Source organism: Xenophilus sp. Marseille-Q4582, from assembly GCF_916700565.1.
In the GTDB taxonomy this organism is placed as follows: Bacteria; Pseudomonadota; Gammaproteobacteria; order Burkholderiales; family Burkholderiaceae_C; genus Xenophilus.
This window is the reverse complement of record NZ_CAKAKO010000006.1, coordinates 494,149-548,058: the sequence shown is the minus strand read 5'-3', so window position 1 is coordinate 548,058 and position 53,910 is coordinate 494,149. Positions and strand designations below refer to the sequence as shown.

Genomic DNA, 53,910 nt, shown 5'->3' with positions numbered 1-53,910 from the left:
CCATCGCGCAGCTGGAGCAGACGCTGGGCGTGCGCCTGTTCGACCGCACCCGCCGCCGCGTCGCGCTCACCCCCGCCGGCGAGGCGCTGCTGCCCGAGGTGCGCGAGCTGTTGGCACGCGCCCAGGCGCTGCCGGCGCGTGCGCGCGCGGCCGCCGCCGGCGAAGTGGGCCGGGTGCGCCTGGCCTTCGTCTCCACCGTGGGCTTCGAGCGCCTGCCCACCTGGGTGCGGGACTTCCACGCCCAGAGCCCGAGTGTGTCGCTGGAGCTGGTGGAGGCCACGGGCGACGTGCAGCTCGAAGCCTTCGCGCGCGGCGAGATCGACACCGGCCTGATGCTGCATTCGCCGGGCCAGGCGCCCGTGGGCCTGTCGCGGCTGGCCGTGAGCGAGGAGCCGCTGGTGCTGGCCCTGCCCGCCAGGCACCCGCTGGCGCGCACGCCGCGCGTGCCGCTGGCGCAGGTGCTGGAGCAGCCTTTGGTGATGTTCCCGCGCCGCATCCTGCCCTCGCTGCACGATGCGGTGCTGGCGCTGTATCGCGCGCAGGGCGTGGCCCCGCGCATCGTGCAGGAGGCGATCCAGATGCAGACCATCGTCAACCTGGTCTGGGGCGGCCTGGGCCTGGCCTGGGTGCCGGCCAGCGTCATGCAGTTCCGGCGCCAGGGCGTGGTCTACCGCCAGGCCGAGGCCTTCGAGCCGCTGGGCCGCCGCCGCGTCACGCTGCCGGCCTGCGAGACCAGCCTGGTCTGGCCCGAGGGCGAAAACGGCGAAGTGCCGCCGGCCCTGGGGCGCTTCATCGACTTCGTGCGCGCGCAGGTCGGCGGCTGAGCGCGCACGGGCCGCTCGCGCCCCACGACGATCTCGCCACTGAAATGCCTGCGCGCTTCGGCCACCCAGGTGCCATGCGGCACCGGCTCGTCGCCCGGCAGCAGGTGCGACAGCACCAGCGTGCGCCGGCCGGCCTGCGCCGCGATGCGGCCCGCGTCCTCGGCGCTCGTGTGGCCCTGGCGCAGGAAGCGCCGCAACTGCGGCGGCACGTAGCTGCGCTTGGCCAGCATGGCGTCGATGCCGGGCTCGCGGGCCTGCTGCCCGGCAGCCGCATCGCGGAGCAGGCCGGCTATGAGTCGCCGCGCGTCTTTGCGCGTGCCTGCGCGAGCGCCGCAGCGCGCTTGCCGCGTGGGACCGTGCGCAGCAGTCCGGGACGCTGGAGGACTGACGGCCGCGGCTCGTGAGGCAGGGAGGCGGCAGGGCGGGCACCGCGGGCTTCAGCCCGCCTGCGTCTGCAGGTAGTTCTCCAGGCTCACCTTGTCGATCAGGCCGAGCTGCTTTTCCAGCCAGTAGGCGTGGTCTTCCTCGGTGTCGCGCAACTGCGCCAGCAGGATGTCGCGGCTCACGTAATCGCCGTGGCTTTCGCACAGGTGCATGCCGTCCTGCAGGGCGGCGCGCACCTCGTACTCGGTGGCCAGGTCCTTGTGCAGCATCTCGGGCACCGTCAGGCCCGGCGTGAAGGGCTTGGGCGCCATGTCGGGCACGCCGCCCAGCATCAGGATGCGCCGCAGCAGCGCGTCGGCATGCTGGGTCTCTTCCTGCATCTCGTGGTCCAGGCGCGCGTACAGCCGCGTGAAACCCTGGTCCTCATAAATGCGCGAATGCACGAAGTACTGGTCGCGCGCGGCCAGTTCGCCGCGCAGCAGGTCCTTGAGGCAGTCGACGACGCTGGGATGGCCTTGCATGTTCTGAGGAGGGGATCGAAGGAAGAGGCGGCGAGTGTCGCCGCCTGCGGCTGCGCGCGCATGGCCGCGCTGTGCAAGACCCCGCACCGGCGCTCTGCATGCGCATGCCTCTGCAGGCACGGATGCGGCGCGTTCGCATTCACAGGGGCACGGACACGCCCACCGCCGGCGAGGGCGGGCGCTGCGCGAGGTGCGGCGCCAGCAGGTGGTGCAGCCAGTCGGCAAAGAGCTGCACGCGCCGCGCCAGGTGCCGGCGATGCGGATAGACCAGGTGCACCGGCATCGCGGGTGCGCAGGCATGCGGCATCACCTGCACCAGTTCGCCGGCGGCCAGGTGCTCGCGCACGTCGAAGGCCGGAATCTGGATGAGGCCCAGCCCGGCCAGGGCGCAGGCGATGTAGGTCTCGACGTTGTTCGCCGCCGCGCGGCCCGGCAGGGAGATGCTGTGGACCTTGTCGCGCGCCACCCACTCCCAGGGCGCGTGGCGCGTGCTGCCGGGCGGAATGTAGTGGACCTCTTCGTGGCCGCCGCTGCGCAGTTCCTGCGGCGACTGCGGCGTGCCGTGCCGCGCCAGATAGGCCGGGCTCGCGCAGTTGATCAGCTCGAACTGGCCCAGCGGCCGGGCCACCAGGCTGCTGTCGGGCAGCGTGCCCACGCGCAAGGCGCAGTCCACGCCTTCCTGCAGCAGGTCGACCCGGCGGTCGTTGGAGCCCAGTTCCAGCTCGAGCGCGGGATGCGCTGCGAAGAAATGGGGCAGGGCAGGCGCGATGAAGCGGCGTGCCAGCCGGCTGGGCACGTCCACGCGCAGCTTGCCGGCTGTGCTGGCATGGGGCGTGCGGAACTGCTGCTCCAGCTCGTCCATGCCAGCCACCAGCGTGTCGGCGCGCTTGAGCAGGGCCTCGCCGTCGGGCGTGAGCCGTACGCGGCGCGTGGTTCGGTGCAGCAGTTGTACACCCACCCGGGCCTCGAGCTGCTGCAGGGCCAGCGAGACGCTGGTGCGCGGAATCCCCAACTGCACGCTGGCCTGCGTGAAGCTGCCGCAATGGGCGATCCGCAGAAAGATCCGCAGATGGTCGATGCGATCCATGGAGAAACTGATTAGTCGAAAAACATGGACAGTCTAGGCGAACAAATGCGCTTTATCTGGCGCAACTGGATACCTATAGTTTGAGTTCCATCAATGAATCAGAGAGGAAGCTGTCATGTCTCATCCCACTCTTCAAGGCAAAGTCGCGGTCATTGCAGGGGGCGGCAAGAACCTGGGCGCGCTGGTGGCCAGCCAGTTCGTCGAGGCCGGCGCCAAGGGCCTGCTCCTGCACTACAACAGCGACAGTTCGCGCGCGGAGACCGAAAAGACCGCGGCCGTCCTGCGCGAGAAGGGAGCGGATGTGCTGACCTTCCAGGGTGATTTGGCGGTAGTTGATAACAATGTGGCAATGTTTGATAAGGCAAAGTCACATTTCGGCCAGATCAACATTGCCATCAACACGGCCGGCGTCGTGATCAAGAAGCCCATCGCGGACATCACCGAGGCCGACTACGACAAGAGCTTCAATGCCAACGCGAAGGCGGCCTTCTTCTTCCTGCAGCAGGCCGGCCGCACGCTGTCCGAGCGCGGCAGCATCGTCACCATCGTGAGTTCGCTGCTGGCCGCCTACACGCCTTTCTACGCGATCTACCCCGGCAGCAAGGCGGCCGTGGAGCACTACACGCGTGCCGCGTCCAAGGAGTTCGGTGAGCGGGGCATTTCGGTGAACGCCATCGGTCCCGGCCCGATGGACACGCCCTTCTTCTACGGCCAGGAAAGCAAGGAAGCCGTGGCTTATCACAGCACCGCCGCGGCCCTGAGCAAGTACACGCGCACCGGCCTCACGCACATCGAGGACATCGCCCCCATCGTCAAGTTCCTCGTGACCGAGGGCTGGTGGATCACGGGCCAGACCATCTTCGCCAACGGCGGCTACACCACCCGTTAACTTCTTCACGGGACGCGCAGCGCGAGGCCGGGCGCCTGTCCGGCCTTGAACCGCCCCGGTTTTTGAGGAGGCTCCAACTTTTGAGAGGATGGAGCCATGAGGAAGTCGATCAAGTTTTCGCCTGAGGTGCGCGAGCGCGCGGTACGCATGGTTTTCGAGCACCGCGGTGAGTACGAGTCGCAGTGGGCTGCAGTGGTGTCGATCGCCAGCAAGATTGGCAGCACGCCGCAGACGCTGCTGAACTGGGTGCGTCAGCACGAGCGCGATACGGGCCAGCGCGAGGGTGTGACGACGACGCAGGAGCAGCGCATGAAGGAACTCGAACGGGAGAACCGCGAGCTGCGCAAGGCCAACGAGATCTTGAAGCTGGCCAGCGCGTTTTTCGCCCAGGCGGAGCTCGACCGCCGTCTGAAGTCGTGAAGGCATTCATCGACGCGCATCGCGCCGTGCACGGGGTCGAGCCGATCTGCAAGGCACTGCAGGTCGCCCCGTCGGCGTACCGGCGCCATGCGGCGCGCCAGCGCCACCCTGAGCTGCTGTGCGCCCGTGCCAAGCGCGATGCGGTACTGATGCCGCAGATCGAGCGCGTGTGGCAATCGAACCTGCGGGTCTACGGCGCCGACAAGGTCTGGCACCAGTTGCGGCGCGAGGGCGTCACGGTGGCGCGCTGCACCGTGGAGCGGTTGATGCGCCGCATGGGTCTGCGCGGCGTCGTGCGTGGCAAGGCCGTGCGCACCACGATCAGTGACGCCAACGCGCCGTGCCCGCTGGACCGGGTCAAGCGCCAGTTCAACGCGCAGCGACCCAACCAACTGTGGGTGTCGGACTTCACGTACGTATCCACCTGGCAGGGCTGGCTGTACGTGGCCTTCGTCGTCGACGTGTTCTCCCGGCGCATCGTGGGCTGGCGCACGAGCAGCTCCATGCGCACGGACTTCGTGCTGGACGCGCTGGAGCAGGCGCTCTATGACCGTCGGCCCCAACGCGAAGATGGCCTCGTGTGTCATTCCGACCGCGGGTCGCAGTACGTCAGCATTCGCTACACCGAACGGCTCGCTGAGGCCGGCATCGAGCCCTCCGTGGGCAGCAAGGGCGACTCGTACGACAACGCCCTGGCCGAGACCATCAACGGGCTGTACAAGGCCGAGGTGATCCACCGGCGTAGCGCGTGGAAGACCAAGGATTCGGTGGAACTGGCCACGCTGCACTGGGTGGCGTGGTTCAACCACCAGCGCTTGCTCGAACCCATCGGCTACGTGCCACCGGCCGAGTTCGAGGCCAACTACTATCGAGCTCTTGAGCAGCAGGCCATGTCGGCCTGACTCAAGCCAACGGGCCTCCGCGATTTCCGGGGCGGTTCAGCCTCGCGCTGTCGCATGGGCGCTGCGGCACCACCTGCGGTGTGCTGGGCAGTTTGGTCATAGGGGGACATCGCGCGCAACCTGGCCGTCTTTTCCGGCGAGCGCCCTGTTTTTCCAAGGGAGCATTCAAAATGAGCATCGATCTTTCGGCCCTGCGCGAGCCCACGGTCCGCGCGGCCATGGAGGCCTTCCAGCGGGGCGACAGGGAAGGCTGGCGCGCACAGTTCGCGCCGGGCGCACAGCTGTACGACGACGGAACCCCGCGCGACCTGGAGGCGTTCACGCGCGAGGCCCTGGGCCATGAGCGCTTCACGCGGCTGGACGAGGTCAGTCCGGACGGGCTCGAGCTTCGCGGGCGCTTCCATTCCGAGCAGTGGGGCGACTTTCGCACCTACTTCCGCTTCACGCTGTCGTCGGGCCAGGTGCAGCGGCTGGACATCGGGCAGGCATGATGCGCGCGACCCTTCAGGCGGCACCGAGTCCCCGGGCGACGGCCTGGCGTCGGCGCGGGATGCTGCTGTCCAGCGCCGGCCTGCTGGCGGGCGCTGCGCTGTCGGGCTGCGCGCAGGCGCAGGCCGTGCCGCCGCCCGGCCCGGGCATGCGCGCCTCCGTCACCTACCTGCACCTGCTGGCGAAGGTGCCCATGTTCCGCGGCATGAGCGCCGAGCAACTGCAATGGGTCATCGACCATTCGCGCGAGTGGGCCGTGGAGCCCGGCGCCGAGGTGGCCAGCAGCACGCGCGGCGCCGATCGCTTCTGGACGCTGCTCGATGGCGGCTGGCAGGTGGAGCAGGGCCGCCGCGTCGTGCCGGCCGGCCATGCCGATCCGGCCAAGTGGTTCGGCGGCCGGGACTGGCAGGCGCTGTCGCTGGCGCCCACCCGCGTGGTGGCGACGGCACGCAGCTACGTCATGGAGATCGACCAGCAGCAGCTCGACGAAATGCTGCGGCGCGGCCTGCCGCTGCAGTCGCACCTGGAGGCGGGCCTGGCCTTCTACCGCACATTCGCGCGCTGAGGCGCTGGCGCGGGCCGTTGCGCGATCGCACGCCTTGACCTACATCTACACCTTTACCAACCTGGGGTTTCAATCATGCATATGGCCATGGTCATGGGAGCGGGCGTCCTGCTGCTCGTGGTGTTCGTGATGTTCGGCTGGCTCTGGGGCGCCAGCAGTGCCGGCATGGCGCTGGCGGCCAAGGCCTTCGTGCCGGTGTGGCTGCTGATCGCCTGCATCAACATGTGGGTGGGTGTGACGCACGCCGGCTACACGGTGCGACAGGAGCTGCCCATTTTGCTGCTGGTCTTCGCCGTGCCGGCCGTCGTGGCGGGCCTTGCCATCTGGCAGCTGTCGCGCAGCTGAGCGAATGGCCGCAGAAGGCAGCGCAGGCGACCTGATCAAGGTCGTGACCCTGCTGGGGGCCGCCGTGGTGGCGGTGCCCCTGTTCAAGCGCATCGGGCTGGGCTCGGTGCTGGGCTACCTGGCCGCGGGCCTGGCCATCGGCCCCTTCGGCCTGGGCCTGTTCTCCGACCCGCAGACCATCCTGCACACCGCCGAGCTCGGCGTGGTGATGTTCCTGTTCGTCATCGGCCTGGAGATGCGCCCCTCGCACCTGTGGAGCCTGCGGCGCGACATCTTCGGCCTGGGCAGCCTGCAGGTGGCGGTGTGCGGGCTGCTGCTGACCGGCGTGGGCATCGCCTTCGGCTTCTCGCCCGGCGTGTCCTTCGTCAGCGCCATGGGCTTCGTGCTCACCTCCACGGCCATCGTCATGCAGCTGCTGGGCGAGCGCGGCGACATCGCCGCTGCGCGCGGCCAGAAGATCGTGGCCATCCTGCTGTTCGAGGACCTGCTGATCGTGCCGCTGCTGGCCATCGTCGCCTTCATGGCGCCGGCCGGCGCGGGGGCGGCCGCCGAGGCCGGCTCGCGCTGGACCAGCATCGCCATCGCCCTGGGCGCGCTGCTGGCCCTGGTGGCCGCGGGCCGCTGGCTGCTCAACCCGCTGTTTCGCATCCTGGCCAATGCCAAGGCGCGTGAAGTGATGACCGCCGCCGCGCTGCTGGTGGTGCTGGGCGCGGCGCTGCTGATGCAGCTGGGCGGCCTGTCGATGGCCATGGGCGCCTTCCTGGCGGGGGTGCTGCTGTCCGAATCCACCTTCCGCCACCAGCTCGAAGCCGACATCGAGCCCTTCCGCGGGCTGCTGCTGGGCCTGTTCTTCCTGGGCGTGGGCATGTCGCTGGACCTGGCGGTGGTGGCGCGCAACTGGGAGCTGATCGTGGCGGGCGTGCTGGTGATGATGCTGGTGAAGGCGCTGTGCATCTATGGCGTGGCGCGGCTGGCCAAAAGCAGCCATGCGGATGCGCTGGACCGGGCGGTGCTGATGGCGCAGGGCGGCGAGTTCGCCTTCGTGCTCTTTGCCGCCGCGCTGGCCGAGGGCGTGATCGACCCGACGGTCAATGCCAACATGACGGCCATCGTGGTGCTGTCGATGGCGCTCACGCCGCTGGGGGTCATCGCGCACAAGCGCATGAGCAAGGCCGAGGCGGTGTCCATGGAAGGTGCCGAGGCGCCCGTCGATCTGCGCGGCAATGTGCTGGTCGTGGGCTTCGGCCGTTTCGGGCAGATCGCGAGCCAGCACGCCGTGGCGCTGGGGGCGCAGATCGCCATCATCGACCACAACCCGCAGGTGGCGCGCGACGCGCGGGACTTCGGCTACAAGGTCCACTACGGCGATGGCACGCGCACCGACGTGCTGCATGCCGCGGGGGCGCATGTGGCGCGCGCCGTGCTCGTCTGCATCGACGACCAGGAGGCGGCGACGCGCGTGGTCGAACGCGTGAAGGCCGACTTTCCGCACGCCGCGGTGCTGGCCCGGGCGCGCGACCGCGAGCATGCGCTGGCGCTCGTGCAGGCGCAGGCGGATTTCCAGATTCGCGAGACCTTCGAATCCGCCATGCAGCTCGGTCGCGCGAGCGCCCGCGTGCTGGGCGCGAGCGAGCAGGAAGCCGACGAGCTGGACCAGCGGCTGCGCAGGAACGATGCCGAGCGCACGGCGCTCGAGCTGGCCGGCGGCAGCATCTATGCGGCGCGCGATCGCGTGCGCCAGCAGGCCGCAGGCGCGGGGGTGGCGCGATGAGGCAGCACCCGGCGCCCGAGACCGCCGCCACGGTCGTCGACTTCTGGCGCGAGGCCGGCCGGCAGGGCCATTGGTTCGACAAGGACCCGGCCTTCGACCGCCGGTTCCGTGAACGTTTCCACGACCTGCATTTCGCGGCGGCGCGCCGGGAGCTCGACCACTGGGCGGAAGATGCGCAGCCCGCCCGGGCGGCGCGGGGCGTGCTGGCCTTGCTGATCCTGCTGGACCAGTACCCGCGCAATGCCTTCCGCGGCACCGGGCACATGTATGCGACCGATCCGCTGGCGCGCCACTTCACCCGGCGCGCCCTCGATGCCGGGCTGGATGCGCAGGTGCCCGCGGACCTGCGCCTCTTCTTCTACCTGCCGCTGTCGCATTCCGAGCAACTGTCGGACCAGCAGCGTGCCTTGATGCTCAACCGCAAGCTCGGCGAGCCTTTTGCCACGCATGCGCGCGGGCACCTGGACATCGTGGCCCGCTTCGGGCGCTTTCCGCATCGCAATCCGATGCTGGGCCGCGAAACCACGGACGAGGAAGCCGCCTTCCTGCGCAGCGGGGGCTTCGCGGGCTGAGCGCAGATCCGCGCCGGGCCGTGCGCTCAGCCCGGGCTGCCCTGGAGCCGCATCCGTCATTGCGGCCGGGGCACGGGGGCGGCGGCCGTCATCCGGGGAAATGGACGCCCGGGCACAATCCCGGCCATGCTCATGTACCCGCAGCTCGATCCCGTGGCCCTGCAACTGGGGCCGCTGGCCATCCACTGGTATGGCCTGACCTACCTGGCAGCCTTCGGGCTTTTCTTCTTCCTGGGCGCGCGCCGCTTGCGCCACCCGCCGTACGCCAGCATCCAGAGCCCGGCGCCGTGGACGCGGCGTGACGTCGAAGACATCCTTTTCATGGGCGTGGTGGGCGTCATCGTGGGCGGGCGGCTGGGCTACTGCCTGTTCTACAAGCCCGGCCACTACCTTTCGCACCCGCTGGAGATCTTCTTCATCTGGCAGGGCGGCATGAGCTTTCATGGCGGCCTGCTGGGCGTGATCGGCGCCATGCTCTGGTATGCGCGTTCGCGCGGCCGGCCGGTGTGGCAGGTGCTCGATTTCGTCGCACCCTGCGTGCCCACGGGGCTGGCGGCAGGCCGTGTCGGGAACTTCATCAACGGCGAACTGTGGGGCCGCTTCTCCAGCCCCGGCCTGCCCTGGGGCATGGTGTTCCCGCACAGCGGTTCGATGCAGCCGCGCCATCCTTCGCAGATCTACCAGTTCCTGCTCGAAGGCCTGCTGCTGTTCGTGATTCTGTGGCTCTTCGCGCGCAAGGAGCGCCGCGAGCGGCAGGTGTCGGCCGTGTTCCTGATCGGCTATGGCGTGATGCGTTTCATCGCCGAGTACTTCCGCGAGCCCGACGACTTCCTGGGGCTGCTGGCGCTCAACATGAGCATGGGGCAGTGGCTGTGCGTGCCGATGGTCCTGTTCGGCATCGGGCTCTACGTGACCGCGCCGGCGCGGCCGTCCGCAACGGCCGTCGCGCGCTGAACGGAGGAGGGGCCCGGCCGGCTGCCGGGCGCCTGGATCAGCCCGCCAGCCCCTTCCAGAGCATGTAGGCCGCCAGCAGGTACAGCATGCTCGCGAAGAGGCGCTTGAGCTTCTTTACCGGCAGCGCATGCGCCGCCTTCGCGCCCAGCGGCGCCATCAGCACGCTGCAGGCCGCGATCACGCCCAGCGCGGGCAGCCAGATGTAGCCGAAGGCGCCCGCCGGCAGGTTCTGCAGCGAGAAGCCCGCGGCCACGTAGCCGGCCACGTTGGCCACGGCGATCGGAAAGCCCAGCGCCGCACTGGTGGCGACCGCGTTGTGGATCGCCACGTTGCACCACGTCATGAAGGGCACGCTGATGAAGCCCCCGCCCGCACCGACCAGACCCGAGACGAAGCCGATCACGCCGCCCGCGCCCAGCTGGCCCGCCGTGCCGGGCATCTGCCGCGAGGGCGCGGGCTTCTTGTCCAGGAACATCTGCGTGGCCGAGAAGCCGACGAAGAGCGCGAACACCACGGCCAGCACCGTGCCCTTGAGCAGCGCGAACACGCCCAGGCTGCCGATCAGGCTGCCGATCACGATGCCGGGCGAGAGGCGCTGCACGATGTCCCAGCGCACGGCCCCGCGCTTGTGGTGCGCGCGCACGCTGGAAATGGAGGTGAAGATGATCGTCGCCATGGAAGTGGCGATGGCCATCTTCACCGCCAGTTCGGCCGGCACGCCGCGCTGGCCCAGCATCCAGGTCAGGAAGGGCACCAGCACCATGCCGCCGCCGATGCCCAGCAGCCCGGCCAGGAAGCCGGCGCCCAGCCCGAGCAAGGCGAGTTCGAGGATCAGCAGCGCGTCGATGGACATGGCGGCAGGGAAGGGGGCAGGGGAGCGGCCACCGACAAGACAACGGCCCCGGAGCGGATGCTGCGCGGGGCCGTGATCAGGCGGATGAGCCGAATGAGGTGCCTGCAGATGCCACCGAGCCGTCATCCTGAACGCAGGGTTCAGGTGGGCGAGAGCAACCAGGCATTGGGATCATCTGACGCGAGATGTTCAACGCTTGCCTGGCAATGTATCAAGCCCGGGCTCCATAGAGCATTGGTTCAAGGAAATATAAAGCCCGGCATGCTCTGCAGACGCCCTCGATTCTACGCCCCGCCGCGCGGCGTTGCAGGTCAATGTGATGTCGGCGGCGCGGCCTTGCTTGACATCGTGCGCGCTGACAGGCGCACTTTTCTGCGGCCGGGCCGGGCCGGGCCGGGCCCGGTTCAGAGCAGGCGCCCGTCGCTCGCCAGCGCCTGGTCCAGGCGCTCGATCAGCGCTTCGGCGCGGTGGTCGGGGGAGGCGGCGACCTTGCTCGAATAGGCCAGCAGCGGCGCAGGCGCAGGCGCGGGGGCCGGCGCCGGGGCTGGCGCGGCGGCCGCGGCTTCGCGCGCCGCCGCCAGGTCCTGTTCGCGCTGCACCAGGTCGAACGCCAGGTTCAGCGACGCCAGCACTGCGATGCGGTCCCGCGCCTTCACCTTGCCCGCGTCGCGGATGCCGCACATGGCCGCGTCCACGCGCGCCACCGCTTCGCGCAGCTGGCTTTCCCCGTCTGCCGGGCAACCGAGCAGGTAGCTCTGGCCCATGATTTGCACTTCGATCTGGTTCACGGTGTGGGGTGGGATGCGTCCGGGGTATCGATGTCGGCTGTGGGGGAGGCAGGTTCCCCGGCCACGGCGGGCAGGCGCTCCAGCATGGCGTCGATGCGCGTGCGCGCGGCCGCCAGGCGCGACTTGAGCATGTCGCGTTCGCGCGTCAGCGCATCCACCTGCGCCTGCAGCAGCGCGTTGGTGCGCTGGGTTTCGTCGAAGCGCACGAGCAGCCGCTCCACGCGCTCGGCGATCTGGTCGATGGGACTGGCTGCGGACATGGCCGCGGATTGTAGGTCGGGCGTGCGCGGCGCCAAGCCGGGCCGGCACCGTCGCCCAGGGCGCGTGGCGGCGCGTGAACAGGTCCTAGAATCCGCGCCGTTGGTGCTCGCGCCGCGGTTCGCGCGTCGCAGTTCAACGGGAAGCAGGAGCGGGGGCCCTTTTCAGCCGCCCCGGCCAGCCTGCGCTGCCCCCGCAACGGTCAAGCAGCGGTGCCGTGCCCGTCACGCGCACCACCTCTTTCAATCAGCCACTGGGCGCCGCCGACACACGGCGCCTGGGAAGGCGAAAGAGGAGGCTGTCAGCCCGGATACCGGCCAACGAGGCGGCCGTGCCCTCCATCGGAAGGCACGGCCATGGTGCCCATGTGCCGGCGGGGAAGCCGGACCCGGGTATTGCTTTCGCGATCTGTCTTTCCATGAACTCCCGCGTTGTCTTTTCTTCGCGCGCCTGGCCGCGCCTGCCCCTGCACGCCCTGGCGGGCGCCGTCGGTGCGGCGCTGCCGATGCTGGCGGCCGCCCAATCGCCGCAGGTGGCGCCGCTGGCCGTGGTGGCCGTGCCGGCCCTCCATGAAACCGTGGTCACGGCCACACGTGTGGCGCAGCCGCTGTCGGACCTGGTGGCCGACGTGTCCATCGTCGACCGCGACACCATCGAGGCGAGCGGCGCGACCGGCGTGCTGGACGTGCTGGCGCGCCTGCCGGGCATCGAGATCTCGCGCAACGGCAGCATCGGCAGCACCTCCAGCGTGTTCGTGCGCGGCGCCGAGACGCGCTTCACCGCCGTCTACCTGGACGGCGTGCGGCTGGACACGCAGTCCACCGGAGGCGCGCCTTGGGAGGCCATCCCGCTCGCGCAGGTCGAGCGCATCGAAGTGCTGCGCGGCCCGGCCGCGGCCGTGTACGGCTCCGACGCCATCGGCGGCGTGATCCAGATCTTCACCCGGAAAGGCGAGGGCGGTGTGCAGCCCTTCGTCAGCGCAGGCATCGGCAGCCAGCGCACGCGCAAGGTCGAAACCGGCGTGAGCGGCCAGGCCGGCGACTTCGACTATGCCGTCGGCGCCAGCTACCAGGAAAGCGCCGGCTTCGACGTGCGCACGCCCGACATCCGCCACAACCCCGACCTGGACCTCTACCGCACCCATGCCGCGAACGTGCGCCTGGGCTGGCGCATCAACGCGCAGCACCGGCTGGATGCCAACGCGCTGGCCAGCGAGATGCAGTCGGCCTACGACGCCAGCTCGGGCAGCTCGTACACGCGGGCGCGCATCTTCAACGACGACCGCAACCATCACCACCTGCGCACCGCCGGCCTGGGCTGGACGGCGCAGTGGACGCCCGAATACAAGACCCGCCTGTCGGTCACCGATTCGAGCCAGCGCTACGAGACGCGCATCGTCGGCCAGCCCGCCAGCTACATCACGCAGACGCAGCTGCGCGATTACCGCTTCGAGAACGAGTACCGCACGGGCGCGCACCTGGTCACGGCGGCGCTGGAGCGGCGCGAGGACCGGCTGCTCAACCCGGCCCTGGACGCCTACAGCAAGACCATCGACCGCGAGCGCTCGCAGGACGCCGTGGCCCTGGGCTATGGCTACGTGCAGGGCCGCCACTCGCTGCAGCTCAATGTGCGGCACGACAAGGACAGCGAGTTCGGCGGCAAGACCACGGGCAGCGCGGCCTACGGCTACGAATTCGCCAAGGGCTGGCGCGTCACGGCTTCGGCCGGCACGGCCTTCCGCGCGCCCACGCTGTACCAGCGCTTCAGCGAGTACGGCGACCCCAGCCTCCAGCCCGAGGCCAGCCGCAACATGGAAGTGGGCCTGCGTTACGCCAGCGGCGACACGAACGCCAGCGTGGTCGCCTACCGCAACCGCGTGCGCAACCTGATCGTCTTCGACGGCGCGCGCACGAGGTGCGGCGCCGCTTTCGGCTGCTACAACAGCGTGGGCCGCGCCGAGTACACCGGCATCACCTTCGCCGCCGGCCACCGCATCGGCGACCTGACCCTGCGCGCGTCGCTGGACCTTCAGGAGCCGCGCGACCTGGACACCGACAAGCTGCTGGCGCGCCGCGCGCGCGCCCACGGCGTGCTGGGCGCCGACTGGCGCATCGCGGGCTGGACGCTGGGCGCCGAGGTGCAGGCCTCGGGCCGGCGCTGGGACAACGCGGCCAACACCACGCGCCTGGGCGGCTACACGCTGGTCAACCTGTCGGCCAGCACGCAGATCACACCCGAATGGACCGTGAGCGCGCGCGTGGACAACGCGACCGACAAGCGCTACGAGCTGGCGCGCGGCTATGCCACGGCCGGCCGCACCGCCTACGTCAACCTGAAGTGGGCACCGCGCTGAACATGCGCGACGAGGTGCGCTGCGCCGCCGTGCTGGTCGCGGCCCCGGCCTCGGGCCAGGGCAAGACCACCGTGGCGGCGGCCCTGGCGCGCCTGCATGCGCGCCAGGGCCGCCGCGTGCGCGCCTTCAAGAGCGGGCCCGACTTCCTCGACCCGCAATGGCTGGCGCTCGCCACCGGCGAGGCGGTGGACGCGCTGGACCTGTGGATGACGGGCGAGGCCGACTGCCGGGCGCGCCTGCACGCGGCCGCGCGCGAGAGCGAGCTGATCGTGGTCGAAGGCGTGATGGGTCTGTTCGACGGTGCCCCCAGCGCGGCCGACCTGGCGCGGCGCCTGGGCCTGCCGGTGCTGGCCGTCATCGACGCCGGCGCCATGGCCGGCACCTTCGGTGCGCTGGTGCATGGCCTGAAGACCTACGAGCCCGGCCTGCCCTGGGCCGGCGTGCTGGCCAACCGCGTGGCCGGCGAACAGCACGGCGCGATGCTGCAGGCCGCCTTGCGCGAGCCGGCCGACTGGCTGGGCGGCCTGCCCCGAAGCGGCGGTGCGGGCGCCGATTTCGCGCTGCCGCAGCGGCACCTGGGCCTGATCGCCAGCGCCGAGCTGGAAGATGCGCTCGCGCGCATCGACGCCGCCGCCGACGCGCTGGCCGCCACGCCGCTGGGCCGGCGTGCGCTGGCCGATCTGCCGCAGGTGCACTTTGCCGCGCCGCCCGTGGCCGCGCCACGGGCACGGCGCCTGGAAGGCCGGCGCATCGCGATCGCGCGCGATGCGGCCTTCTGCTTCATCTACCCCGCCAACCTGGCCGTGCTGCAGCAACTGGGCGCGCAGTGCCTGTTCTTCTCGCCGCTCGCGGGCGATGCGCTGCCCGACTGCGACGCGCTGTGGCTGCCCGGCGGCTACCCCGAGCTGCACGCGCCGGCGCTGGCCGCCCGCGACGATCTGCGGGTGCAGTTGCGGGCGCACGTGGCGAAAGGGCGTCCGGTCTGGGCCGAATGTGGCGGCATGATGGCGCTTTTCGACGCGCTGGAGGGCGCCGACGGGGCCGTGCACACGATGTGGGGCCTGCTGCCCGGCCGCACCGTGATGCGGCGCCGCCTGGCCGGCCTCGGCCCCCAGCAACTTGCCATCGGAGCCCACCTCTTGCGCGGACACACCTTCCACTACTCCATCTGCCAGACGCCGCTGCCGCCGCAGGCGCGCAGCGCGCGGCCCGGCCAGGCGCCCCGCGCCGACGCGGGCGAGGCGCTGTACGTGCAGGGCCCTGTGCGCGCGAGCTACTTCCACGCGTGGTTCGCGTCCGCGCCCGACGCGGTGGTGCACCTGTTCGGCGGCCCGGCGCCGCAGGCGGACGCTCATGGCTGAAATGAGACCGCCCCCACGCTCCCCCGCTTCGCGTGGTCCGCTGCCCCCCGAGGGGGCGCGTCAGTCGCTTCGGGCGGCCGGGCGCGACTGACATGGTCGTCAGCGAACTGATCCTGGGCGGCCAGCGCAGCGGCAAGTCGCGCCGCGCCGAAACGCTGGCCCAGCAGTGGCTGGCGCAATCGGAGGCGCACCGCGCCGTGATGGTGGCCACCGCCCAGCCCTGGGACGCCGAGATGCGCGCGCGCATCGCCCGGCACCGGCAGGACCGCGCCGAGCGCGTGCCGGCCATGGAGACGCTGGAAGAGCCCTTGCGCTTGCCCGAAGCCGTCCTGGGCCTGAGCACCCCCCAGACGCTGGTGGTGGTGGACTGCCTGACGCTGTGGCTGAGCAACCTGATGATGCCGGCCGACCTGGATCCGGTCCGCGCAGCCGCGCCCGCCACCGACCAGCTTTTGGCGCTGCTGCCCGTCGCCCTCGCGGAAGCCGCCGGCCCCGTGGTGCTGGTGAGCAACGAGGTGGGCCTGGGCGTGATCCCGATGGGCGAGGAGGTGCGCCTGTACGTGGACCTGCTGGGCCGCATGAACCAGGAGGTGGCGGCCGCGTGCGCGCGCGTCACCTTCATGGCAGCCGGGCTGCCGCTGACCTTGAAGGGCCCCGCATGAATCCTTCTTCGACACGGGCCGCGCTGCGTGCGGCGGTGCTGGCGGCAGGCCTGCTCGGGGCCGTGCTGCCTGCGGGCGCGCAGGCCGTGCCGGCGCCGCTGCAGATCACCGACGACCGCGGCCGGGCCGTGCGCCTTGCGCAGCCGCCGCAGCGCATCGTCACCACCTTGCCCTCGCTGACCGAGACCGTGTGCGAGCTGGGCGCCTGCGCGCGCCTGGTGGGCGTGGACCGCTATTCCAACTGGCCCGAGGCCGTGCGCACGCTGCCGCAGGTCGGCGGCGGGCTGGACCCGAACGTGGAAGCGATCGTCGCGCTCAAGCCCGACCTGGTGCTGGTCGCGCAGTCCTCGCGCGTGGCCGACCGGCTGCAGGCGCTGGGCCTCACGGTGGCCGTGCTGGAGCCCAAGACCCATGCCGACGTGCAGCGCGTGGCGGCGCGCGTGGCGCAGCTGCTGGGCCTGCCGGCCGGCGACGTGCAGGCCCTGTGGCGCCGCATCGACGCCGCGGTGGAAGCCGCCGCCCAGTCGGTGCCCCGGGCGGCCTACGGCGCACGCGTGTACGTCGAGGTGAGCGGCGGCCCCTATGCCGCCGGCCCGGGTTCCTTCATCGGCGAGACGCTCACGCGCCTGCATGCGCGCAACATCGTCGCGCCCGAGCTGGGGCCTTTCCCCAAGCTCAACCCCGAATACGTGGTGCGGGCCAACCCGGCGCTCATCATGGTGGGCGCGCGCAGCGCGCAGGGGCTGGAGCAGCGCCCCGGCTGGAGCGGCATCGACGCCGTGAAGCAGGCGCGCGTGTGCCGCTTCACGGCCGACGAGTCCGACCGCGTGGTGCGTCCGGGCCCGCGCATGGCCGAAGGCGCGCGGCTGATGGCCCATTGCCTGTCGATGATGGCCGCCGCGCCGGGCGGGGCGCGCCGATGAACGCCCGCCGCGCACGCTGGCTCGCGGGGGCGCTGCTGCTGGCCGCGGCGGCCCTGCTGGCGCTGGGCGCGGCCATCGGCAGCACGGGCATGCAGCGCATCTGGCAGATGCAGGCCGACCCCATCGCCTGGCAGATCGTGTGGGACATCCGCCTGCCGCGCACGCTGGGCGCCTGGCTGGCCGGCGCGCTGCTGGGCCTGGCCGGCGCGGTGGCGCAGGGGCTGTTCCGCAATCCGCTGGCCGACCCCTACCTGCTGGGCAGCGCCTCGGGCGCGCTGCTGGCCGTGGCGCTGGCGCTGGCCGCCTTCGGCACCTCGCCCGGCGCCACGCACTGGGTGGTGCGGCTGGGGCTGACGGGCGCGGCCTTCATCGGCGCCGTGGTGGCCGTGATGCTCACGCTGACGCTGGCGCGCGGCGTGCAGCAGACCTTGCACCTGCTGCTGGCCGGCGTGATCGTGGGCGTGGTGCTGGGCGCGGTGAAGGACCTGATCACCATCGCCTCGGTCGACATCCTGCAGGCCGTCACCGCCTTCATGCTGGGCAGCACGGGCCTGCTGGGCTGGGGCGCGGGCGGCGTGATGGCCGCCATGCTCGCGGTCTGCCTGCTGGCCGCCTGGGCGCTGGCGCCCGTGCTCGACGGCCTGGCGCTGGGCGAGGCCACCGCCGCCAGCCTGGGCCTGCCGCTGCCCGCCATGCGTGCCGCGCTGGTCGCCGTGCTGGCCCTGGCCACCGGCGCGGCCGTGGCGCAGACCGGGCTGATCGCCTTCGTCGGCCTGGCCGCGCCGCATCTGGTGCGCTCCATCGTCAAGACCACCCATGCGCGGCTGGTGCTGCTGTCGGCGCTGATGGGCGGCCTGCTGCTGATGGCGGCCGACCTGCTGGCGCGCTGGCTCATCGCGCCGCAGGAGCTGCCGGTGGGCGTGCTCACCGCCGTGCTGGGCGGCAGCTACCTGCTGTGGCTCATGCACCGGCGCGGGCGGGGGCGCATGCGATGAACCCGGCCGGGATGCCGCTGGAGGCCCGCGCGCTGGCCGTCCGCCTGGGCGGGGTGCCGGTGCTGCACGGCATCGACATCGCCTTCGCGCCCGGCTGCTGGACCAGCATCGTCGGGCCCAACGGCGCCGGCAAGTCCACCCTGCTGCGCGCGCTGGCGGGCCTGCTGCCGCACGAAGGCAGGGTGCTGCTGGGCGGCCGGCCGCTGGCGCAGTGGCCGGCGCGCGAGCGCGCCCGCGCCCTGGCCTGGCTGGCGCAGGGCGGGGCCACCGACGCCGCGGCCGACGACCTGGCCAGTCTCGACGTCGTGATGCTGGGCCGCCTGCCGCACCAGCGCTGGCTGGCCGCGCCCTCGGCGGCCGACCATGCGGCCGTGCAAGCCGCCATGCGCCGCACGCAGGCCTGGGACTGGCGCGAGCGGCCGCTGGGCCAGCTCTCGGGCGGGGAACGGCAGCGCGTGCTGCTGGCGCGCGCCCTGGCCGTGCAGGCCCCCGTGCTGCTGATGGACGAACCGCTGGCCAACCTGGACCCACCGCACCAGGCCGACTGCCTGGCCACCGCGCGCGAACTGGCGCGCGCCGGCCACACGGTCGTCAGCGTGCTGCACGAGCTCCATGCCGCGCTGTCGGCCGACCGCGTGGTCGTGATGGCCGGCGGCCGGGTGCGGCACCACGGCCCGAGCGGCGATGCCGCCACCCACCGCGCGCTCGAAGCCGTGTTCGACGACCGCGTGCGCGTGCATGCCGTGGGCGATCAATGGATCGCCCTGCCGCGCTGACCGACCCCTCATCTGGAACGCACAAACTCATGCAGATCGAAACGCCCCCTTCCGAGAAACCGTACGAAAAGCCCGAAGGCGAACGCCGGGGCCTGCTGCTCGTCAACACCGGCGACGGCAAGGGCAAGAGCACGGCCGCCTTCGGCCTGGCCCTGCGCGCGCACGGGCGCGGCAAGGCGGTGAAGATCTACCAGTTCATGAAGGTGCCCACCGCGCGCTTCGGCGAGCACCGCATGTTCGAGCAGCTCGGGATTCCCATCGAGGGGCTGGGCGACGGCTTCTCGTGGAAGAGCCAGGACCTGGAACGCTCGGCCCAGCTGGCGCGCGAGGGCTGGCAGAAGGCGCGGGCGGCCATCCTCTCCAGCGAATTCTTCCTCGTGGTGCTCGACGAGATCACCTATCCGCTGATCTACGGCTGGCTGCCGCTCGAGGAGGTGCTGGCCACCTTGCGCGAACGCCCGCGCGAGGTGCATGTCGTGCTCACCGGCCGCCGCTGCCCGCCGGAGCTGATCGAAATCGCCGACACCGTGACCGAGATGACGCTGGTCAAGCATGCCTTCCAGGCGGGCATTCCAGCGCAGCGCGGCATCGAGGACTGACAGGCGCCGCATGCCCATGAGCCTGGCTGCTGCGCTCTGGCTGGCCTTGGCCGTGGACCGCTGGCTGGGCGAGCCGCCCGCGCGCTGGCATCCGGTGGTCTGGATGGGCCGCTGGCTGGCCGCCTGCACGCCGCATGTCGCGCCGCGGGCCGGCAGCGCAGCGGCCGATGCGCGGGCACGGCCCTTCATCGCCGGCATGCTGGCCTGGGGCCTGGGCGCGTGTGCCGCCACGCTGGCGGCGGCCACGCTGCAGGCCGCGCTGGGGCGCTGGCTGCCGGGCTGGGCCGCGGCGCTGGCGCTGGGCCTGCTGCTCAAGCCGCTGCTGGCCTGGCGCCTGCTGCGCGAGGAAGTGCAGGGCGTGGAAGCGGCGCTGGCCGAATCCCTGGAGGCCGGCCGCGCGCGCCTGGCGCGCCTGGTCAGCCGCGACGTGGCGCCGCTGAGCGCGACCGAAGTGCGCGAGAGCGCGATCGAATCGCTGGCCGAGAACCTCAACGATTCGGTGGTGGCGCCGCTGTTCTGGTTCGTGCTCGCGGGCCTGCCCGGCGCCGCGCTCTACCGCTTCGCCAACACGGCCGATGCCATGTGGGGCTACCGTGGGGCGCGCGGCGGCCGCGTGTGGGAATGGGCCGGCAAATGGGCCGCGCACGCGGACGATGCGCTCTCATGGCTGCCCGCGCGCCTCACCGCGCTGCTGCTGGCATGGGCCGCCGGGCGCTGGCCGCGCGGGCTGCTGCCGCAGGCGGCCCGCACGCCCTCGCCCAACAGCGGCTGGCCCATGGCCGCCATGGCGCTGCTGCTGGGCGTGCGGCTGGCCAAGCCCGGCGTGTATGCGCTCAACGGCCAGGGCCGGCCAGCCATGGCCGCGCACACGTCGCGCGCCATCGTGCTGGCGGGGCGCGCCGTGGCGGGCGCCGGCGTGCTCGCGGGCCTGGCCTTGCTGCCGCCGTTTCTTCCGCTTTGGGGGACGGTGGCATGACCGGCTCCCCCTTGCCCGTGCATGGCGGCCCCGATGCCCAGGGCGTGCCGCTGCACGACTTCTCCACCAACGCCAATGCCTGCGGACCGTGCCCGCACGCGGTGGCCGCCCTGCGGGCGGCCGATCCCGCGCGCTACCCCGATCCGGCCTACACCGCGCTGCGCGAGCAGCTGGCGGCCTTCCATGGCGTGGCGCGCGATCGCATCGTGCTGGCCGGCAGCGCCAGCGAGTTCATCGCCCGCATCACGGCGGCGGTGGCCTTCGGCGCGCGCGGCCAGCCGGGTGCGGTGCAGGTGCCCCGGCATGCCTACGGGGACTACGCCCGCGCGGCGCAGGCCTGGGGGCTGGCGGTGCGGGCGGAGGAGGCGGCGGAAGGGGCGGTGGACGGGGCGATGGCCGCCGAACCGCCCTTGCTCGCATGGGCCTGCGACCCTTCTGCGCCCCTGGGCCGGCCGCATGCCGGACTGGCCGCGAAGGTGGATGCGCTGGCGCCCGGCGTGCCGATGGTGCTGGACCGGGCCTACGAGCCGCTGCGCCTGACGGGCGCCCTCGCGCTGGCGCCGGCGCAACTGGACCGCGTCTGGCAGCTGTGGTCGCCCAACAAGGCGCTGGGCCTCACGGGCGTGCGCGGCGCCTATGCCATCGCGCCCGCGGGCGATGCGCAGGCCGGGCTGCTTCGCCGCCTTTCGCATCTCGCCCCTTCCTGGCCCCTGGGGGCCCATGCGGTCGCCATGCTGCAGAGCTGGGCCGGGGCGGCCGCGCAGGCCTGGCTGGCCCACAGCCTGCCCACGCTGCGCGCCTGGAAGGCCGAACAGATGCGGATGTGCGCGGGCTTCGGCTGGTGCGTGCTGGACAGCGACGCCAACTATTTCTGCGCGGACTGGCGGGCCGCACCGGGCCTGGCCGATGCGGCGGCGGCGCTGCAGGCCTTGCGCCGCCAGGGCCTCAAGCTGCGCGACGCCGGCTCCTTCGGCCTGCCCGGGCACGTGCGGCTGGGGGTGAGAGGGCCGCACAGCCAGGCCGCGCTCCTGGCCGCCTGGGCGTCGATCCGCAGCCGGCACCCTTGACGGCGCGGCCGGCGCCTTCGTCCGCGTCGGGGTCGACAGGCGCGCGGCACCGGCCGGCCGCCATGAAAGCGGCTGCGCAGGCCGGCCGCTTCATCCCCGCGCCAGATGCTGCCGCCGGGCGAACAGGTCCGCCGTCCAGTCCACGAAGGCCCGCACCTTGGCGCTCAGGTGGCGGTTGGGCGGGTACACCACGTGCACGGGCAAGGGGTCCATGGTCCAGTCGGGCATCAGCTGCACCAGCTCGCCGCTTTGCAGGTAGGGCTCGGCGATGAACTGCACCATCTGCGTCACGCCGAAGCCGCCCAGCGTGGCCTCGGTGTGGGCATTGCTGTCGTTGACCGAGAGGCGGTAGGGCTCGGAGATCTCGATGCGCTCGCCGTCCTTGCTGAAATCCAGCGGATACAGGCGCCGCGAATTGCTCGAGAAGAAGTTGAGCACGTGGTGGCGGCCGCGCTGCAGGTCCAGCGGGTGCTGCGGCCGGCCGTACTTCTGCACGTAGCCCTTGGACGCCACGGTGACGAAGGGCAGGGTGCCGATGCGCCGCGCGACCAGCGACTGGTCGGTGATGGTGCCGGCGCGGATCACCACGTCCACGTTGTCGCCGATCAGGTCCACCGGCCGGTCGCTCACCCCCAGGTCGAGCTGGATGTCGGGGTAGCTGGCATAGAAGCTCTCGAGCTCGGGGATGATCACCAGCCGCGCCATGGAGGTGCCCACGTCCACGCGCAGCCGGCCCGACGGTGCGGTCTGCGCGTTGGTCATGCTCGCTTCCAGCTCGTCGAAGTCGTTGAGCAGGCGCGCCGCGCGCTCGAAGTAGGCCGCGCCGTCGGGCGTCACGGTCACGCGCCGCGTGGTGCGGTTGAGCAGCTTGGCATGCATGCGCGATTCCAGGGCCTGGATCTGCTTGGTGACGGTGCCCTTCGGGATGCCGAGCGAATCGGCCGCGCGCGTGAAGCTGCCGGCTTCGACGACGCGCACGAACACGCGCATGGTCTGGATGGGGTCCATGTTGAACTCTGGTGAAGAATGCCGAAGGGCGATGCCGGCCAGACGCGCGGGCGCGCGCCCGCGTGACGCGAGTGACGCGCGCGATGCGCTGTCGCACCCGTGACGCCCCGGGGCCGGAAGCGGATTCTGCGGCCAGTCGGCCCGCCGATTGTTGTTCGCACGGAAACAGAGTGGCGGCGACGGCCTGCGTCGTGCGCGTCCCCGGCGGCTTACATTTGTGTCCATCGATCCTCTGGATACCTGCACCATGAACGCCCGTTCCGCAACGTCTTCCCTCGCACCCGGCCTGGCCGCGGGCGCCGACGTGCCCGAGGCCGACCTCCAGATTCCGCTGCCGGGCGGCGACGCCGTGAAGGCGCGCCATTACGGCCAGCGCCAGCCCGTGGCCGCCGGCCAGCCCCTGGTGCTGCATTTCCACGGCGGCACCTTCACCTGTGGGGACCTGGACAACGGCCGCAACGTCGGCCGCCTGCTGGCCCGCTCCGGCGCGGTGGCCGTGTCGCTGGCCTACCCGCTGGCGCCCGAGTACCCCTTCCCCAAGCCCATCGAGGTGGGCTACTCGGTGCTCGAATGGCTCTACAAGAACCGCGTCAAGCTGGCCGGCAAGGGCGCGCGCGTGTTCCTGGCGGGCGAAGAGGCGGGCGGCAACCTGGCCGCAGCGGTGGCGATGGTCGCGCGCGACCGCGACCATCCGCCGCTGGCCGGGCAGGTGCTGCTGTCGCCCATGCTGGACCCGTGCGCAGGCACCGCCTCCGTGCGGGCGGCCGGCTGCGACACCACGGACATGTGCAAGTGGGCCGCCGGCTGGAAGCAGTACCTCAAGCGCCCCATGGACGCGCTGCACCCGTATGCCGTGCCGGGCACCTCGCTGCGGCTGGCGGATCTGGCGCCCACGCTGGTGCTGGTGGGCCCGGACGATCCGATGCGCGACGAGGCCCTGGCCTATGCCGGCCGGCTGCGCGAGGCGGGCATCAACGTGCGCAGCCAGATCGTGAGCACGGCCGCCAACTGGCCCGACGCGCTCTATGAGCCCGGCGCGGCCGGCTGCGCGGGCTGCGAGCTGAGCGTGATGCAGCACTTCCGCGAATTCTTCGAGGCGCCGGCACCCGCCGCTGCGCCCAGCGGCTGAAGCCGCGGGCCGAGCCCGCCGGCGCGGCCCTTCCTTCCTGTCCATGCGGTGGTGCCGGAGGCGCCGCCCGGGCGGCGCTTTGCCTGCCCACCGGCCTCGCGCCGCAAGCGCTTTCGCTTTCTTCTGACCGGCTGCCTTGTCCTCTGCCGTGCGTCCGATCGCGCGCGGGGGCGCGGTGCGGCCTTTCGTTGCCTTTCTTTCTGTTGCTTCTTTTCGATCGTTTCCAGGAGCCGCCATGTCGCAACTTCCTCCGCCTTCCTCTTCCGACGCCCCGCAGACTGCCGCCGACGCCGGGCAGGCCGCCGCGGCGGCGCGCCCGCGCCGCTTCTGGCCCGTGGCCACCGCGCTGACGGCCGTGGCCGCCATCACGGCCGGCATCTTCATGGTGCCGGGCCTGCAGGCCCAGGCCAGCAATCCGCCCACGCCCGCGCAGCCGGCGGCCACGCCCGTGTCGGTGGCCACCGCGCAGGAAAGCACCATCAACGCCTGGGACGAGTTCTCCGGCCGCCTGGAGGCGGTCGAACGCGTGGACATCCGCTCGCGCGTGGCCGGGGCCGTGCAGGCCGTGCATTTCCGCGAAGGCGCGCTGGTCAAGCAGGGCGACCTGCTCGTGACCATCGACCCCGCGCCCTACAAGGCCGAGGTGGAGCGCGCCGAGGCGCAGGTGGCGTCGGCCCAGGCGCGCGCCAGCTACACGCGCAGCGAACAGGCCCGCGCGCGCCGCCTGTACGACGAGCAGGCCATCGCGCAGCGCGAGCTGGACGAGCGCCTGAACGCCGGCCACGAAGCCGAAGCCAACCTGCGCGCCGCCCAGGCCTCGCTGCAGAGCGCCAGGCTCAACCTGTCGTACACGCAGGTGCGCGCTCCGGTGGCCGGCCGCATCGGCAAGCTGGAAGTGACGGTGGGCAACTTGGTGGCCGCCGGCCCCGGCGCGCCGGTGCTGACCACGCTGGTGTCGGTCAGCCCCATCTATGCGAGCTTCGATGTCGACGAGCAGGTCATCGGCCGCGCCTTGCAGGCCATGCCCGGCGGCGCCGGCGCGCGCTCGCTGATCGGCCGGATCCCGGTGCAGATGGGCACGGTGGCCACCGAGGGCACGCCCTTCGAAGGCCAGCTGCAGCTGATCGACAACCAGGTGGATGCGAAGAGCGGCACGGTGCGCGTGCGCGCCACCTTCGACAACAAGGACGGCGCGCTCATTCCCGGCCAGTTCGCGCGCATCCGCATGGGCCAGGCGCAGGAAAGCCGCGCCGTGCTGGTGAGCGAACGCGCCGTGGGCACCGACCAGAACAAGAAGTTCGTGATGGTCGTGAACGGCGACAACAAGACCGAATACCGCGAGGTGACGCTGGGTGCGCCGGTCAACGGCCTGCGCGTGGTGGCCAGCGGCCTCAAGGCCGGCGAGCGCGTGGTCGTCAACGGCCTGCAGCACGTGCGGCCGGGCGCGCTGGTCGACCCGCAGAACGTGCCCATGGAAAGCGCCGCGCAGGCCGCCGCGGCCCGCGCCACGCGCGTGGCCAGCAGCAACTGAAAGCCCTCCTGCCGCGCCCGGCCCCGGCGCCGGGCGCGGCTGAAAGTTCACCATGAACCTCTCCAAATTCTTCATCGACCGGCCGATCTTTGCCGGCGTGCTGTCGCTGCTGATCCTGATCGCCGGGCTCATCGCGCTGCGCGGGCTGCCGATCTCGGAATACCCCGAGGTCTCGCCGCCGCAGATCGTGGTGCGCGCCCAGTACCCGGGCGCCAACCCGAAGGTCATCGCCGAGACGGTGGCCACGCCGCTCGAGGAGCAGATCAACGGCGTCGAGGGCATGCTCTACATGGGCAGCCAGGCCACGACCGACGGCGTGATGACGCTCACCGTGACCTTCCGCCTGGGCACCGACCCGGACAAGGCGCAGCAGCTGGTGCAGAACCGCGTCTCGCAGGCCGAGCCGCGCCTGCCTGAGGAAGTGCGCCGCCTGGGCCTGACCACGGTCAAGAGCTCGCCCGACATCACGATGGTGGTGCACCTCGTGTCGCCCAACGGCCGCTACGACATCGACTACCTGCGCAACTACGCGGTGCTCAACGTCAAGGACCGGCTGGCCCGCATCGAGGGCGTGGGCCAGGTGCAGATCTGGGGCGGCGGCGAATACGCGATGCGCGTGTGGCTCGACCCGCAGAAAGTCGCGCAGCGCGGCCTCTCGGCCAGCGACGTGGTGGCGGCCATCCGCGGCCAGAACGTGCAGGCCGCGGCCGGCGTGATCGGCGCCTCGCCGGGGCTCTCGGGCATCGACGTGCAGTTGTCGGTCAACGCGCAGGGGCGCCTGTCGACCGAGGAGGAGTTCGGCGACATCATCGTCAAGAGCGGCGCCGACGGCCAGGTCGTGCGCCTGCGCGACATCGCCCGCATCGAGCTCGGCGCCGCCGACTACTCGCTGCGCTCGCTGCTGGACAACGACGCGGCCGTGGGCATCGGGGTGTTCCAGTCGCCGGGGTCGAACGCGCTGGACATCTCGTCCAACGTGCGCCAGACCATGGCCGAGCTCAACCGCAACATGCCCGAGGGCCTGGAATACCGCATTGCCTACGACCCGACGCAGTTCGTGCGTGCCTCCATCCAATCAGTGATCCACACGCTGCTGGAAGCCATCGCGCTGGTGGTGCTGGTCGTGATCCTGTTCCTGCAGACCTGGCGCGCCTCCATCATCCCGCTGCTGGCCGTGCCGGTGTCGGTGGTGGGCACCTTCGCCGTGCTGCACCTGCTGGGCTTCTCCATCAACGCGCTGAGCCTGTTCGGGCTGGTGCTGGCCATCGGCATCGTGGTGGATGACGCCATCGTGGTGGTCGAGAACGTGGAGCGCAACATCGAGGCCGGCCTGAGCCCGCGCGATGCGACCTACCGCGCCATGCGCGAGGTCTCGGGCCCGATCATCGCCATCGCGCTGGTGCTGGTGGCCGTGTTCGTGCCGCTGGCCTTCATCAGCGGGCTCACGGGCCAGTTCTACAAGCAGTTCGCGGTCACCATCGCCATCTCGACAGTGATCTCGGCCATCAACTCGCTGACGCTGTCGCCGGCCCTCGCGGCCCTGCTGCTGCGCGGCCATGACGCGCCCAAGGATGCATTGACGCACGGTATGGACCGCGCCTTCGGCTGGCTGTTCCGCGGCTTCAACCGCTTCTTCCACCGCGGCTCCGAGGCCTACAGCGGCGGCGTCAAGCGCGTCATCGGCCGCAAGGCGCTGATGCTGGCGATCTACCTGGCGCTGGTGGGGGTGACCTTCGGCCTGTTCAAGGCCGTGCCCAGCGGCTTCGTGCCCACGCAGGACAAGCAGTACCTGATCGGCTTCGCGCAGCTGCCCGACGGCGCCACGCTGGACCGCACCGACGACGTGATCCGCCGCATGGGCGAGATCATGAAGAAGAACCCGAACGTCGAAGGCACGCTGGCCTTCCCGGGCCTGTCGATCAACGGCTTCACCAACAGCTCCAACTCGGGGATCGTGTTCGCCATGCTCAAGCCCTTCGAGGAGCGCAGGAACCCCGACCAGTCGGGCGGCGCCGTGGCGGGGCAGCTCAACCAGGCCTTCGCGGGCATCCAGGACGCCTTCATCGTGATGTTCCCGCCGCCGCCGGTGGCGGGCCTGGGCACCACGGGCGGCTTCAAGCTGCAGCTGGAAGACCGCGCCTCGCTGGGCTACGAGCAGATGGACGCCGCCGTGAAGGCCTTCATGGCCAAGGCCTACCAGACGCCGGAACTCACGGGCATGTTCACGAGCTGGCAGGTCAACGTGCCGCAGCTGTACGCCGACATCGACCGCACCAAGGCGCGCCAGCTCGGCGTGCCGGTGACGGACATCTTCGACACCATGCAGATCTACCTGGGCAGCCTGTACGCGAACGACTTCAACAAGTTCGGCCGCACCTACAGCGTGCGCGTGCAGGCCGATGCGCCGTACCGCGCGCGGGCCGAGGACATCGGCATGCTCAAGGTGCGCTCGAACTCGGGCGAGATGATCCCGCTGTCGGCGCTGCTGAAGGTGAATTCGAGCTTCGGGCCCGAACGCGCCATGCGCTACAACGGCTACCTCACGGCCGACATCAACGGCGCCGCCGCACCCGGCTTCTCGTCGGGCCAGGCACAGGACGCGATCGAGCGCATCGCCGCCGAGACGCTGCCGCCCGGCGTGAGCTTCGAGTGGACCGACCTGACCTACCAGGAGATCCTGGCCGGCAACTCGGCGGTGATCGTCTTCCCGCTGGCGATCCTGCTGGTGTTCCTGGTGCTGGCCGCGCAGTACGAGAGCCTGACGCTGCCGCTGTCGATCATCCTGATCGTGCCCATGGGCCTCCTGGCTGCGATGACCGGCGTGTGGATCTCCGGCGGCGACAACAACGTCTTCACGCAGATCGGGCTCATCGTGCTCGTGGGGCTCAGTGCGAAGAACGCGATCCTGATCGTCGAGTTCGCACGCGAGCTGGAGTTCGCCGGGCGCACGCCGGTGCAGGCCGCCATCGAGGCCAGCCGCCTGCGGCTGCGCCCGATCCTGATGACCTCGCTGGCCTTCGTGATGGGCGTGCTGCCCCTGGTGCTGGCCACGGGCGCCGGCGCCGAGATGCGCACGGCCATGGGCGTGGCGGTGTTCGCCGGGATGATCGGCGTGACGGCCTTCGGTCTGTTCCTCACCCCCGTGTTCTACGTGGCGCTGCGCCGGCTCACCGGCAACCGTCCGCTCAAGCTGCATGGCGAGGTGCCGCACGGCGAGGACTTCGTCTCGGCCAGTCATCCGGTGCCAGCCGCCGGCGGCGGGCACGGCGGCGGCCTGCAGCCTGCGGCGCCGGTGGGTCGCCACGAATGATTGAAACGAAGCCAAGGAGAAGAACGATGCATGCTTCGATCGCGACCCACTTCCACCGGCCGCTGCGCGCGGCACTGGCGCCGCTGATGGCCGCGCTGGTGCTGGCCGGCTGTGCCACGGCACCCTCGGGTCTGCCGCAGCTCGACACGCCGGCCCAGTTCAAGGAGGCGCCCGCGGCCCAGGCCGCCGCGCCGCGCGAAGGGCAGTGGACCCTGGCCGTGCCGGCCGAGTCGCAGCCGCGCGGCGAATGGTGGCGCGTGTTCCGCGACCCGGTGCTCGACCAGCTGGTCGAACGTGCGGTGCAGGACGAAGGCGGCAACACCAGCATCCAGCAGGCCGTGGCGCGCGTGCGGCAGGCGCGGGCGCTGGCCCGCCTCAGCGATGCCGACCGCTCGCTGCAGCTCGGCGCGGGTGCCGGCGCCACGCGCCAGCAGGGCCTGGACCGCAACCAGAGCCACCGGCCGTCCACGCTGACCCAGGCGGGTCTGAGCGCTTCCTACGAGCTCGACCTGTTCGGCCGCCTCTCGCGTGCCAGCGAGGCGGCGCGGCTGGACGCGCAGCAGCGCGAGGCGCTGCTGCAAAGCACGCGCCTGCTGGTGCAGGCCGAGGTTGCGCAGACCTACCTGGCCCTGCGGGCCACCGACGCCGAGCGCGCCCTGGTGCGCGACAACGTCGAGGCCTACCGCGACACCCTGCGCCTCACGCAGCGCCGCCAGCAGGCCGGCGACGTGGCCGAACTCGACGTGGCCCGCGTGCAGACCGAAGTGGCGGCCACGGAGTCCGACGCCATCGCGCTGGACCGCCGCCGTGCCGAGCTGGAACATGCGCTGGCCGTGCTCACCGGCCAGCCGCCGGCCAACTTCGGCATCCGCAGCGAACCGTGGACCACCACGCTGCCGGTCATTCCGGCCGGCGTGCCGGCCACGGTGCTCACGCGCCGGCCCGACGTGGCCGCCTCGCAGGCCGCCGTGCTGGCGGCGCAGGCGCGCGTGGGCGCGGCGCAGGCGGCGTACTTTCCGGACATTTCGCTCACCGCGGGCGGTGGCTTCGCCTCGCCCGAGATCGGCGACCTGTTCAAGTGGTCCGCGCGCTCCTGGGGCATCGGCGCGCTGCTGTCGCTGCCCATCCTGGACGGCGGGCGGCGCGAGGCGGGCGTGCAGAACGCCTCGGGCCACCTCGACGAGGCGCTGGCCGACTACCGCGCGCAGGTGCTCAACGCCTTCAAGGACGTGGAGGACCAGCTCTCGGCCATCCGCCTGCTGCAGGCGCAGGCGCAGGTGCAGCAGACGGCCGTCGACTCGGCACGCCGCGCCACGCAGCTGTCGGACACGCGCTACCGCAACGGCTACATCAGCCAGCTCGACCTGCTGGACGCCCGCCGCAGCGAACTGCGCAACCAGCGCCAGGCGCTGCAGGTGAAGGCGGCGCAGTACCAGGCGACCGTGGGCCTGGTGCGCGCGCTGGGCGGCGGCTGGGAGCCGGCCTCCGCCCAGGCGGTCGCCGAAGCTGCCCCGGGCCGCACGGTGCGCTGAAAAGCAGACAGCCCGGCGTGGCCGGGCTGTCTGCAAGCGGGAGGCCCGCTGCTCGCCAGAACAGCAGGCCTCCACATCACCGGCGCGAACGCCGGTCAGTCATTCGATCAGTAGCGGCTGCCACCGCCGTAGCCGCCACCGCTGCGGCCGCCGCCGAAGCCACCGCTGCGCGGTTCCATCGGACGGGCCACGTTCACGGTCAGGGCGCGGCCGCCCATCTGCGTGCCGTTCAGGCCGTCGATGGCGGCCTGGGCTTCTTCTGCCGAGCTCATCTCGACGAAGCCGAAACCCTTGGAGCGGCCGGTGTCGCGCTCCATCATGACCTTGGCCGACGAGACCGAGCCGAATTCGGCGAATTGCTGTTCCAGATCGTTGTCGCGGACCGAGTAGGCGAGGTTGCCCACGTAGAGCTTGTTGTTCATGGTGTTCCTTGAAGGGAGGGGGTGAGTGAATTGAAAAAAGTGCCGGGCTTCAGCGCGGCGGGCCGCGGCGCACGGGTGCGGCGCCGCCAGAAGACCGGTTCTCGATGTGGCGGAAGGTGAGCCGGCCCTTGTTGAGGTCGTAGGGCGACATCTCGAGCGACACCTTGTCGCCGGCCAGCACGCGGATTCGGTGCTTGCGCATCTTGCCGCCGGTGTAGGCGATGAGCTGGTGTCCGTTCTCGAGCGTCACGCGAAAACGCGAATCGGGCAGCACTTCGTCGACCCGGCCTTGCATCTCGATCAGTTCTTCTTTGGCCATGAAACTCCTGGAAGGGGAATGGGGTGTGGGGGCGATCGCGCCGCTCAGACCAGCTGGTTGTGCAGCACCATCGACCGGCCCTGGGCCAGCGCGTACTGCATCGCCAGCCCGGGGCTGTCGAAGCGGGGGATGAAGCGGAACACGCGGTCATGCATGCCGCGGCGGATGGAAACGGAAGCCGCGTAGTCGCCTGTGGGGGTGACGCGGGTCAGCGGGGTGACAAGGTACTTGCCCACCGCGAGGGAATTCAAAGACATGGCGATCAGCCCGGCGCACGTGCGCCGAGGTTGGCAGCCGCCCATCGGTGCCGAGGGCACCGGCGGGCGCGAATGGAGGAAGCGACACAGGTCGCGGAAGGGGCGGACCGGGGAGGAGGGGAAACGGACCGCGATGAGGCGCGCAGGGGAATGGGCGACGACCGGACAGACGAATTCAGGGCCTGGCGGTGCGCTGCGCGGCCGCGGCGGGAACGCGGCGCATGCAGTTGGTGCGCGAGCGAGCAGGGCGCACAACCGCGCAATTGTAAGCGATCCGGCCGAAGACGTCCTGCGGGCGCGGGGGTGTGCTAGGCTGCACCGCATGTAAGTCCTTGTTTCTAAGGGCTCCAGAGAAAGGCGCTCATGAGCGATGCAATTCCCGTCTCCGACCGCCAGGGCGAGCTCCGTCTGGCGCTGCCCCGTGTCGAGCAACTGCTGCAGCGCAAGCAGGCCGGTGAAATCGGCGAAGGGCTGATCGACGAGCTGGTCAGCCTGGCCTGGATCGAGTGGAACGGCGGCTCGCTGCGCCTGACCACCACCGGCCACAACATCTGCCGGCAGCAGTTGCTGAAGTAGCGCCGCATCCGCGGGCAAGGAGCCCGCGCGGGGCGGGCACAATCCGGGGCATGCTGCGCTTCGGACTGGATCGGATGTGACGGCCCGTTGCGTGATGGTGCTCGGCACCACCAGCGGCGCGGGCAAGAGTTGGCTCACCACGGCCCTGTGCCGCTGGTATGCGCGCCAGGGGCTCCGGGTGGCGCCCTTCAAGGCGCAGAACATGAGCAACAACGCGCGCGTCGTCGGCCCCGCGGGCACGGAGGGCCCCGCGGACGGCGCGGGCAGGGCCTTCGAGGCCGGGGGCGAGATCGGCAGCGCGCAGTACTTCCAGGCGCTGGCCGCGCGCGCGGTGCCCGAGGTGCGCATGAACCCGCTGCTGCTCAAGCCCGAGCGCGACACGGCCAGCCAGGTGGTGCTGATGGGGCAGGTGCACGAAGGCCTGTCGCGCACGCCGTGGCGCCAGCGCAGCGCCGCCGTGTGGCCGCACATTGCCCAGGCCTTCGACGAACTCGCGGCGCGCCACGACGTGATCGTGCTGGAGGGCGCAGGTTCGCCGGCCGAGATCAACCTGCACGCGAGCGACGTCGTGAACATGCGCATGGCGCGCCATGCGCGCGCGCGCTGCCTGCTCGTGACCGACATCGACCGCGGCGGCGCCTTCGCCCACCTGTACGGCACCTGGGCCCTGCTGCCGCCCGAGGAGCGCGCGCTGCTGTCGGGCTTCGTGCTCAACAAGTTCCGCGGCGATGCGGCGCTGCTCGCGCCCGGCCCCGAGCAGTTGCAGGCGCTGACCGGCGTGCCCACCGTGGCCACCCTGCCCATGTGGTGGCAGCACGGCCTGCCCGAGGAAGATGGCGTGTTTGACGAGCGCCCGGCCGGCGGCGGCGGGGCCGTCACCCGCACCGTGGCCGTGGTCGCCTGCCCGCGCATCAGCAACCTCGACGAATTCCAGCCGCTCAAGCGCATGCCGGGCCTGGCCCTGCGCTGGGTGCGCACGCCGACCGAACTGGCCGCGCTCGCGCCCTCGGACTGGGTGGTGCTGCCCGGCTCCAAGCACACCAGCGGCGACCTGGCCTGGCTGCGCGCGCAGGGCCTGGACGCGGCCATCGCCGCCCATGCCGCGCGCGGCGGCGCCGTGCTGGGCATCTGCGGCGGGCTGCAGATGCTGGGCGAGGCGCTGATCGATCCGCACGGCATCGACGGCAACGCGCCCGGCCTGGGCCTGCTGCCGCTGGTCACGGTGTTCGAGCGCGACAAGACCGTGCGCCTGCGCCGCACGCGCTTCGGCGCGGTGCAGGGCCCCTGGGCGGCGCTCGGCGGCGCCGAGGTGGCGGGTTACGAAATCCACCACGGCCGCACGGCCGGGCTGGTCGCGCCGCATGCGGCGCTGATCGCCGCGGGCGAGCGCGCGCAGCCCGTGCTGCCCGATGGCCTGGGCTGGCAGAACGCGCGCGGCAATGTGCTGGGCCTGTACCTGCATGGGCTGTTCGAGGACGCCGGCGCCTTGCGCGCGCTCTTCGGTGCCGACGCGCCGACGCTGGAGCAGACCTTCGACGGCCTCGCCGACTACATTGACGCCCATTTCGCCCCGGGCGTGCTCGCCCGACTCATCGACTGACCCGGAATGACCCTGCAAGCCGCGGATATCCCCACCCTTCCGTCCCTCGAAGACCCCGCGCTGCGCGCGCGCCTGCAGGCGCGCCTGGACGCCAAGACCAAGCCGCTCGGCGCCCTGGGCCGCCTGGAGCGGCTCGCGCTGCAGATCGGCCTGGTGCTGGGCACCGAGACGCCGCAGTTCGTGGCGCCGCAGATGCTGGTGTGCGCGGCCGACCACGGGCTGGCCGCACGCGGTGTCTCGGCCTACCCGGCCGACGTGACCTGGCAGATGGTGCGCAACTTCCTCACCGGCGGTGCCGCCGTCAGCGTGCTGGCGCGCCAGCACGGCCTGGCGCTCACGGTGGTGGACTGCGGCGTGCTGCAGCCCACGGCGCCGCATCCGGGCCTGGTGGACCGCCGCATCGCCGCCGGCACGGCCGATGCGCTGCAGGGCCCGGCCATGAGCGCGGACCAGTGCGCGCAGGCCATCGCCAACGGCCGCGAGGTCGTGCGCGCGCTGCCGGGCAATGCGCTGCTGCTGGGCGAGATGGGCATCGGCAACAGCTCGGCGGCGGCGCTGCTGCTGGCGCGGCTGGCCGGGCAGGACATCGACGCCTGCACCGGCGCCGGCACCGGGCTGGGCGCGCAGGCGCTGGCGCACAAGCGCGCCGTGCTGCGCGAGGTGCTGCAGGTGCACGCGCAGGCCCGTTCGCCGCTGCAGGCGCTGGCCGCCTTCGGCGGCTTCGAGATCGCCACGCTGGTCGGCGCCGTGCTGCAGGCCGCGCAGGAGCGGCGCCTGATCGTGCTCGACGGCTTCATCGCCAGCAGCGCGGTGCTGGTCGCCCACGCCCTGCAGCCGCAGGTGGTGCAGCGCTGCGTGGCCGCGCACCAGTCGGCCGAGCCCGGCCATGCGCTGATGCTGCAGGCGCTGGGCCTCGCGCCGTTGATGCAGCTGGACCTGCGCCTGGGCGAAGGCTCGGGCGCGGCGCTGGCCTGGCCGCTGCTCGAATCGGCCTGCCGCATCCTGGCCGAGATGGCCAGCTTCGAATCGGCCGGCGTGTCCGGGCCGGCCTGAATCGACGATGAAGGGCCTGCGCCACTACCTGCTCGCGCTGCAGTTCTTCACGCGCGTGCCGGTCACGGGCCGGCTGGCCGCCTGGGTGGGCTTCAGTCCGCAGATGCTGCGCGCCAGCGCGGCCCATTTTCCGGGCGTGGGCTGGCTCGTGGGCCTGTGGGGCGCGGCCGTGTTCCTGCTGCTGCACCAGGGGCTGACCGGCGCGTTCGGTGCCCTGGCCGCGGCCGTGCTGAGCACGGGCGCCACCGTCTGGATGACGGGCGCCTTCCACGAGGACGGCCTGGCCGACACGGCCGATGGGCTCGGCGGGTCGGCCGACCGCGGCCGCGCGCTGGAGATCATGAAGGACTCGCGCATCGGCAGCTATGGCGCCATCGCGCTGGTGCTGGCGCTGGGCGCCAAGTGCGCACTGCTGGCGCAGGTCGCCGCCGCGCAGGGCCCGTGGGCGGCGCCGGCGGCGCTGGTGGCGGCCCATGTGCTGTCGCGTTTCATGCCGCTGCTGCTGATCCGCCACCTGCCGCACGTGGGCGACAGCGCGCAGAGCAAGTCCAAGCCGCTGGCCGATGCGATCGGCCCCGGCGCGCTGCTGGCGGGGCTGCTGTGGGCCGTGCCGGCCGTGGCGCTGCTGGCGGCCGTGCACGGGCCGTGGCGCGCGGGCGCCGCCGTGGCCGCCGCCCTGCTGGCCACGGCCTGGATGGCGCGCCGGCTCTGGCGCCGGCTGCAAGGCTTCACGGGCGACGGCCTGGGCGCCGTGCAGCAGCTCAGCGAAATCGCCGTCTACCTGGCGCTGGCGGGGTCGATGCCGGCCGGGACCGTGGGCGCATGAGGCTCTGGCTGCAGCGCCATGCGCGCGTGCTGTGCGAAGACGGCCTGTGCTACGGCCGCAGCGACGTGCCGGCCGAGCCCGCGGCCACGCGGCAGGCCGCCGAGGTGCTGGCGCAGGCGCTGCCGCGCGGCGTGCCCGTGTGGGTGTCGCCCCTGGGGCGTTGCGTCGCGCTGGCCGAGGCGTTGCACGCCCTGCGGCCCGACCTGCCGCCGGCGCGCATCGATGCGCGCCTGGCCGAAATGCATTTCGGCGCCTGGGAAGGCCGCCCCTGGGCCGCCATCGCCCGGCCCGAATTCGACGCCTGGACGGCCGACTTCGCCCAGGCGCGCGCGGGCGGCGACGGCGAAAGCACCGGCGTCTTCCTGCGGCGCGTGGCCGCCGCCTGGGACGATTGGCGCGCCAGCGGCCGCGACGCGGCCTGGATCACCCATGCGGGCGTGATGCGTGCCGTGCGGCTCGTCGAGGGCGGCCGGCGCGCGGTGGCCCGCGCCGCGGACTGGCCGGCCGAAGCCATCGCCTTCGGCGAACTCTGGTGCCTCACGCCCCGCGAGGGCCGTGGCGGGGCCGTTCAGGCCGGCGCCGGCGTCTTCGGCTTGAAGTCGCAATAGCGCGCCACCGCGCATTCCCAGCACCGGGGCTTGCGCGCCACGCACACGTAGCGGCCGTGCAGGATCAGCCAGTGGTGCGCATGCAGCCGGAACTCGGCCGGCACGCGCTTTTCGAGCTTCAGCTCCACCTCCAGCGGCGTCTTGCCGGGCGCCAGGCCGGTGCGGTTGGCCACCCGGAAGATGTGCGTGTCCACCGCGATGGTCGCTTCGCCGAAGGCCACGTTGAGCACCACGTTGGCGGTCTTGCGGCCCACGCCCGGCAGCGCTTCCAGGGCTTCGCGCGTGCGCGGCACTTCGCCGCCGTGCTGCTCCACCAGCATGCGGCAGGCCTGCATCAGGTGCTTGGCCTTGCTGCGGTACAGCCCGATGGTCCTGATGTAGGCCTCCAGCCCTTCCAGGCCCAGGTCCAGGATGGCCTGCGGCGTGTTGGCCACCGGAAAGAGCTTGCGCGTGGCCTTGTTGACGCCCACGTCCGTGGCCTGGGCCGACAGCAGCACGGCGGCCAGCAGCTCGAAGGGGCTGCTGTACTCGAGCTCGGTTTCAGGCGCGGGGTTGGCCGCTTGCAGGGTGGCGAAGAAGGGGACGATGGATTCTTTTTTCATGGGGGCGATGCGGCGCGGGCGGGTTCGCCGCACCGGCCGCGCATGCTAGCGCTTCGGGGGCGCGCGCACCCGGCCTTCGCCGGGGCCGGCCCGCACTGCCTATGATGGGGCGCATGAACGCATCGATCCCCGAACCCTCCCGCGATCCGCATGCCGCGGCCACGCTGTTGCAGCACAGCGATGCGGGCAGCTACTGGCCCGCTGGCATCGACCTGCCGCTGGACGCGGCCTATCAGCGCCAGCTGGCGGTGCGGGCCCTGCGCATGGCGCGGGGCGAGCAGCCGCGCGGCTTCAAGATCGGCTTCACCAACCGCGGCATCTGGCCGCGCTACCAGGTCTTCGCGCCGATCTGGGGCACGGTGTACGACAGCACGCTGCGCTTTTGCGAAGGCGAGGGCGAAGTGGACCTGGCGGCCACCTGCGAACCGCGTATCGAGCCCGAGGCCGTGTTCGGCCTGCGTGCCACGCCGCCGGCCGAGCTCACGATCCAGAGCCTGTTCGACAGCCTCGAATGGGTGGCGCCGGGCTTCGAGATCGTGCAGTCGCACCGGCCCGGCTGGCGCTTTGCCAGTGCCAGCGATCCGGTGGCCGATGGTGCGCTGCACGCGCGTCTGCTCGTGGGGCGGCGCGTGCCGGTGCGCGAGCTGGCCGCCGACGGTGCCGCGCTCGAGGCGCAACTGGCGGCGGCCGAGGTCGAGCTGCTGCAGGGCGACCGCAGCGTGGAGCGCGGGCGCGGCGAGGCGGTGCTCGACGGTCCGCTGCATGCGCTGGTGCATTTCGCGCAGGAACTGCGCCGCTGTCCGGGCGCGCCGGACCTGCGGCCCGGCGACGTGGTCACCACCGGCACCTGGACCGATGCCTGGCCCGTGGCGCCCGGCGAGCAATGGCAGGCGCGCTTCACGGCGCCGCTGTCGCCGCTCACAGTGCGCTTCGCCTGATGCGCCCGGGCGCGAGGGCCGCACGTCGGCACGCGCCCGGCCCGGCCGTGGCGCGGCGGCCTCCGGCGGGCCTGCCCGAGGCGCCGCAGTCGCCGGGGTACGATCGCCCATGAGAAAAATCTTTCCGTTGCAGATCCCAGGCCGGCATCCGGACCGCGTGATGGACGCGCTGCGCCACGAGATCCGCAAGTACCTCAAGCGCGAACGGCGCCGCGAACTGCCGGCCGGCGCCGATTTCTGGGACTTCGATTGCCGCTGCGGCAGCAGCCGCGAGGGCGCCGAATCCGTGCACCTGGCCTCGCTCTTCGCATGCATCGACGCCGTGGCCGCCGCGCAGGGCGCCGAGGTGTATGTCGAGATCCTGGCGCGGCCGGCGCAGCGCCGCGCGATCACCGCGCGCCGTGCGGAGGTTGACGGAGGGGCCGAGGAAGGTGCGGTAACCGAAGGCCGCTGAGAAGCGCCCTTGCCGGGGCGAAGCCGCTCGGGGAAAAGCCCCGTGCTCGCCGCTGCCGCCCGAGGGGCGCTTTTTCATCTTGGAGCGGGGCGATGAAGACGCTCCACGCTCCCCCGCGGCGCGAGGTCCGCTGCCCCCGAGGGCGTATTGATCCAGGGCGGGGCCGGCAATGGAAGAAAGAAACCCGCCGGGGCGGGTTTCTTTTCGCGGGTGAGCGAGGGGCTCAGGCGGTGCGGCGCATCCGGCACGGCCGGGCGAGCCCGGCGGGCGGGTTCACCCGGCTCAGCGCTTCGGAATCGCCAGCTTGCCCAGCGCGAAGACCGAATTGGGTGCGACCACCTTGAGCGGGCGAGGCAGCGGCTTGTGCAGCGGCTTGGCCTTGGCCGTGGGGCGCACGGGCCCACCCTTGGCAATCTGGTCGTCGACCAGGCTGCGCAGGCTCACCGAGCCGAGGAACTCCATGATCTGGCGGTTGGCCTGGGCCCACAGCTCCGAGGTGGAGCATTTCTGCGGGTTGGCCGCATCTTCGCGCGCCGCCAGTTCGTCGTCGTAGCCTTCCTCGATGGCGAGGATGATGTCGGCCACGGTGATGCTGTCCACCGGACGGGCCAGCGAATAGCCGCCGCCGGGGCCACGCGTGGCGCTCACGAGGTTGGCGCGCCGCAGCTTGCCGAACAGCAGTTCGAGGTAGGACAGCGAGATGCCGTGCCGCGCGCTGAGCGACGAAAGGCTGACCGGACCGTCCGCCTCGCGCAGGGCGACGTCGATCATCGCGGTGACGGCGGAACGGCCTTTGGTGGTCAAGCGCATCGGAAGAATTCTCCTGGAGGAAAGTGTTGTCTGAAAACGACGCTGTGCGCGCCGCTGTCTAGTTTGTGCCGCATTTGCTTGCCAGGTTCCCGAGAAGTTGACGGGGTTATCCCTAGGTTTTGATTCAAGGGCGGGAAGACCACGGCCTGCCCGCCATGGCTTGGGCCTTGAGAAGCAAGAACCGGGCAACAGGCGCGGGGCCCGGCTCAGGCCGATGCCAGCCTTTCGCGCGCCTTGTCGGCCCACAGCTGCAGGCTGTCCAGCAGGTCTTTCTGGCTGAAGGAGCAGCTTTCCTCGCTGAACAGGGCGCTGGACTCCAGCCGGTCCAGCAGGTTCAGCAGCACTTCCGAGAAGCGCGGCGGCAGCGCGGCTTGCAACTGCCGTGCCTGCCGCGCGGTGTCGCTCAGGCGGCCCAGCGCGCCCGGGTCGCGGCGCGCCTGTGCCAGCAGCGAGTCGATGGTGCCCAGCTGGGCGGCGGCAGTGTCGGCAGATGCACTCAATTCTTCAGTCCTCGGGGCAGCGGCAGACCGCGCTCGCGCATCAGGGCGCGCAGGCGGTCGGGGTAGTCGGTGATGATGCCGTTCACGCCCAGGTCCATCACGCGCGCCAGGTCGGCGGGCTGGTTCACGGTCCAGGGGATCACCTGCAGGCCCAGGCCCTGCGCCTCGCGCACCTGCGCCGCCGTGAGGTCGCCGAAGGCGGGCGACCAGATGGCCGGGCCGTGACCGTCGGCCGAGGCGGCCTGCACCAGGCGCGGCACGGAGCCGCCGAAGTCCTGCACGTCCAGGCCGCGCGTCCAGCGCGGGTCGCGCAGCGTGCGCGGGCTGCTGAGCCAGGCCCGCGACAGCCCGGGCGCCAGCGGCGCGGCCAGGGCCTGCGCGCGCCAGTCGAAGCTCTGCAGCGTGACCCGGTCCATGAGGCGGGCGCGTTTCACCTCGTCCACGATCGCCCGCACCATCGCATCGACGGGGGCGGTGCTGGCGGGGGCCGTGGGGTCGGTCTTGGCTTCGATGTTGAAGCGCAGATCGGCGGCGGCCGCGGCCTGCGTGAAGGCGAACAGCTCGCGCAGCGTGGGAATGCGCTCGCCATCGCGCGGCGCCTGGGTGGCGAACTGCTGGCCGTACTTGCTGGCCGGATCGAGCCGCCCGACGTCATAGGTCTTGAGCTGGGCCAGCGTCAGCTGGTGCACGGCGGGGCCCGGCGCGCGCAGGAAGACGCCGCTGGCATCGCGCGTGTGCGCGGGGTTCAGCGCCGGGTCGTGCGTGACCACGGGCACGCCATCGGCCGTAAGCGCAATGTCCAGCTCCAGGGTGCTCACGCCGATTTCCAGCGCGCGCTCGAAGGCGGCCAGCGTGTTCTCGGGCGCCAGGCCGCGCGCTCCGCGGTGGCCCTGCAGGTCGAAGGCCGGCATGCTGCCGGTCGATGCACGGGGGCCGCCGGCGGGCGTGGCGGTGCAGGCACCGAGCCCGGCGGCCGGCAGCGCGGTGGCCCAGGCAAGGACGGTTCGGCGGGGCAGGGCAGAGGGCGTCATGCAGGGCGGGCGCGGCGGTGGCTGGCAGAAAGGTGCGCAGTGTCGCGCAGGCCTGTGACAGCAAAAGGCCGGTGCAGCGTCGGGGGCATCCACGGCGCGAGTGTCACAGCAGCTGCACCTTCACGCCGTCAGCCAACACCGTGATGGCGCCGATCTCGTAGGTCTTGCGGCCCACGGTGAGGTCCTCGCGCCGGAAGGTGTGCAGGGCCTGGCCCTGCAGCGCCTCCTGCGCCACGGCGGCGGCCACGCGTTGCAGGCGGTCCGCGTCGGCACCCGTGACGCCCGCGAGCTGCAACTGCTCGGCACGCGGCTGCTCCAGCCGCAGCGACAGGGTGGCCGGGTCGTAGCGCAGCGCGCTGCTGAGCGTAAGGCGGCCCGGCATCTCGGCGGGCTGCATCAGCGGACTGGCGAGGGTGAGCGCCATCGCCAGCTGCACGCGGTTGGCGGCGGCGTCCAGGCCCAGTTGCGGTTCGCGCAGGATCACCGTGACCAGGCCGCCATAGCCGCGCTGCTGCGGAAACTGCTTGCCGAGCTCGCGTTCCAGGTCAGCGCGGCTGGCCGTGTACTCGCTGGTGAAGAAATTGAAGCCGGCCTGGGCCGGGCGCAGCGGCAGCGCGGGCAGGGCCAGCCCCGCGGCCAGCGCGCGCACGGCCCGGCGGCGCCCGTCGAGCGCCCTGGCGTTTGCGTTCACGGGACGCGGATTCATGGCTGCGGCGCGCCGCGTGCCGCGGCATCGGCACGGAAGAAGGCGTTGAGTTCGGCGCCGGGCTGCGCCTCGGCCAGCGCGTCGAAGCGGCCTTCGGCCAGCATCTGCCGGGCCGCGCGCTCGAAGCCGCCCCAGGCGGCGCGGGCCAGGGCGCCGCCCACGCTCACGCGGCGCGCGCCCAGCGCCGCGACCTGCGCAAGGCTCAGGCCGCCGGCGCTGCCGATCAACACGTTCACGGGCCTCGGCGCGACGGCGGCGACGACCGCGGCCACTTCTTCGGCCGTGCGCAGGCCCGGTGCATAGAGGCAGTCCGCGCCCGCCTCGGCATAGGCGCGCAGCCGCGCCAGCGTGTCGGGCAAGTCGGGCCGGCCGACGAAGAAGCCTTCGGAGCGGCCGACCAGCAGCACGTCGGCGCCGCAGGCGTCGAGGGCGGCACGCGCGGCGCGCAGCCGGGCCACGGCCACGTCGAGCGGGAAGAGCGGGGCCTGCGCGTCGCTGGTGGCGTCCTCGATGGACAGCCCGGCCACGCCCGTGTCCGCGGCCAGGCGCACGCTGTGCGCGACGGCCTCGGGCGTGTCGCCGAAGCCGTTCTCGAAGTCGGCGTTCACGGGCAGGTCGGTGGCCGCGACCAGCTGGCGCAGGTGTTCGAGCACGGCCTCGCGCGGCAACGCCCCATCGGGCAGGCCCTGCGACCAGGCCACGCCCGCGCTGGTGCTTGCCAGGGCGACGGCGCCCAGCGCCTGCAGGCGGCGCGCGCTGCCCACGTCCCAGGGGTTGGGCAGCAGGAAGCAGCCGTTCGCATGCAGCGCGCGGAAGCGCTGCCGCTTGGCGGCCACGCCGGGCCGCATAGGTAGGGAGGCGGGTGGCGAGGCGGGCGCGATCGAAGAGCCGGGGGGCGAAGTCATGCCTTGATGGTGCCAGAACGCTGCGCCGCGCGCGCTGCAAAGTGCCTGCCGCGGGCGCGGGAACACGCGGCAGGCGCTGGGCGTCCGTCCGTGCCGCGAGACCGGAGCCGCCGCAGCTCGGGCGCCTGCGTCACCTGCGTCATGGCCGTGTAGCGCGGCGCCGCGCTCGTGCGCGCCTTGCCGTGGCGAGCGGGGCAACTTGTCGCCGGCTTGTCGCGCGCGTGGCAGTCAAGCCGGTGGCCGGTGTCGATGATGCGGGGGTCGACCCTGCATGCGCCGCCGTGGTGCGCGTGCGCCCATCTTTTGGAGACCCCCTTGAAGACCCGCATCACCGAACTCTTTGGCATCCAGCACCCCATCATCCAGGGCGGCATGCACTATGTCGGCCTGGCCGAGCTGGCGGCGGCCGTGTCCAACGCAGGCGGCCTGGGCATCATCACGGGCCTGACGCAGAAGACGCCCGAGCTGCTGGCCAAGGAAATCGCGCGCTGCCGCGAGATGACCGACAAGCCCTTTGGCGTGAACCTCACCTTCCTGCCCACGGTGAGTTCGCCCGACTACCCCGGTTACATCCAGGCCATCATCGAAGGCGGCGTGAAGGCCGTGGAAACCGCCGGCAACAACCCGCAGAAGTGGATGCCGCTGCTCAAGGAGCACGGCATCAAGGTGATCCACAAGTGCACCTCGGTGCGCCATGCGCTCAAGGCCGAGGCGATCGGCTGCGACGCCGTGAGCGTGGACGGCTTCGAGTGCGGCGGCCACCCCGGTGAGGACGACGTGCCCAACTTTATCCTGCTGCCGCGCGCGGCCGAAGAACTGAAGATTCCCTTCGTCGCCTCGGGCGGCATGGCCGACGGCCGCAGCCTGGTGGCGGCGCTGGCGCTGGGCGCCGAGGGCATGAACATGGGCACGCGCTTCATCGCGACGAAGGAAGCGCCGGTGCACGAGAAGGTCAAGCAGGCCATCGTGGCCGCCAGCGAGCTGGACACGCGCCTGGTGATGCGCCCGCTGCGCAACACCGAGCGGGTGCTCAACAACGCCGCCGTGGAGCGCCTCTTGGAGAAGGAAAAGACGCTGGGCGCCAACCTCAAGTTCGAGGACATCATCGAAGAGGTGGCCGGCGTCTACCCGCGCATCATGCAGAACGGCGACATGGACGCGGGCGCCTGGAGCTGCGGCATGGTGGCCGGCCTGATCCACGACGTGCCCAGCTGCCAAGAACTGATCGACAGCATCATGGGCCAGGCCGAGCAGATCATCACGCAGCGGCTGGCCGGCTTTCAGCGCGCCTGAAATGCGCGGCGCCGGGGGCGCAGCCTGAGCCCCAGGCGCCGCCAGCCGACCGCTACGCCCGTCAGGCTGAGCAGGGCGCCGCCCAGGCTCAGCCCGATCAGCAGCAGGTCCCACAGCGGGCGCCGCTGCAGCAGCGGCAGCCAGTCCCAGCTGTGCAGCAGGGCGAACAGCACGCGGCTCGCGCGCCGGCCCTGGTCGCTGCGGCTCACCACGGCGCCGGTCTGCGGATCGAGGTGGACCCAGCTCTTCGCCGCGTCCTCGAACACCACGCGCAGCACCGGCAGGGGCCGCTCGCCGCCGCCGGTCATGGTGTGGGGCGCGCGGTCGTAGTAATGAAAGTCGTAGGCCCGTAGCCGCTCGATGCGCGCGACCGGCGCATCGAGCAGGCCGGCGGCTGCCTGGCGCAAGGCCGATTCGTCGATCGCCCAGGGGCGCGCGCTGCGCCCGTCGAGCACCGTCGGCGCTCCGGCCGGGCCCTGCGCCTGCACGGTCGGCGTGCCCAGCACCGGCACCCAGCGCAGCTCGCGCGTGGCCGGGCCGGCGGTGGCCAGCAGCTGCTGCGGCGTGGCGGCATCGGCGCCCGGCTCCAGCGCCGCCCCTTCCAGGGCGGCCGTGCGCAGCGGTGCCGCGCCCACGTCGAACACGCGCCACGGGTTCATCGACGCCAGCCCGCTCAGGATCCAGGTGAAGGTGACGGCCGCGAACAGCAGGCCCGAGACGTGATGCCAGCGCATCATGCGGCCCGGGTAGGGCGTGCGCGCGCCGCTGCGGTAGGGCCGGCCAAAGCGCCAGCGCATCACGCCGATCGCCGTGCCGGTGACGGCAACGGCGATGCCGAGGATCGACAGCCCGTTGACGATGTCGCTCCAGTAGGTGTTGAGGGCATTGCCGCGGAACATGTAGAGCCAGTGCAGCCAGGCGCCCGCGTAGTTCCACACGCGTTCGGTGCGCGTCGCGTCACGCACCACTTCGCCGGTGAGGCTGGAGATGTAGAGCAGGGTGTGCTGCGCATCGCTCAGCTGCACCCGGTGCAGCGGCCGGTGCGCATCGAGCGCGCGCGAATGGGTGAAGGCATCTTCCTGCACCGTGCCCAGGTGGCGCGGCGCGCCGGCTTGCGGCAGCGCCCGGGCGTAGGCGGTCGCCGTGGCCAGGGCCAGCGGCGCGTCCACGCCTTGCAGCCGCAGGCCGCTGCGCGCGTCAATCACCACCGTGCCGCGGGCCGGCGCTGCCTCCGGCTGCACCAGATACACCGGCTGGCCGCCGCGCGCCGCCACCAGACGCAGGTCGCGCAGCGGGCCGGACAGCTGCGCCGCCGCCAGCGCCTGCTGCGGCGCCAGCAGCCCCTGCCCGTCACCCAGCGGTGGCAGATGCTGCAGCCTTTCGGCCGTTGTGAGCTTGGGGTAGCCCACGTACATCATCACCACGCCCGACACGAACCACAGGGCGAAGAAGGCGCACACGGCGATGCCCAGCCAGCGGTGCGTCAGGAAGAGCCAGCGCTTGAGGTGCATGCGAGCCACCCGGTGTCAGAAGTTCACGCGCAGCGTGAGGTCGGCCGTGCGCGGCGCCCCCAGGTAGGCCTGGGTGCCGCCCACGTGGAGGGCGTACACGCGGTCGGTCGCATTGCGCACGCGCGCGCTCAGTGCGGTGTGGCGGTTGATCTGCCAGCTCAGCCCCAGGTCCAGCAGCGTGTAGGCCGGCCAGCGCTGGGTGTTGGCCGCGTCGGCATAGACCGAGCCCACTCGGCGCAGGCCCACGCTGGCCTGCAACTGGGGCGTGATGGCATAGGAAGTCCAGAGGTTGAGCACCGTGCGCGGCGTGTTGGTGGGCGTGCGGCCGGCCAGCGAAACCCCGCCCTGGCGGAAGTTCTCGTACTGCGCATCCACCCAGCTCGCATTGGCCTGCAGCGCCCATTCGCGCGTGGGCTGCAGGCCCACGGCCAGTTCCACGCCGCGCGACGACTGCTCGCCCACCTGCACCGTCAGGCTGCTGTTGGCCGGGTCCTGCGTGGCGATGTTCTGGCGCGTGATGCGGTAGGCCGCCGCGGTGGCCGTGCCCTTGCCTTGCCAGAAGTCCAGTTTGCTGCCCACCTCGATCTGGCGGCCGGTGGTCAGCGCGCTGTTGTCGCGCACCTGGGCGAAGGTGGCCGTGGTGAGGATGCCGGCCGGCGGATCGGCCGCGGTGGCGTACTGCACGTACAGGTTGGCGCCGGGCGCGACCTCCCACACCAGGCCGATGCGGCCTGTCGTGGGCTTGTAGCTGCGCGCATAGCGGGCCGGGTTTGCCGCGTTGATCTCGCGCCGGTTCGTCAGATCCAGTTCGATGCGCTCGTGTCGCAGCGCCGTCACCAGGCTCAGGCCCGGCGTGAGCGCGGTGCGGTTCTCGGCGAACACGGCCACGGTCTTCACGCGGTTGTCGCGGTCGGGCCTGAAGCCGGGTGTCATGCCGCGCACCGCGAAGAAGGGCTCGGTGGTGAAGACGTAGGGGTTCACGGTGCTCACCGTGGCCGACAGGCTGTTGGGGAAGCGCGTCTGCTTGTTCACGCTCAGGTCCACGCCAAAGGCCCAGTCGCTGCGACGCCCGGCGATTTGCTCCTGGTACGTGCCGTCCAGCCGGTTGCCCACCAGCCGCTGGTCGTGGCGTTGCAGCAAAGCCGCGGAGCGCGTGACGGCCGTGTTGGTGGCGTTGAAGCGGTAGGTCTCCACGTTGCGGTAGTCGCGCAGCGCGTCATACGCATAGAAGGTGTTGCGCAGCGCCAGCGCGTCGTTCACGCGCCAGTCGGTGATGGAGCGCAGCCACTGCACGCGCTGCGCGTACAGGCTGTCCACGCTGTTGTAGTTCTTGCGCCGCGTGGCCGGGTCGATGCGCAGCGTGCCCACCATCGGGTTCAGCAGCGGTGTGCCCCAGTAGGGCTGGTCCACCCACTCCTTCTGGTGCTCATAAGCCAGGGTGTGGCTCAGGCCGCGGCCCAGGTCCGACAGCAGCGACAGGGCCAGTTGCGTCGAGTCGCGGTCGGTCCCCTCGGTCCAGCTTCCGCCGCGCCGCTGGTTGGCGTCGATGCGCAGGTAGTGGTCGCCCGTGCCGCTGCCATCGCCGACCACGCGCCGGTTCAGGCCGAAGGAAGCTTCGCGCAGCCGATGGCTGCCCAGGCGCAGCTGCGCCTCGCTCAGGTCGTGGCGGGTGGCCAGCTTGCTGATGTAGTTGAGCGTGCCGCCGACGGCGCCGGCGCCGTGGAGGAAGCTCGAAGGCCCACCGATGGCTTCCACGCGCTCGTAGATCCAGCTGTCCACGGGCCGTGCCGCGATCGCGTACTGCACGGGGATGCCGTTGAACAGCTGCGAGATGGAGCCGCTGCCGAAGCCGCGGTATTGCACGCCGATGTTGCCGGGGGCGTCATGCGCGGTGACGCCCGCAATGGCCTGCAGGATCTCCTGCGTGTTCTGCGCACCGCGGGCGTCGATGACGGCCCGATCCACGATGGTGACGGAGGCCGGGTTCTCGCGCGCCGTGAGGCCCAGGCGGCTGCCGCTTTCGACGGGCTGGTCCACGGGCAGGCGGCCGTTGGGCTGCTCCTGCGATGCGCGGACCTGGATGGCGGGCAGGCTGTCGCCGGGTGCGGATGGGGCCGTCTGCGCCTGCGCGCCCAGGGCTGCCAGCGCGGCAGCAGCCAGGCCCGCCGTGCGCGCCCGCGGCGCGGGTGAAAAGCAAAGGGGGTGCATGGCCGCATCAGTGCGTGTGATGCGCATCCGCGCCCTTCGCATCCTCGGCCGCCGCGCGGGGCTGCTGCACCCAGGCCTTGACCGTGGTCTCGCCCGCACGCTCGAAGCGCAGCGTGAGGTCGAAGCGGTCCCCGGCCTTCAGCGGCTGCTTCAGGCCGACCAGCATCAGGTGCTGCGGCTGGCCGTGGCGCAGTTGCACCTCCTGGCCGGCGGGAATCTCGAGGGCCGCCACCTCGCGCATGCGCACCACGTCGCCCTCGGTCTGGCGCGTGTGCAGTTCCACGCGCTCGGCCACCGGCGTCGTGGCGCCGATGAGCCGGTCGGCCACCGCGCCCTTGTTGCGGATGCCGCGCAGGTAGGCCGCGCCGGTCTGCACGCCGGGCCGCGAGGGCGTGGCGTACGGGTGGTCGATGGACAGGTCGCCGACGCGGAAGTCATGCGCCTGGGCGGCACCCGCGAAGGCGAGGGCGCCCAGCAGGGCCGTCGCGCGTGCGCGGCAAGCGCGGGACGCGCGGGATGTGCGGGATGCACGGGAGAAGAACGAAGTCATGAAAGCGGATCCTTGGGCGCTGCAGGCAGGGCCAACGCGCGCTTGCGGCAGTTGGCATGCCTGTGCGCAGCGAACCACCCGCACAGCCATGCGAGCAGGTTCGAACGACAACGGGGAAGGTGCCGGGCGGCGCCGGGCCGCTCGTGCGAAACGATGCGAAATGCGCAGCCATGCTGCGCCGCCGATCAGCCCTGGAACGGCGGCGCCCGCGCGAGCAGGGGGCGCCAGAGATGCGCGGCGGAACGCGGCGGTGCCGCTCGCCATTGCGGCGTGGTCGTGGCCGCGGCAGTCGCCGGCGGACAGGGAGGGAGCGCCAGCGCGGGCAGCGCGGGGCTGTGCTGCTGCTGGCACAGCAGGCAATGGCTGCCGTGCGGCGGGTCGGCGGCCTGCGCCGGGTCGGGCGCGGAATCGGTGGCCGTCAGCTGCTGCAGCGGCACCCGCTTCATGCCCTGCGGACTGCAGACCATGGCCCAGAGGCCGGTGTCCGGGGCCGAAGCACGGCCGGCGGCGGCCGGCGCCGGCAGCGGCAGGGCCGTGAACAGCAGGAGCATCAGCTGCACCACGAGCATCAGCGCCGCCATGCGGCGCGGGCCGCGCGGGGGGCGATGGCTCATGGAGCGGCGGCGCAAGGACATGCTCAGGAGAGGCGTGTCAAAGGGCGTGCTGAAGGGCGTGGCGAAGGGCGCGGGGCGGCCGTCACTTCTGCTGCAGCACCCAGTCGGCCAGCTTCTTCGCGTCGGCCTCGCTCACGCCGGGGTTGGCCGGCATGGGCACCGCGCCCCAGGCGCCGCGGCTGCCCTGGCGGATCTTGCCCGCCAGCTGGGCCGACGCGTTGGGCTGGCCGGCATAGCGTGCCGCGATGTCCTTGAAGGCCGGGCCGACGCGCTTCTTGTCAACGGTGTGGCAGGCCATGCAGGCCTTGGACTGGGCCAGGGCCGGGTCGGCCTGCGCCGGGGCGGCAGCGAGCAGGCAGAACACGGCCGGCGCGGCCAGGGCGGCGAGAGGGGGGCTTGTCTTCTTTTTCATCGGGGGGCGGGGGGCTCAGTGCTTATGGGCCGGTGCTGCAGGCGTGCTGCCACCCGCGCTGCCGTGGCCGCCATGGCCGCTCGCCGCAGTGGTCAGCGCACGCACGGGCGCCTGCACCTGCACGGTTTCGCGCTGGCCATCCGCGCCTTCGAAAGTCAGGGTCAGCGGCACGGTCTGGCCTTCCTTCACCTGGCCCTTCAGGTTCATCAGCATCAGGTGGTAGCCGCCCGGCTTGAGCTCCACGGTCTTGCCGGCCGGCAGTTCCATGCCGGCCACCTGGCGCATGCGCATCACGTCGCCCTGCATGGCCATTTCATGCACCTCGGCCACGGGCGTCAGCGGCGTGCTCACGCCGACCAGGCGCGTGGCCTTGGGCGAGTGCAGCTGCATGAAGGCGCCGGTGGCCTGCTGCTGCGCCACGGTGGCGCGCACCCACGGTTCCTTCACACGGACCTGCGCCTGCGCGAGGCCGGCCAGCGCCAGCAGGGCGGCCGGCAGCACGAATTGTCGGGACATGTTCATTGGGAGTCTCCTCGGGGAACGGGTGGACGGGAATCGGGCCGGACTGTCAGCCTTCGCGCAGCAGCTGCCGCACATTGGCGGCGAAGTCGGCCGCGCTCTGTTCGTGCCGCAGCGCCACGCGCAGCCGGCCCTGCGGGTCGATCAGGTAGCTCAGCGCCGAATGGTCGAGGGTGTAGGAGCTTCCGGTTGGCACTCGGGTGTAGACGACGCGGAATTCCCGGGCCGCCTCGGCCGTCTGCGCGGCATCGCCGCTCAGGCCCACGAAGCTGGGATCGAAGGCTGCGGTGTAGGCCTTCAGCACCTCGGCCGTGTCGCGTTCGGGGTCGACCGAGACGAAGATCACCTGCAGCTTCTCGCCGTCGGCGCCCAGCAGGCGCTTGACCTCGGCGGCGCGGGCCAGGGCCGTGGGGCACACGTCGGGGCACTGCGTGAAGCCGAAGAAGAGCAGCACGACCTGGCCCCGGAAGTCCTCGATCGTGCGCGGTCGGCCGTCGGGGTCGTTCAGGCGCAGTTTCTGGCCATAGGGCGCCCCGGTGACGTCGATGCCGCGGAAGGCTGGCGGCTTCTCTGCGCTGCAGGCGCCCAGGCCCAGCGTGGCCGCGGCGCCGGCGGCGGGCAGCAGCAGGGCGCGCGCGATCCATTGGCGGCGCGGCAGGCCGGCGGGGCGGGGCGCGCCCGCGGAACAAGGAGGAACACGCAAAGACATGCAAGACCGGAAAGCGGGTCCGGGCGCCGGGGCCCGGAGGGATTTGCGGGACTGCGCGTTGCCAGGGGACGCAAGCCCTGCCGCGGCAGGGGCATGCAAGAGGGCGAAAGCGAGAAAGAGGGCCCTCCGGCGTCGCGCGCGGACGGCGGCGGGCACCGGGGCCGCACCGCCGTGCACTCAGGCCGAGGCGGGCGGCCCGCGCGGCGGCAGCGGCGCCCCGGTCAGCGCGGCCAGATGGGCCGCGTGAAAGGGATGCTGGGCCAGAGGTGCTGGCGCGGCGGCCGGCAGCTGCAGCGTGATGACGGGCGGCGCCAGCGTGGCCGCGAGGCAGGCCGGGCAATCGAGCGCATGGTGGCCCGCGGCGACGGAGCGGCCTTCGTCATCGAGCACGACCAGCTTGGCGCTGGCGCCCGCACCGCACACCAGCTCCAGCGCCTGGGGCTTGACCAGCGGCGACGCGACGGCCACCCCGAGCGACAGCACGAACCACGCCAGCGCCAGGCGGGCGATGAGGGCGGTGGTGCGCAGCCATTGCATGGCCGGCGATTATGGCAGCGGGCCCGGGCGCAGGCCGAGGTGGGACAAGTTGTCCAGCCGCGCGGCCGCCCGCGTCGCGCAGGTGACGCCCGGGCGGCCCGGACGGGGCTTTCCCCATGCGCCATCGGGCCCGTGCGGCTTACGCTGACGGCCCCTTCTGGTCTCTGGCTTTTCGTACCGCTTTCCATGTCGACGCCTGATCGCCCGCACTTCAAGTTCTGGCCCGCCCGCCAGCCCCGCACCATCACGCCGCCGGCCACGTCGCTGTGGCACAACCTGCAGGTCAACGCCCAGCGCTATCCGGGCAAGCCCGCGCTGATCTACTTCGGCCGCGTCACTTCGTACGGCGAACTCGCGGCGCAGGTGGAGGCGCTGGCCGGCGCGCTGCATGCGCTGGGCGTGCAGCGCGGCGACCGCGTGCTGCTGGACATGCAGAACACGCCGCAGCTGGTCATCGCGCATTTCGCCATCCTGCGCGCCAACGCGGTGGTGGTGCCCGTCAATCCGATGAACAAGGCCGAGGAACTCAAGCACTACATCAGTGATTCCGACGCCAAGGTGGCCCTGACCACCGGCGACCTGGCGCCCGAGCTGGCCAAGGCCAGCGACAGCCTGCCCGAGGCCGAGCGCCTGGCGCACCTGGTCGTGACCCAGTTCACCGATGCCTTCGACGCCTCGGCCGCCGACACGCCCGCCATGGCCGCGGCCTGGCGCGACTGGCTGCTGCCGCGGCGCGCGCTGCCCGCGCTCGCTGGCGGCCAGGTGCATGCCTGGGGCGCGCTGCTGGCGGCCGGCCATGCCGCGCCGGCCCATGTCGTGGGCGCGCAGGACATGGCCCTGCTGCCCTACACCAGTGGCACCACCGGGTTGCCCAAGGGCTGCATCCACCCGCATTCCACGCTGATGCACAACGCCGTGTCGGGTGCGCAGTGGGGCAGCGCGACGCCCGAAACGGTGGTGCTGGCCGTGGTACCCATGTTCCACATCACCGGCATCGTGAGCATGATGCACACGGCCATCTATGCCGGTGCCGCGCTGGTGCTGATGCCGCGCTGGGACCGCGACGTGGCCGGCCACCTGATCTCGCAATGGAAGGTGACGAGCTGGACCAACATCCCCACCATGGTCATCGACCTGCTGGCCAGCCCGCATTTCAAGAACTACGACCTGTCCAGCCTGACCTACATCGGCGGTGGCGGCGCCGCCATGCCCCAGGCCGTGGCGCAGCGGCTGCTGGAGGAGTTCGGCCTGGTCTACCAGGAAGGCTATGGCCTGACCGAGACCGCCGCGCCTTCGCACAGCAACCCGCCGTTGCACGCCAAGCAGCAGTGCCTGGGCATGCCCTTCACGGGGGTGGACGCGCGCGTGGTCGACCCCGAGACCCTGCAGGAGCTGCCCGTGGGCGAGTCGGGCGAGATCATCACCCACGGCCCGCAGGTCTTCAGCGGCTACTGGAAGCGGCCCGACGCCACGGCCGCCGCCTTCATCGAGTTCGAGGGCAAGCGCTTCTTCCGCACCGGTGACATGGGGCGCGTGGACGAAGAGGGCTACTTCTTCATCACCGACCGCCTGAAGCGCATGATCAACGCCAGCGGCTTCAAGGTCTGGCCGGCCGAGGTGGAACTGCTGATGTTCAAGCACCCGGCCATCCAGGAGGCCTGCATCATCTCCACCAAGGACGCCTACCGCGGCGAGTCCGTCAAGGCCGTGGTGGTGCTGCGCCCCACGCACAAGGGCACGACGGCCGAAGACATCATCGCCTGGTGTCGCGAGAACATGGCCGCCTACAAGGTGCCGCGCCAGGTGCAGTTCGTCGATGCGCTGCCCAAGAGCGGCAGCGGCAAGGTGATGTGGCGGCTGCTGCAGGAGGCGGAGGCCAAGCCGGCTTGACGGCCGGCGCCCTCTCGGCTTGATAGACTGCCGCGCCCGCGCGGCGGCCTGCTCATCCAGGCCCGGCTGTGCCGGGCTTTTTCACGTCTGGCGCCCCATCGCCCCATCGCTCTGCATGTCTCCTCAAGCCCTGTCTTCCTTCATCTGGTCCGTCGCCGATCTGCTGCGCGGCGACTACAAGCAGTCCGAGTACGGCCGCGTGATCCTGCCCTTCACCGTGCTGCGCCGGCTGGACTGCGTGCTGGAAGCCACCAAGCCCAAGGTGCTGGCTGAAAAGGCTTCGCGCGAGAAGATGGGCATCAACCCCGAGCCCTTTCTCCGTCGCGCCGCCGGCAACCTGGGTTTCTACAACGATTCGGAACTGGACCTGCCCAAGCTGCTGGGCGACCAGGACCACATCCGCCAGAACCTCTACGCCTACGTCAAGGCCTTCTCGCCCGAGGCGGCCGACATCTTCGAGCGCTTCGATTTCCACGCCCAGGTGGAACGGCTGGCCAAGGCCAACCTGCTGTACCTGGTCACGGAAAAGTTCGTCGGCATCGACCTGCACCCGGCCACGGTGGACAACGCCAGCATGGGCCTGGTGTTCGAGGAGCTGATCCGCAAGTTCGCCGAAATCAGCAACGAGACGGCCGGGGAACACTTCACGCCGCGCGAAGTCATCCGCCTGATGGTGAACCTGCTCTTCATCGAAGACGACGACGTGCTCACGCCCGGCAACGCCGTGGTTCGCACCGTGTACGACCCCACGGCCGGCACCGGCGGCATGCTGTCAGTCGCCGGCGAGCACCTGCTGGCCCACAACCCGCAGGCCCGCCTCACGCTCTACGGCCAGGAACTCAACGACGAGAGCTACGCCATCTGCAAGGCCGACATGCTCATCCGCGGGCAGGACGTGGGCAACATCGTGGCCGGCAACACCCTGAGCGACGACGGGCATGCGGGCCGCAAGTTCGACTACATGCTGTCCAACCCGCCCTTCGGCGTGGAATGGAAGAAGGTCGAAAAGGCCGTGCGGCAGGAACACGAGCAGAAAGGCTTTGCCGGCCGCTTCGGCCCCGGCCTGCCGCGCGTGAGCGATGGCTCCATGCTGTTTCTGATGCACCTTTTATTGATTCGGCCCTTGTGCACTTGAATTTATCTGCACCGCCCCCAACTCGGATTCATGCAAGCAACTGACATGAGATCGTTGAGCCACGAAGCGCGGCATGAGCGCCGGGTTCAGGTCATCCGGCTACGCAAGGCCGGCAACACCTACGACAAGATCGCCGCGCTCACCGGCCTGAGTCGCACAGGCGTCTTCAACATCTGCAAACGCCATGAGGCGCTCGGTGCCAAGGCGCTGCACGACGCCATTGGCGGGCGCAAGCTCGGCGAAAACCGCTTGCTCGACCCCGCCCAGGAGGCCCTGGTGCGCAAGCTCATCGCCGACAAGACGCCCGATCAGCTCAAGATGCCCTACGCGCTGTGGACCCGCGCCGCTGTGGCCCAACTCATCGAACAGCGCTTTGGGCTGCGACTGCAAGTGCGCACCATGGGCAAGTACCTGGCGCGCTGGGGCTTCACGCCGCAAAAGCCGATGAAGAAGGCCTACGAGCAGTCACCGGCGGCGGTCAAGAAGTGGCTCGAGGAGGACTACCCCGCCATTGCCGCGCGGGCCAAGGCCGAGGGAGCCGAAATTCACTGGGGCGACGAGAGTGGACTGCGCAGCGACGATGTACGCGGCCGTGGTTTTGCGCCCAAGGGCCAGACGCCGGTGGTGCGGGTCAACAACAAGCGCCACAACCTGTCGGTCATCTCCACCGTGACCAACAAAGGGCAGATGCGCTGGCGCATCTTTGACGGGGCGCTCAACACCACAATCCTGATCGACTTCCTGCGCCGGCTGATCAAGGGACAGACCAAGAAGGTGTTCCTGATCCTGGACAACCTGCGGGTGCATCATGCCAAACCGGTCAAGGCCTGGCTGGCCGAGCATGCCGATGCCATCGAGGTGTTCTACCTACCGAGCTATAGCCCGGAGTTGAACCCGGATGAGATGGCCAATGCGGATATCAAGCAGGCGGTCACGAAGCTGGCACCGGCGCGAACGAAGCTGCAACTGGCCAAAGCCACAGCCAAGCACCTTCGCAGCGTGCAACGCCAGCCCGAGCGCATCCGCAAGTACTTCGAGCACGCCACGGTACGCTATGCGGCTTGAGTCAAGTTCATTGAGG

General features: G+C 71.5%; 55 protein-coding genes, 2 pseudogenes, 1 riboswitch and 1 other annotated feature (1 of these 59 only partly in view). Of the genes and pseudogenes, 34 read left to right on the top strand and 23 right to left on the bottom strand.

Annotation, left to right across the window (positions count from 1 at the left end; all coding sequences use genetic code 11):
* Both LG388_RS22825 and LG388_RS22820 read left to right on the top strand, forming a co-directional pair.
* Positions 1-824, top strand: partial view of a LysR family transcriptional regulator gene (locus LG388_RS22825; RefSeq protein ID WP_225784846.1) — the 3' portion only. The gene continues 139 nt to the left of window position 1, outside the view; only the last 824 of its 963 coding nucleotides appear in the window; its start codon lies off the left edge, out of view; it ends in the stop codon at positions 822-824.
* Between the two features lie 44 nt (positions 825-868).
* Positions 869-1,228, top strand: coding sequence for a hypothetical protein (locus tag LG388_RS22820; protein WP_225784845.1), 360 nt, complete (start codon positions 869-871; stop codon positions 1,226-1,228).
* A 33-nt stretch (positions 1,229-1,261) separates the two neighbouring features.
* Here the strand turns inward: LG388_RS22820 and bfr are convergent, their stop codons facing one another.
* Both bfr and LG388_RS22810 read right to left on the bottom strand, forming a co-directional pair.
* Complete coding sequence (gene bfr, locus LG388_RS22815) at positions 1,262-1,729, bottom strand: bacterioferritin (RefSeq protein ID WP_225784844.1); 468 nt, start codon at positions 1,727-1,729, stop codon at positions 1,262-1,264.
* Between the two features lie 139 nt (positions 1,730-1,868).
* Positions 1,869-2,816, bottom strand: a complete 948-nt coding sequence (locus LG388_RS22810; RefSeq protein ID WP_225784843.1) for a LysR family transcriptional regulator — start codon at positions 2,814-2,816, stop codon at positions 1,869-1,871.
* A 115-nt stretch (positions 2,817-2,931) separates the two neighbouring features.
* Here LG388_RS22810 and LG388_RS22805 point away from each other — a divergent pair, with 115 nt between their 5' ends.
* From LG388_RS22805 to lgt, 8 genes are all read left to right on the top strand, one after another.
* Entirely contained in the window at positions 2,932-3,705 is a 774-nt protein-coding gene (locus tag LG388_RS22805; protein WP_225784842.1) for an SDR family oxidoreductase, read from the top strand.
* Positions 3,706-3,801: 96 nt separating this feature from the next.
* Positions 3,802-5,027 (top strand): IS3 family transposase gene (locus LG388_RS22800; protein ID WP_225784841.1). Its coding sequence is split into 2 segments (ribosomal slippage): positions 3,802-4,090 and positions 4,090-5,027, totalling 1,227 coding nucleotides; the frame shifts between segments, so codons are not numbered across the junction.
* Positions 4,080-4,196: a sequence feature (AL1L pseudoknot), on the top strand. (Overlaps the previous gene by 117 nt.)
* 170 nt (positions 5,028-5,197) lie before the next feature.
* Positions 5,198-5,518: a hypothetical protein gene (locus tag LG388_RS22795; protein WP_225784840.1), complete on the top strand. Its 321-nt coding sequence runs from the start codon at positions 5,198-5,200 to the stop codon at positions 5,516-5,518.
* Positions 5,519-5,577: 59 nt separating this feature from the next.
* Positions 5,578-6,081 carry a hypothetical protein gene (locus tag LG388_RS22790; protein WP_225784839.1) on the top strand — a complete coding sequence of 168 codons (504 nt, stop codon included), beginning with the start codon at positions 5,578-5,580 and terminating at the stop codon, positions 6,079-6,081.
* Positions 6,082-6,174: 93 nt separating this feature from the next.
* The gene (locus tag LG388_RS22785; RefSeq protein ID WP_225784838.1) at positions 6,175-6,426 is read left to right on the top strand and encodes a hypothetical protein; all 252 of its coding nucleotides are present in this window, start codon (positions 6,175-6,177) and stop codon (positions 6,424-6,426) included.
* Positions 6,427-6,430: 4 nt separating this feature from the next.
* The gene (locus LG388_RS22780) at positions 6,431-8,197 is read left to right on the top strand and encodes a monovalent cation:proton antiporter-2 (CPA2) family protein (RefSeq protein ID WP_225784837.1); all 1,767 of its coding nucleotides are present in this window, start codon (positions 6,431-6,433) and stop codon (positions 8,195-8,197) included.
* On the top strand, positions 8,194-8,769 hold the full coding sequence (locus tag LG388_RS22775) for a DUF924 family protein (RefSeq protein WP_225784836.1): 576 nt from the start codon (positions 8,194-8,196) through the stop codon (positions 8,767-8,769). Before LG388_RS22780 ends, LG388_RS22775 begins: the two co-directional genes overlap by 4 nt.
* 126 nt (positions 8,770-8,895) lie before the next feature.
* The gene (gene lgt / locus LG388_RS22770; protein WP_225784835.1) at positions 8,896-9,723 is read left to right on the top strand and encodes a prolipoprotein diacylglyceryl transferase; all 828 of its coding nucleotides are present in this window, start codon (positions 8,896-8,898) and stop codon (positions 9,721-9,723) included.
* 37 nt (positions 9,724-9,760) lie between these two features.
* On the opposite strand, the gene LG388_RS22765 is transcribed toward lgt, so the two are convergent.
* The 3 genes from LG388_RS22765 to LG388_RS22755 form a co-directional block, all read right to left on the bottom strand.
* On the bottom strand, positions 9,761-10,576 hold the full coding sequence (locus LG388_RS22765; RefSeq protein ID WP_225784834.1) for a sulfite exporter TauE/SafE family protein: 816 nt from the start codon (positions 10,574-10,576) through the stop codon (positions 9,761-9,763).
* A gap of 404 nt (positions 10,577-10,980) precedes the next feature.
* Positions 10,981-11,364 carry a cell division protein ZapA gene (locus LG388_RS22760; protein WP_225784833.1) on the bottom strand — a complete coding sequence of 128 codons (384 nt, stop codon included), beginning with the start codon at positions 11,362-11,364 and terminating at the stop codon, positions 10,981-10,983.
* A complete protein-coding gene (locus LG388_RS22755) occupies positions 11,361-11,624 on the bottom strand; it encodes a DUF904 domain-containing protein (protein ID WP_225784832.1) in 264 nt (87 codons plus the stop codon). The genes LG388_RS22760 and LG388_RS22755 overlap by 4 nt, the downstream gene beginning before the upstream one ends.
* A gap of 84 nt (positions 11,625-11,708) precedes the next feature.
* Positions 11,709-11,959, top strand: a riboswitch (cobalamin riboswitch).
* A gap of 81 nt (positions 11,960-12,040) precedes the next feature.
* Between LG388_RS22755 and LG388_RS22750 the strand changes: the two genes are divergently transcribed.
* The 9 genes from LG388_RS22750 to LG388_RS22710 all read left to right on the top strand — a co-directional run bounded on the left by LG388_RS22750 (position 12,041) and on the right by LG388_RS22710 (position 21,334).
* Positions 12,041-13,975: a TonB-dependent receptor domain-containing protein gene (locus tag LG388_RS22750; RefSeq protein WP_370630224.1), complete on the top strand. Its 1,935-nt coding sequence runs from the start codon at positions 12,041-12,043 to the stop codon at positions 13,973-13,975.
* A 2-nt stretch (positions 13,976-13,977) separates the two neighbouring features.
* Positions 13,978-15,336 carry a cobyrinate a,c-diamide synthase gene (locus LG388_RS22745; RefSeq protein ID WP_225785175.1) on the top strand — a complete coding sequence of 453 codons (1,359 nt, stop codon included), beginning with the start codon at positions 13,978-13,980 and terminating at the stop codon, positions 15,334-15,336.
* Between the two features lie 92 nt (positions 15,337-15,428).
* On the top strand, positions 15,429-15,998 hold the full coding sequence (locus LG388_RS22740; protein ID WP_225784831.1) for a bifunctional adenosylcobinamide kinase/adenosylcobinamide-phosphate guanylyltransferase: 570 nt from the start codon (positions 15,429-15,431) through the stop codon (positions 15,996-15,998).
* The gene (locus tag LG388_RS22735; RefSeq protein WP_225784830.1) at positions 15,995-16,921 is read left to right on the top strand and encodes an ABC transporter substrate-binding protein; all 927 of its coding nucleotides are present in this window, start codon (positions 15,995-15,997) and stop codon (positions 16,919-16,921) included. Before LG388_RS22740 ends, LG388_RS22735 begins: the two co-directional genes overlap by 4 nt.
* Complete coding sequence (locus tag LG388_RS22730; protein ID WP_225784829.1) at positions 16,918-17,916, top strand: iron ABC transporter permease; 999 nt, start codon at positions 16,918-16,920, stop codon at positions 17,914-17,916. Before LG388_RS22735 ends, LG388_RS22730 begins: the two co-directional genes overlap by 4 nt.
* Before the next feature lie 11 nt (positions 17,917-17,927).
* On the top strand, positions 17,928-18,692 hold the full coding sequence (locus LG388_RS22725; RefSeq protein ID WP_225784828.1) for an ABC transporter ATP-binding protein: 765 nt from the start codon (positions 17,928-17,930) through the stop codon (positions 18,690-18,692).
* Positions 18,693-18,721: 29 nt separating this feature from the next.
* Positions 18,722-19,291, top strand: coding sequence for a cob(I)yrinic acid a,c-diamide adenosyltransferase (gene cobO / locus LG388_RS22720; protein WP_225784827.1), 570 nt, complete (start codon positions 18,722-18,724; stop codon positions 19,289-19,291).
* Between the two features lie 10 nt (positions 19,292-19,301).
* On the top strand, positions 19,302-20,267 hold the full coding sequence (gene cbiB, locus LG388_RS22715; protein ID WP_225784826.1) for an adenosylcobinamide-phosphate synthase CbiB: 966 nt from the start codon (positions 19,302-19,304) through the stop codon (positions 20,265-20,267).
* The gene (locus tag LG388_RS22710; protein ID WP_225784825.1) at positions 20,264-21,334 is read left to right on the top strand and encodes an aminotransferase class I/II-fold pyridoxal phosphate-dependent enzyme; all 1,071 of its coding nucleotides are present in this window, start codon (positions 20,264-20,266) and stop codon (positions 21,332-21,334) included. Before cbiB ends, LG388_RS22710 begins: the two co-directional genes overlap by 4 nt.
* A 90-nt stretch (positions 21,335-21,424) precedes the next feature.
* Here LG388_RS22710 and LG388_RS22705 read toward each other — a convergent pair whose 3' ends face one another.
* The gene (locus LG388_RS22705; RefSeq protein ID WP_225784824.1) at positions 21,425-22,342 is read right to left on the bottom strand and encodes a LysR family transcriptional regulator; all 918 of its coding nucleotides are present in this window, start codon (positions 22,340-22,342) and stop codon (positions 21,425-21,427) included.
* A gap of 247 nt (positions 22,343-22,589) precedes the next feature.
* On the opposite strand from LG388_RS22705, the gene LG388_RS22700 reads away from it, so the two are divergent.
* The 4 genes from LG388_RS22700 (at position 22,590) to LG388_RS22685 (ending at position 29,844) form a co-directional block, all read left to right on the top strand.
* Positions 22,590-23,471, top strand: coding sequence for an alpha/beta hydrolase (locus LG388_RS22700; RefSeq protein WP_225784823.1), 882 nt, complete (start codon positions 22,590-22,592; stop codon positions 23,469-23,471).
* Between the two features lie 235 nt (positions 23,472-23,706).
* On the top strand, positions 23,707-25,002 hold the full coding sequence (locus LG388_RS22695) for an efflux RND transporter periplasmic adaptor subunit (RefSeq protein WP_225784822.1): 1,296 nt from the start codon (positions 23,707-23,709) through the stop codon (positions 25,000-25,002).
* A 52-nt stretch (positions 25,003-25,054) separates the two neighbouring features.
* Entirely contained in the window at positions 25,055-28,312 is a 3,258-nt protein-coding gene (locus LG388_RS22690; RefSeq protein ID WP_225784821.1) for an efflux RND transporter permease subunit, read from the top strand.
* 26 nt (positions 28,313-28,338) lie between these two features.
* Complete coding sequence (locus LG388_RS22685) at positions 28,339-29,844, top strand: efflux transporter outer membrane subunit (RefSeq protein WP_225784820.1); 1,506 nt, start codon at positions 28,339-28,341, stop codon at positions 29,842-29,844.
* A 119-nt stretch (positions 29,845-29,963) separates the two neighbouring features.
* Here LG388_RS22685 and LG388_RS22680 read toward each other — a convergent pair.
* The 3 genes and pseudogenes from LG388_RS22680 to LG388_RS22670 form a co-directional block, all read right to left on the bottom strand.
* A pseudogene (locus LG388_RS22680) lies at positions 29,964-30,266 on the bottom strand (RNA recognition motif domain-containing protein); the annotation flags it as partial.
* A 49-nt stretch (positions 30,267-30,315) separates the two neighbouring features.
* Positions 30,316-30,585 carry a translation initiation factor IF-1 gene (infA, locus tag LG388_RS22675; protein WP_225784819.1) on the bottom strand — a complete coding sequence of 90 codons (270 nt, stop codon included), beginning with the start codon at positions 30,583-30,585 and terminating at the stop codon, positions 30,316-30,318.
* Between the two features lie 44 nt (positions 30,586-30,629).
* Positions 30,630-30,842: a hypothetical protein gene (locus LG388_RS22670; protein WP_225784818.1), complete on the bottom strand. Its 213-nt coding sequence runs from the start codon at positions 30,840-30,842 to the stop codon at positions 30,630-30,632.
* Between the two features lie 363 nt (positions 30,843-31,205).
* Here LG388_RS22670 and LG388_RS22665 point away from each other — a divergent pair, with 363 nt between their 5' ends.
* The 5 genes from LG388_RS22665 (at position 31,206) to LG388_RS22645 (ending at position 35,505) form a co-directional block, all read left to right on the top strand.
* Entirely contained in the window at positions 31,206-31,418 is a 213-nt protein-coding gene (locus LG388_RS22665; protein ID WP_225784817.1) for a hypothetical protein, read from the top strand.
* A 76-nt stretch (positions 31,419-31,494) separates the two neighbouring features.
* Positions 31,495-33,018, top strand: a complete 1,524-nt coding sequence (locus tag LG388_RS22660; protein WP_225784816.1) for a cobyric acid synthase — start codon at positions 31,495-31,497, stop codon at positions 33,016-33,018.
* 6 nt (positions 33,019-33,024) lie between these two features.
* The gene (cobT, locus tag LG388_RS22655) at positions 33,025-34,071 is read left to right on the top strand and encodes a nicotinate-nucleotide--dimethylbenzimidazole phosphoribosyltransferase (RefSeq protein WP_225784815.1); all 1,047 of its coding nucleotides are present in this window, start codon (positions 33,025-33,027) and stop codon (positions 34,069-34,071) included.
* A gap of 7 nt (positions 34,072-34,078) precedes the next feature.
* Positions 34,079-34,897: an adenosylcobinamide-GDP ribazoletransferase gene (locus tag LG388_RS22650; protein WP_225784814.1), complete on the top strand. Its 819-nt coding sequence runs from the start codon at positions 34,079-34,081 to the stop codon at positions 34,895-34,897.
* Entirely contained in the window at positions 34,894-35,505 is a 612-nt protein-coding gene (locus LG388_RS22645; protein ID WP_225784813.1) for a histidine phosphatase family protein, read from the top strand. Before LG388_RS22650 ends, LG388_RS22645 begins: the two co-directional genes overlap by 4 nt.
* On the opposite strand, the gene nth is transcribed toward LG388_RS22645, so the two are convergent.
* Positions 35,466-36,107 carry an endonuclease III gene (nth, locus tag LG388_RS22640; RefSeq protein WP_225784812.1) on the bottom strand — a complete coding sequence of 214 codons (642 nt, stop codon included), beginning with the start codon at positions 36,105-36,107 and terminating at the stop codon, positions 35,466-35,468. The two genes, LG388_RS22645 and nth, sit on opposite strands and share 40 nt — an antisense overlap.
* 113 nt (positions 36,108-36,220) lie before the next feature.
* Between nth and LG388_RS22635 the strand changes: the two genes are divergently transcribed.
* Entirely contained in the window at positions 36,221-37,045 is an 825-nt protein-coding gene (locus tag LG388_RS22635) for a 2-keto-4-pentenoate hydratase (RefSeq protein WP_225784811.1), read from the top strand.
* Positions 37,046-37,154: 109 nt separating this feature from the next.
* Positions 37,155-37,499 (top strand): DUF6172 family protein, encoded by a 345-nt coding sequence (locus LG388_RS22630; RefSeq protein ID WP_225784810.1) that lies wholly within the window; start codon positions 37,155-37,157, stop codon positions 37,497-37,499.
* Positions 37,500-37,781: 282 nt separating this feature from the next.
* Here the strand turns inward: LG388_RS22630 and LG388_RS22625 are convergent, their stop codons facing one another.
* The 5 genes from LG388_RS22625 to LG388_RS22605 all read right to left on the bottom strand — a co-directional run bounded on the left by LG388_RS22625 (position 37,782) and on the right by LG388_RS22605 (position 41,394).
* Entirely contained in the window at positions 37,782-38,309 is a 528-nt protein-coding gene (locus tag LG388_RS22625) for an Rrf2 family transcriptional regulator (RefSeq protein WP_225784809.1), read from the bottom strand.
* A 206-nt stretch (positions 38,310-38,515) separates the two neighbouring features.
* Positions 38,516-38,809, bottom strand: a complete 294-nt coding sequence (locus tag LG388_RS22620) for a hypothetical protein (protein WP_225784808.1) — start codon at positions 38,807-38,809, stop codon at positions 38,516-38,518.
* Positions 38,806-39,840: a glycerophosphodiester phosphodiesterase gene (locus LG388_RS22615; protein WP_225784807.1), complete on the bottom strand. Its 1,035-nt coding sequence runs from the start codon at positions 39,838-39,840 to the stop codon at positions 38,806-38,808. Before LG388_RS22615 ends, LG388_RS22620 begins: the two co-directional genes overlap by 4 nt.
* A gap of 103 nt (positions 39,841-39,943) precedes the next feature.
* Positions 39,944-40,531: a DUF1439 domain-containing protein gene (locus tag LG388_RS22610; RefSeq protein ID WP_225784806.1), complete on the bottom strand. Its 588-nt coding sequence runs from the start codon at positions 40,529-40,531 to the stop codon at positions 39,944-39,946.
* Positions 40,532-40,542: 11 nt separating this feature from the next.
* A complete protein-coding gene (locus LG388_RS22605) occupies positions 40,543-41,394 on the bottom strand; it encodes an oxaloacetate decarboxylase (RefSeq protein WP_225785174.1) in 852 nt (283 codons plus the stop codon).
* A gap of 372 nt (positions 41,395-41,766) precedes the next feature.
* Between LG388_RS22605 and LG388_RS22600 the strand changes: the two genes are divergently transcribed.
* Positions 41,767-42,744, top strand: a complete 978-nt coding sequence (locus tag LG388_RS22600; RefSeq protein WP_225784805.1) for a nitronate monooxygenase family protein — start codon at positions 41,767-41,769, stop codon at positions 42,742-42,744.
* On the opposite strand, the gene LG388_RS22595 is transcribed toward LG388_RS22600, so the two are convergent.
* The 8 genes from LG388_RS22595 to LG388_RS22560 form a co-directional block, all read right to left on the bottom strand.
* Complete coding sequence (locus LG388_RS22595) at positions 42,732-44,255, bottom strand: PepSY domain-containing protein (RefSeq protein WP_225784804.1); 1,524 nt, start codon at positions 44,253-44,255, stop codon at positions 42,732-42,734. The two genes, LG388_RS22600 and LG388_RS22595, sit on opposite strands and share 13 nt — an antisense overlap.
* Positions 44,256-44,270: 15 nt before the next feature.
* A complete protein-coding gene (locus LG388_RS22590) occupies positions 44,271-46,463 on the bottom strand; it encodes a TonB-dependent siderophore receptor (RefSeq protein ID WP_225784803.1) in 2,193 nt (730 codons plus the stop codon).
* A 7-nt stretch (positions 46,464-46,470) separates the two neighbouring features.
* Complete coding sequence (locus LG388_RS22585; RefSeq protein WP_225784802.1) at positions 46,471-47,013, bottom strand: copper chaperone PCu(A)C; 543 nt, start codon at positions 47,011-47,013, stop codon at positions 46,471-46,473.
* Between the two features lie 185 nt (positions 47,014-47,198).
* Positions 47,199-47,627, bottom strand: coding sequence for a DUF2946 family protein (locus tag LG388_RS22580; protein ID WP_225784801.1), 429 nt, complete (start codon positions 47,625-47,627; stop codon positions 47,199-47,201).
* A gap of 82 nt (positions 47,628-47,709) precedes the next feature.
* Positions 47,710-48,039, bottom strand: coding sequence for a c-type cytochrome (locus tag LG388_RS22575; RefSeq protein ID WP_225784800.1), 330 nt, complete (start codon positions 48,037-48,039; stop codon positions 47,710-47,712).
* Positions 48,040-48,054: 15 nt separating this feature from the next.
* Positions 48,055-48,561 carry a copper chaperone PCu(A)C gene (locus tag LG388_RS22570; protein ID WP_225784799.1) on the bottom strand — a complete coding sequence of 169 codons (507 nt, stop codon included), beginning with the start codon at positions 48,559-48,561 and terminating at the stop codon, positions 48,055-48,057.
* Positions 48,562-48,607: 46 nt separating this feature from the next.
* Positions 48,608-49,267 (bottom strand): SCO family protein, encoded by a 660-nt coding sequence (locus LG388_RS22565; protein WP_225784798.1) that lies wholly within the window; start codon positions 49,265-49,267, stop codon positions 48,608-48,610.
* A gap of 177 nt (positions 49,268-49,444) precedes the next feature.
* Positions 49,445-49,804: a DUF2946 domain-containing protein gene (locus LG388_RS22560; RefSeq protein WP_225784797.1), complete on the bottom strand. Its 360-nt coding sequence runs from the start codon at positions 49,802-49,804 to the stop codon at positions 49,445-49,447.
* Positions 49,805-49,990: 186 nt separating this feature from the next.
* Here LG388_RS22560 and LG388_RS22555 point away from each other — a divergent pair, with 186 nt between their 5' ends.
* The 3 genes and pseudogenes from LG388_RS22555 (at position 49,991) to LG388_RS22545 (ending at position 53,894) form a co-directional block, all read left to right on the top strand.
* Complete coding sequence (locus LG388_RS22555; RefSeq protein WP_225784796.1) at positions 49,991-51,694, top strand: long-chain fatty acid--CoA ligase; 1,704 nt, start codon at positions 49,991-49,993, stop codon at positions 51,692-51,694.
* Between the two features lie 115 nt (positions 51,695-51,809).
* A pseudogene (locus tag LG388_RS22550) lies at positions 51,810-52,805 on the top strand (N-6 DNA methylase); the annotation flags it as partial.
* 54 nt (positions 52,806-52,859) lie between these two features.
* The gene (locus LG388_RS22545; RefSeq protein WP_225784795.1) at positions 52,860-53,894 is read left to right on the top strand and encodes an IS630 family transposase; all 1,035 of its coding nucleotides are present in this window, start codon (positions 52,860-52,862) and stop codon (positions 53,892-53,894) included.
* Positions 53,895-53,910: the final 16 nt, after the last annotated feature.

Excerpts from the sequence above, each read along its gene's own strand:
- LG388_RS22765 (WP_225784834.1), bottom strand. The coding sequence starts at position 10,576 with ATGTCCATCGACGCGCTGCTGATCCTCGAACTCGCCTTGCTCGGGCTG.
- LG388_RS22725 (WP_225784828.1), top strand. The coding sequence starts at position 17,928 with ATGCCGCTGGAGGCCCGCGCGCTGGCCGTCCGCCTGGGCGGGGTGCCG.
- LG388_RS22710 (WP_225784825.1), top strand. The coding sequence starts at position 20,264 with ATGACCGGCTCCCCCTTGCCCGTGCATGGCGGCCCCGATGCCCAGGGC.
- LG388_RS22650 (WP_225784814.1), top strand. The coding sequence starts at position 34,079 with ATGAAGGGCCTGCGCCACTACCTGCTCGCGCTGCAGTTCTTCACGCGC.
- LG388_RS22590 (WP_225784803.1), bottom strand. The coding sequence starts at position 46,463 with ATGCACCCCCTTTGCTTTTCACCCGCGCCGCGGGCGCGCACGGCGGGC.
- bfr (WP_225784844.1), bottom strand. The coding sequence starts at position 1,729 with ATGCAAGGCCATCCCAGCGTCGTCGACTGCCTCAAGGACCTGCTGCGC.
- LG388_RS22575 (WP_225784800.1), bottom strand. The coding sequence starts at position 48,039 with ATGAAAAAGAAGACAAGCCCCCCTCTCGCCGCCCTGGCCGCGCCGGCC.
- LG388_RS22820 (WP_225784845.1), top strand. The coding sequence starts at position 869 with ATGCCTGCGCGCTTCGGCCACCCAGGTGCCATGCGGCACCGGCTCGTC.
- cobO (WP_225784827.1), top strand. The coding sequence starts at position 18,722 with ATGCAGATCGAAACGCCCCCTTCCGAGAAACCGTACGAAAAGCCCGAA.
- LG388_RS22580 (WP_225784801.1), bottom strand. The coding sequence starts at position 47,627 with ATGAGCCATCGCCCCCCGCGCGGCCCGCGCCGCATGGCGGCGCTGATG.
- LG388_RS22790 (WP_225784839.1), top strand. The coding sequence starts at position 5,578 with ATGCTGCTGTCCAGCGCCGGCCTGCTGGCGGGCGCTGCGCTGTCGGGC.
- LG388_RS22615 (WP_225784807.1), bottom strand. The coding sequence starts at position 39,840 with ATGACGCCCTCTGCCCTGCCCCGCCGAACCGTCCTTGCCTGGGCCACC.
- LG388_RS22585 (WP_225784802.1), bottom strand. The coding sequence starts at position 47,013 with ATGACTTCGTTCTTCTCCCGTGCATCCCGCACATCCCGCGCGTCCCGC.
- LG388_RS22625 (WP_225784809.1), bottom strand. The coding sequence starts at position 38,309 with ATGCGCTTGACCACCAAAGGCCGTTCCGCCGTCACCGCGATGATCGAC.
- LG388_RS22555 (WP_225784796.1), top strand. The coding sequence starts at position 49,991 with ATGTCGACGCCTGATCGCCCGCACTTCAAGTTCTGGCCCGCCCGCCAG.
- LG388_RS22740 (WP_225784831.1), top strand. The coding sequence starts at position 15,429 with ATGGTCGTCAGCGAACTGATCCTGGGCGGCCAGCGCAGCGGCAAGTCG.
- LG388_RS22605 (WP_225785174.1), bottom strand. The coding sequence starts at position 41,394 with ATGCGGCCCGGCGTGGCCGCCAAGCGGCAGCGCTTCCGCGCGCTGCAT.
- LG388_RS22795 (WP_225784840.1), top strand. The coding sequence starts at position 5,198 with ATGAGCATCGATCTTTCGGCCCTGCGCGAGCCCACGGTCCGCGCGGCC.
- LG388_RS22755 (WP_225784832.1), bottom strand. The coding sequence starts at position 11,624 with ATGTCCGCAGCCAGTCCCATCGACCAGATCGCCGAGCGCGTGGAGCGG.
- LG388_RS22685 (WP_225784820.1), top strand. The coding sequence starts at position 28,339 with ATGCATGCTTCGATCGCGACCCACTTCCACCGGCCGCTGCGCGCGGCA.
- LG388_RS22810 (WP_225784843.1), bottom strand. The coding sequence starts at position 2,816 with ATGGATCGCATCGACCATCTGCGGATCTTTCTGCGGATCGCCCATTGC.
- LG388_RS22545 (WP_225784795.1), top strand. The coding sequence starts at position 52,860 with ATGCAAGCAACTGACATGAGATCGTTGAGCCACGAAGCGCGGCATGAG.
- LG388_RS22595 (WP_225784804.1), bottom strand. The coding sequence starts at position 44,255 with ATGCACCTCAAGCGCTGGCTCTTCCTGACGCACCGCTGGCTGGGCATC.
- LG388_RS22700 (WP_225784823.1), top strand. The coding sequence starts at position 22,590 with ATGAACGCCCGTTCCGCAACGTCTTCCCTCGCACCCGGCCTGGCCGCG.
- LG388_RS22560 (WP_225784797.1), bottom strand. The coding sequence starts at position 49,804 with ATGCAATGGCTGCGCACCACCGCCCTCATCGCCCGCCTGGCGCTGGCG.
- LG388_RS22785 (WP_225784838.1), top strand. The coding sequence starts at position 6,175 with ATGGGAGCGGGCGTCCTGCTGCTCGTGGTGTTCGTGATGTTCGGCTGG.
- cbiB (WP_225784826.1), top strand. The coding sequence starts at position 19,302 with ATGCCCATGAGCCTGGCTGCTGCGCTCTGGCTGGCCTTGGCCGTGGAC.
- LG388_RS22570 (WP_225784799.1), bottom strand. The coding sequence starts at position 48,561 with ATGAACATGTCCCGACAATTCGTGCTGCCGGCCGCCCTGCTGGCGCTG.
- LG388_RS22630 (WP_225784810.1), top strand. The coding sequence starts at position 37,155 with ATGAGAAAAATCTTTCCGTTGCAGATCCCAGGCCGGCATCCGGACCGC.
- LG388_RS22670 (WP_225784818.1), bottom strand. The coding sequence starts at position 30,842 with ATGTCTTTGAATTCCCTCGCGGTGGGCAAGTACCTTGTCACCCCGCTG.
- LG388_RS22705 (WP_225784824.1), bottom strand. The coding sequence starts at position 22,342 with ATGGACCCCATCCAGACCATGCGCGTGTTCGTGCGCGTCGTCGAAGCC.
- infA (WP_225784819.1), bottom strand. The coding sequence starts at position 30,585 with ATGGCCAAAGAAGAACTGATCGAGATGCAAGGCCGGGTCGACGAAGTG.
- LG388_RS22750 (WP_370630224.1), top strand. The coding sequence starts at position 12,041 with ATGAACTCCCGCGTTGTCTTTTCTTCGCGCGCCTGGCCGCGCCTGCCC.
- LG388_RS22745 (WP_225785175.1), top strand. The coding sequence starts at position 13,978 with ATGCGCGACGAGGTGCGCTGCGCCGCCGTGCTGGTCGCGGCCCCGGCC.
- LG388_RS22690 (WP_225784821.1), top strand. The coding sequence starts at position 25,055 with ATGAACCTCTCCAAATTCTTCATCGACCGGCCGATCTTTGCCGGCGTG.
- LG388_RS22665 (WP_225784817.1), top strand. The coding sequence starts at position 31,206 with ATGAGCGATGCAATTCCCGTCTCCGACCGCCAGGGCGAGCTCCGTCTG.
- LG388_RS22730 (WP_225784829.1), top strand. The coding sequence starts at position 16,918 with ATGAACGCCCGCCGCGCACGCTGGCTCGCGGGGGCGCTGCTGCTGGCC.
- nth (WP_225784812.1), bottom strand. The coding sequence starts at position 36,107 with ATGAAAAAAGAATCCATCGTCCCCTTCTTCGCCACCCTGCAAGCGGCC.
- LG388_RS22635 (WP_225784811.1), top strand. The coding sequence starts at position 36,221 with ATGAACGCATCGATCCCCGAACCCTCCCGCGATCCGCATGCCGCGGCC.
- LG388_RS22565 (WP_225784798.1), bottom strand. The coding sequence starts at position 49,267 with ATGTCTTTGCGTGTTCCTCCTTGTTCCGCGGGCGCGCCCCGCCCCGCC.
- LG388_RS22735 (WP_225784830.1), top strand. The coding sequence starts at position 15,995 with ATGAATCCTTCTTCGACACGGGCCGCGCTGCGTGCGGCGGTGCTGGCG.
- LG388_RS22645 (WP_225784813.1), top strand. The coding sequence starts at position 34,894 with ATGAGGCTCTGGCTGCAGCGCCATGCGCGCGTGCTGTGCGAAGACGGC.
- LG388_RS22780 (WP_225784837.1), top strand. The coding sequence starts at position 6,431 with ATGGCCGCAGAAGGCAGCGCAGGCGACCTGATCAAGGTCGTGACCCTG.
- LG388_RS22695 (WP_225784822.1), top strand. The coding sequence starts at position 23,707 with ATGTCGCAACTTCCTCCGCCTTCCTCTTCCGACGCCCCGCAGACTGCC.
- LG388_RS22805 (WP_225784842.1), top strand. The coding sequence starts at position 2,932 with ATGTCTCATCCCACTCTTCAAGGCAAAGTCGCGGTCATTGCAGGGGGC.
- LG388_RS22775 (WP_225784836.1), top strand. The coding sequence starts at position 8,194 with ATGAGGCAGCACCCGGCGCCCGAGACCGCCGCCACGGTCGTCGACTTC.
- cobT (WP_225784815.1), top strand. The coding sequence starts at position 33,025 with ATGACCCTGCAAGCCGCGGATATCCCCACCCTTCCGTCCCTCGAAGAC.
- lgt (WP_225784835.1), top strand. The coding sequence starts at position 8,896 with ATGCTCATGTACCCGCAGCTCGATCCCGTGGCCCTGCAACTGGGGCCG.